Raw genomic sequence first — 57,671 nt, 5'->3', positions numbered from 1 at the left:
GAGAAGGAGACGTTGTTGAGGTTTCCCTGGTCGAAGGAGTCCTGCAGGATGCCCATCGACTCCGCGACCTTCCGGGTCTTGGAAAGGCCGACGTCGACGCCCAGCTGCGCGAACGGGGAGTTGATGGACTGCTCCATGGCCTTCTTGAGCGTCACCATCCCCCACGCCTTGGTGCCCTCGTTCTTCTGTCGGAACGGCTTCCCGTCGTTACCCATGATCGGGTCGCCGTTCTGGTCCTTGATCACCAGGAGGTCGTCGCCGTTGTAGCGGGCCATCGGCGAGAGGGCCTGTGGAGTGGTCTTGTACGTTCCGTACTGCATCGCGGTGGCCAGCACGATCGGCTTCCAGGTCGAGCCGACCGGCACGCCCGTCGTGTTGGCGTTGTTGGAGTAGTGGCCCTTGTCGAAGCCGTCGCCCCCGTAGAGCGCGACGATGGCGCCAGTCTTCGGATCGACCGACGCCGCGCCGAACTGCACGTCCTTGTCGGTCGTGGGCCGCGCCTTGGTGTCGAGGAAGCTCTTCTTCGTCGCCTTGACGGCGCTCTCCAGCTCGCCGACCTTCTTCTTGTCGAAGGTCGTGTAGATCCGGTAGCCGCCCTTCTCCAACTGCTCCGGCGTGATGCCGGCCTTCTTCGCCACGTACTCCTTGGCGATGTCGACGAGGTAACCGGTCTGGCCGGACAAGGACGAGGTCTGCTTCTTGGGCATGGGGAATTTGGTGATCTTGCCGCGTTCGGCCTGGGTCATGTTCCCGACCGTGACCTCCCGGTCCAAGATCCATGTCCACCGGTCCTGGACGCGCTTGGTGTTGGCTTCGGGTGAGGCCAGCGCCCCGACACCCCCGTCGGGGTTGTACAGGTTCGGGCCCTTGAGGACGGACGCGAGGAAGACGCACTGCTCGGTGCTGAGCTTGCTGGCGTCCACACCGAAGTAGGCCTGGGCCGCCGCCTGGATCCCGTAGGCGTTGCGCCCGTAGTACGCGGTGTTCAGGTAGCCCGCGAGGATCTCGTCCTTGCTCAGCTTCGAGTTCACCTTGATGGAGATGAAGAGCTCTTTGAACTTGCGCGTGATGGTCTGGTCCTGGCTCAGGTACGTGTTCTTCACGTACTGCTGAGTGATGGTCGAGCCACCCTGCGTCTCGCCGCCCCGGGCCATGTTGACGAAGGCGCGCGCGATGCCCTTCGGGTCGACGCCCCGGTCCTTGTAGAAGGACGCGTTCTCGGCGGAGACCACCGCGTTCTTCATGGCCTTCGGGATCTCCTCCGGCCCCACGATCTGCCGGTTCGTCTGGCCGCCGGTGGCTGCCATCTGAGTGTTGTCGGACCAGTAGAAGACGTTGTTCTGGGCCAGGGCCGTGTCGTTCACGTTCGGGATACCCACCATGGCGTACCCGATGCCTGCCGCGACCAGCAGCCCTCCCATGAAGGTGAGGAACGTGCCCGTCACCAGCTTCCAGGAGGGCAGCCAGCGCCCGGCTCCCGACTTGCCCGCGCGCGGGTAGTCGATGAAACGCTTCTTTACAGGCCCAGAGGCCCGCGCGCGCCCCGGCCCGTCAGGACCGCCACGGCGGCCGCCGGGCCCTGTGGCGTCGGCGCCTCTGCGCCGGCCGCCACCGCTGCTTCTCTGGGCTGCACGCCTGGCTTCGGCGCGACCGTTGTACGGGCGCTCCTCTTCACCTCCCGACTCATAGGAGTCGGAAGGGGACCCGGTGGCTCCTCGCGGTGCCGCACGGCGGCCGGAGGACGGGCCGGTCTGGCCGCGTCGGGCCGCGGCACGTCCGCCGCCCTGTGGCTGCGACGGTTTGCGACGGTGCTCGCTCATCGAACGATTACTCCTCGGGCAGGCGCACCCGTGCGCGCCTGGAAACGGCAGCTGGTTTCCGGTCCCCCCGAAGTACGGATGCGGTCGTTTGCGCATTCACCCGTACTGCACCAGGGACGAGGACGCCCTCAGGCGTCACTCGGTTCCCGGTGGTTTTGCATGGCGCACAGACTACGCACCGTCAAAACACCGCTAATCCTGAAGTTCACCCCAAATCAGGCAACTTGCTTCGTATGAATCGGTGATGTGACGCCGTTCACCATGGTCCCCCTTGTCGCAGACGGGCGGCCGATCTATCGTGCTGATGTATCGAGTCGATACATCAGCTCGGCATAAAGAACGTGCCGAGGAGACCGCGGCAGGGAGGAGGCGATATGAGCCGGCGTTCCGGGATCCTCGAGTTCGCCGTCCTCGGCCTGCTTCGCGAGTCCCCGATGCACGGCTATGAGCTGCGCAAGCGACTCAATACGTCACTGGGTGTGTTCCGTGCGTTCAGCTACGGGACGCTCTACCCCTGCCTCAAGACGCTGGTCACGAGCGGCTGGTTGATCGAGGAATCGGGGAGCACCACCGAGGACGCCCTCGCCGCTCCGCTTGCTGGGCGTCGCGCCAAGATCGTCTATCGGTTGACGGCTGAAGGTAAAGAGCACTTCGAGGAGCTGCTCTCGCAGACGGGGCCCGACGCGTACGAGGACGAGCACTTCGCCGCTCGTTTCGCGTTCTTCGGGCAGACGTCACGCGACGTGCGCATGCGCGTACTGGAGGGCCGCCGCAGTCGGCTCGAGGAGCGACTGGAGAAGATGCGTGCCTCGCTGGCACGCACCAGGGAGCGCCTCGACGACTACACCCTTGAGCTCCAGCGCCACGGAATGGAGTCCGTGGAGCGCGAAGTGCGCTGGCTGAACGAGCTCATCGAGAGCGAGCGAGCAGGACGGGACGTCAAGGATTCCGCCTCCGAAGGCACCTCCCGAGGTGTCCCCGAAGGCAGCTCCCCGGGCGCCTTCGAAGGCTCCGCTCAGCAGAACAGCACATCTGGAGAGACGGGCGGCCTGCCCCGGCACCGGGACCAGTCCCGGCCGGATCCGTCCGACGACACCACCACGTGAGGTCCAGTCGGGGCTTCACCTCGTACACACAGGGAGCAACCGGAATGGGTTCGGTTCGCGTAGCCATCGTCGGCGTGGGCAACTGCGCCGCCTCGCTGGTGCAGGGCGTCGAGTACTACAAGGACGCCGACCCGGCGTCCAAGGTCCCGGGTCTGATGCACGTCCAGTTCGGCGACTACCACGTCGGTGACGTCGAGTTCGTCGCCGCCTTCGACGTCGACGCGAAGAAGGTCGGCCTCGACCTCTCCGACGCCATCGGTGCCAGCGAGAACAACACCATCAAGATCTGCGACGTCCCGAACAAGGGCGTCACGGTTCAGCGCGGCCACACCCTCGACGGTCTCGGCAAGTACTACCGCATGACCATCGAGGAGTCCGCCGAGGCGCCGGTCGACATCGTCCAGATCCTCAAGGACAAGCAGGTCGACGTCCTCGTCTGCTACCTGCCCGTCGGTTCCGAGGACGCGGCGAAGTTCTACGCCCAGTGCGCCATCGACGCCAAGGTCGCCTTCGTCAACGCCCTTCCGGTCTTCATCGCCGGCACCAAGGAGTGGGCGGACAAATTCACCGAGGCGGGCGTCCCGATCGTCGGCGACGACATCAAGTCGCAGGTCGGCGCCACCATCACGCACCGTGTGATGGCGAAGCTGTTCGAGGACCGCGGTGTCCGTCTTGAGCGCACCATGCAGCTCAACGTGGGCGGCAACATGGACTTCAAGAACATGCTGGAGCGCGACCGCCTCGAGTCGAAGAAGATCTCGAAGACGCAGGCCGTCACCTCGCAGATCCCCGACCGCGACATGGGCGAGAAGAACGTCCACATCGGTCCCTCGGACTACGTGGCCTGGCTCGACGACCGCAAGTGGGCGTACGTCCGTCTCGAGGGCCGCGCCTTCGGTGACGTCCCGCTGAACCTGGAGTACAAGCTCGAGGTCTGGGACTCCCCGAACTCCGCGGGTGTCATCATCGACGCCCTGCGCGCCGCGAAGATCGCCAAGGACCGCGGCATCGGCGGCCCGATCCTGTCGGCGTCCTCGTACTTCATGAAGTCCCCGCCGGTCCAGTACTTCGACGACGAGGCCTTCGCCAACGTCGAGAAGTTCATCAAGGGCGAGGTCGAGCGCTAGCAAGACAGGCCTCCGAGCGCCGTCGAGACACGGCGCGGAGCGCCGAGGGGCTTTTCGCTCCTGCCCGTCGAGGGTCCCTGGGTCTTTGACCCGGGGACCCTCCTCGTATGTGAGGCTGTGCCCCATGGCTGTCGTGCGTGACCTGCGCGTCCTCCTGCGCTTCCAGGGCTTCAGACGCCTGCTCGGCGTCCGGTTGCTGTCCCAGGGCGCCGACGGCGTCTACCAGGTCGCGCTCGCCACGTACGTCGTCTTCTCACCGGAGAAGCAGACCTCAGCGGCCTCCATCGCCTCCGCGATGGCGGTACTGCTGCTGCCGTACTCCCTGGTCGGCCCCTTCGCCGGCGTCCTGCTGGACCGCTGGCGGCGCCGCCAGGTCCTCCTGTACGGCAATCTGCTGCGGACCACGCTGGCCTGCGTGACGGCCGTACTGATGCTGAGCCATGTCCCCGACTGGCTCTTCTACGCCTCCGCGCTGTGCGTCACCGCGGTCAACCGGTTCGTCCTCGCGGGCCTCTCGGCCGCCCTGCCCCGAGTCGTCGACTCCCACCGGCTGGTCATGGCCAACGCCCTGTCGCCCACCGCCGGAACACTCGCCGCGACCGCGGGCGGCGGCCTCGCGTTCGTCGTACGACTGGTCGCCTCGGACTCGGACGCGGCGGTCGTCCTCCTCGGTGCGACCCTCTATCTGTGCGCCGCGCTCGCCTCGCTGCGCATCGCACCGGAACTGCTCGGCCCCGATCAGGAATTGGTGCAGCCGAGCTTGCGTACGGCGCTCACCGGCACCGCGCACGGTCTCGCGGCCGGTGTGCGCCATCTCGCCGAGCCCGCGCGGCGGGAGGCGGCCTGGGCGCTCCTGTCGATGACCCTGATGCGCTTTTGCTACGGCGCCCTGACCGTCATGGTGCTGATGCTGTGCCGGTACGCCTGGTCGTCCGACTCCGACGGCGGGCTCGCCCTGCTGGGCCTGGCCGTGGGCATCTCCGGGGCGGGCTTCTTCGTCGCGGCCGTGGTGACGCCCTGGGCGGTGGGACGACTGGGACCCGGCGGCTGGATCGCCGCGTGCGCGGCCGCGGCGGCAGTCCTGGAGCCGGCGCTCGGCCTCCCTTTCGAGGCGGCGCCCATGCTGGCCGCCGCCTTCGTTCTCGGCCTGACCACACAGGGCGCGAAGATCGCCACCGACACGATCGTGCAGTCCTCGGTCGACGACGGTTACCGCGGCCGGATCTTCTCCGTCTACGACGTCCTGTTCAACATCGCCTTTGTCGGCGCGGCCGCAGTAGCCGCCCTGATGCTGCCTCCTGACGGCCGCTCAGCTGTCCTCGTCGTCACGCTGGCCGCGGTCTACGCAGCAATTGCTGTTGCTATGGCCCGCTTTGAGATGCAGTAAGTGTCACATCAGGGCCACAGAGCCTCTCTGGGCTACTGCGTTGTCAGTCGGTCCCGATAACTTACGTGCGTCTTATTCGCGCCACGCGCTTACGTTCTAGGGGGACCCCTAAGTGACCACTCCGCCGCCCCAGGGCCAGAACCCGTTCGCCCAGGGCCAGCAGCCCTACGGACAGCCGCCCCAGGGTCAGGCTCCGTACGGACCGCCGCCGCAGGGGTACCCGCAGCAGCCCGGCCAGCCCGGCTTCCCGCAGCAGGGGCCGATTCCCTACGCTCCGGTCGCACCACAGCGCCCGAAGCGCGGCGTCAAGTGGTACCTGCGCATAGTCCTCGCTGTCGCGGGCCTTAGCGTCATCGTGGGCGGTTTCGTGCTCAACGACGGCGAGGATGCCAAGAAGCTGGCCGTGGGCGACTGCCTGTACAACAAGGGGACCGCGAACGACCCGGACGTCATCCAGGTCGACTGCACCGACGCCAAGGCCACGCACAAGGTCCTCAAGAAGGCGGACGGCGCCTCGCTTCCTTCGCTGACGTGTCAGAACGTCACGGGCACGACGGCGGCGCTGACGTGGAAGGAAACCGGCGAGTCCTTCACGCTGTGCCTCGGGTCCAACAAGTAGCCCCACGGATCTGGATGTACCAAGGGACGGTGTTTCACGTGAAACACCGACAGGCGTCAAATGGTGCCGCATCAGCTCCACGATGCGGCACCGTCATGCGTCCCGCCGCTGCGCGGGCAACAACGAACGCCGGCCGTCGCTCTGAAGAACCTCAAATTCCTTGTTCCAATGGGAAGTTGACTGCGATCGTGTCGTCTCGTGCCGGCGATGACCACGCTGAGCGCAACAGCCAAGAGACCCTTGGTCCAGGAAACGGGGAACCTTCATGAAGACTCGCACCGCCCGCGGAATAGCAGCGGCACTCAGTACCGTCGCCATCCTCACCGCCACCGCATCTCAAGTTTCGGCCGCCGAGGCCACGCAGACTGTGGCCAAGCAAAGCGATCCCGCCGCCACCCCGGCCGCGTACGTCAACTACCTGCGTCACTCTCACGAAGACGGTGCCGCTGATGCCCTCAAGAAGTTCCAGCACCTGACACGGGCCGAGCAGACCAAGTTCATCGGCTACCTTCACGACCCGGCCCTGCTCAAGTCATTCCTCGACAAAACCGCGGACCAGGGCACCCGAATTTCCGCATACTCCAGGAATGCCAGCAGCAAGACGTCGCTGCGCAACGGCGATGTCACCATTGGGCAAGAGAGCGTCATCAGCGGATCTTCCGTCGCCGCGGCGCATCCGCTGCCCAAGGGAAATCACACAGTGACGTACACCACCTATGTGAAGTACTTCGGCATCAAGGTCATAAAGCTCAGCCTGTGGGAGAACTTCCACAGCAATGGGCGGGACATCACCAAGGTGAACTACGCCGATGCTGGCAAGAAGAACCTCAGCGGAGTTATCAACCTTTCCAAGGGCACCCCAAAGAAGGTGCTGAGCGAGTGGGGCTGGTGCCCACGAGGTGGTCACTGCACCAGCGGCCACAACGCTGACGCCTCGGTCGTCTGGGAAGGCTCTGTGGTGTTCAGGGGGAGCGTCTTCCAGGTCGACAAGGAGCAGTGGATGAGGGCCGACGTCTACGGCAAGCTCATTAACTACTCCCTGCAGAACGTGTAGGCCAGGCGGATCAGCACGATGGCTCGCTGACCCCTCTGGCTCATGGGAAGGGCGCCATGTTTCACGTGAAACATGGCGCCCTTCCCATGAGCTTCACTCCTGCTCGGCCCACCAGTCCTTGAGTGCCGTCACCGCCGCGTCGTGCTCCATCGGGCCGTTCTCCAGCCTCAGCTCCAGCAGGAACTTGTACGCCTGACCGATCGCCGGGCCGGGGCCGATGTCAAGGATCTCCATGATCTGGTTGCCGTCGAGGTCGGGACGGATCGCGTCCAGTTCCTCCTGCTCCTGGAGCTCGGCGATGCGCTTCTCCAGGCCGTCATACGCCTGAGAGAGCGCCGTCGCCTTGCGCTTGTTGCGCGTAGTGCAGTCGGAACGGGTCAGCTTGTGAAGACGGTCGAGCAGCGGACCCGCGTCACGTACGTAGCGACGGACCGCGGAGTCCGTCCACTCGCCGGTGCCGTATCCGTGAAAGCGCAGATGAAGTTCGACCAGCCGCGAGACGTCCTTCACAAGGTCGTTGGAGTACTTCAGCGCCGTCATCCGCTTCTTGGTCATCTTCGCGCCCACCACCTCGTGGTGGTGGAAGGAGACCCGCCCGTCCTTCTCGAAGCGCCGCGTCCTCGGCTTGCCGATGTCGTGCAGCAGCGCGGCGATCCGGAGCGTCAGGTCCGGACCATTTTCCTCGAGCGCCATGGCCTGTTCCAGGACGATCAGCGTGTGGTCGTAGACATCCTTGTGCCGGTGGTGCTCATCACGCTCCAGTCGCAGCGCGGGAAGCTCCGGCATTACATGGTCGGCGAGGCCGGTGTCCACGAGCAGTGTCAGACCCTTGCGCGGGTGAGCGGAGAGGACCAGTTTGTTCAGCTCGTCCCGCACCCGCTCCGCCGAGACGATCTCGATGCGCCCGGCCATGTCCGTCATCGCGGCGACGACGTCGGAGGCCACCTCGAAGTCGAGCTGCGCGGCGAACCGTGCGGCCCGCATCATCCGCAGCGGATCGTCGGAGAAGGACTCCTCGGGCGTACCCGGAGTGCGCAGGACCCGCGCGGACAGGTCGTCCCGACCGCCGTACGGATCGATGAACTCCTTCTCCGGCAGCGCCACGGCCATCGCGTTCACGGTGAAGTCACGGCGCACGAGGTCTTCCTCGATCGAGTCGCCGTAGGACACCTCGGGCTTGCGCGAGGTCCGGTCGTACGCCTCGGAGCGGTACGTCGTGATCTCGATCTGGAAGGACTGCTGTACGTCGTCCACGCGGGCGTCCTTCTGCGCGCCGACGGTGCCGAAGGCGATCCCGACCTCCCAGACGGCGTCCGCCCAGGGCCGCACGATCTTCAATACGTCATCGGGGCGGGCGTCGGTCGTGAAGTCCAGATCATTGCCGAGCCGGCCAAGGAGCGCGTCCCGGACCGAGCCACCGACCAGGGCGAGTGAGAACCCCGCCTCCTGGAAACGGCGGGCGAGGTCGTCGGCGACAGGGGACACCCGCAGCAGTTCACTCACCGCGCGGCGCTGCACCTGACTCAGGGCACTGGGGTTGTCTTCGTTGGCGTTCGGCACAACAGAAAAGGGTACGTGGCCGAGGCACTCGCGGGCGCCTCCATAAAACGTGCACAGCCATCCCCTTCTCATGCGGGGATCAATACTTACGCATACAGGACACTCGGCCCTGTCTACTGATCTTGTGAAGCGGTCCGCGGCACTTACCCTCAGCGCACATCGTTACCATGCGTGGACGCACATTCCGACGACCACTGACGATGACGAGGGACGGGCGAGCGCGTGGCCGAGGCGGCAGACTTCCAGGGGATGAGTCCCTCACCTGCCCGCCGGTGGCTGCGGCGCACCGGCACACTGCTGGCCGGTGCGCCCCTGCTGGCCGGCGTGCTCCAGCTGCCCTCTTCCCCGGCCGCACACGCCGCTCAGACGGCCGCTGTGGCCGACGCCACCGGGTCAGGCACGGTGGACATCTCCCTCGACTCGCTGACCCCCAGCGCGCCCACGGAGGGCGACACGATCACCGTCTCCGGTTCGGTCACCAACAAGGGCAAGCAGACGGTCACAGGCGCCCACGTGGGCCTGCGGGTGGGCCCGACCCTCCCGGGCCGGGTCGCCATCGACGACGCGGAGAAGCGCACAGGGTTCCAGCTGGGCCCGGACCCCCTGGAGGTCGGCGGCAAGTACGTCGAGAAGTTCTCCAAGCTCGCCGCGGGCGTCTCGCAGCACTTCAGCATCTCGGTACCCGTCAAGGACCTGAACCTCGACTCCGACGGGGTGTACCAGCTCGGCGTCTCCCTCACCGGCCAGACCGCCGCGCAGCCGTGGGACCAGGTGCTCGGCATCGAGCGGACGTTCCTGCCCTGGCAGCCCGCCGGCGCCGACACGAAGACGAAGACGACGTATCTCTGGCCGCTGATCTCGACGGTCCACCTGCGGGCGGAGACCGGCTCGGACGCGCAGCAGACGCCCGTCTTCCAAAACGACGACCTGGCCAAGGAGATCTCCCCGGGCGGCCGCCTGGACCAGCTCCTGTCCCTGGGCAGCGACCTCGACGTCACCTGGGTCCTCGACCCGGACCTGCTGGCCTCCGTCGACGCCATGACGCGCAACTACCAGATCAAGAACGGCGACACCACGACGGCGGGCAAGAACCAGGCCGTCGCCAAGGCGTGGCTCGACAAGCTCGAGAAGAGCGTCGCGGACAAGGAAAAGGAAGTCGTCGCTCTCCCCTTCGCCGATCCCGACCTGGCGTCGCTGGCGCACAACGGCAAGGACGTCACGGGCTCCCTCAGCCACCTCAAGGACGCCACGGACGTGGCCTCCAGCACGGTGCAGACGATCCTCCATGTGAAGCCGAACACGGACTTCGCCTGGCCCGCCGAGGGCGCGGTCGATGCGTCGATCGTCAAGGTCGCCACCTCCGCAGGGGCCGACAAGGTGATCGCCCGCAGCGACAGCCTGCGCGAGACCGGCGGGCTCACCTACACGCCCACCGCCGCCCGCCCCATCGGGGGCGGCACGACGGCGGTGGTCGCGGACTCCAGGCTGTCGACCGCGTTCGAGGGCGACATGGCGAAGGCCGACAACTCGACGCTCGCCGTGCAGGAATTCCTGGCCCAGAGCCTGATGGTCGATCTGCAGGAGCCGAGCAAGCAGCGGAGCATCGTCGTCGCCCCGCAGCGGACGCCCTCCGTGAGCCAGGCCCAGACCATGGCGACGGCGGTGAGGACCCTCCAGGACGGGAACTGGTCCGACTCCCAGAACCTCTCCGCGGCCGCCAAGGCCAAGCCGGACCCGAGCGCCACGACGAAGGTGCCCTCGGCGTCCTCGTACCCCTCCTCGCTGCGCAAGCAGGAGATGCCGCGGTCGGCCTTCGAGCAGATCCAGCGCACACAGAGCGCGCTCGACAACTTCAAGGTCATCCTCACCGACAAGTCCCGCGTGGTCACTCCCTTCGGTCGGGCCATAGACCGAGGGATGTCCACGTCCTGGCGCGGTCGTGCCGACCAGGCGGAGACCTTCCGCAAGGGCGTCGAGTCGTACCTCGACGACCTCACCGGTCTCGTCAGGCTGATCGACAAGTCCGACGCGAAGCTCTCGGGCCGCAGTGCCACGATCCCCGTGACGGTGCAGAACAACCTCGTGCAGGGCGTCCACCACCTGGTGCTGCGTCTCACCTCCCAGCAGCCGACCCGACTCAAGATCGGCGACGACGCCTTCGACGAGCGGCCGATCCAGGTCGCGGGCGAGCACAGCCAGTCGGTGAAGTTCACCACCTCCGCCAAGGCCAACGGTCCGGTGACGGTCGTCGCGCAGTTGTTCACGGACGACGGCCAGGCGTACGGTCCCCCCGTCAAGTTCGAAGTGAAGGTCACCGAGATCACTCCCACGGTGATGCTGGTGATCGGCGGTGGCGTTCTGCTGCTCGTGCTCGCCGGATTCCGGATGTACACCCAGCGCAAGCGCGCGGCAGCCCGCCAGGCCGAGGAGGAGCAGGAGAACACCCCCGACACCGAGGGCGGGGCCGAGGCCCCGAACGGCGTGAACACGGACGCCGAGGGCACCGTAGACACTACTGAGGACACCGAGCGCTCCAAGGACGGTCCCGACGGGGAGTCCACGACGGAGTCCGGGGCAGACGACCCGGAGCACCCGAGTGACCCGACACCGGACACCGCACCGGAAAGCACCGACCCGTCCGGCACGGGTGAGAGAGTGGACCGTTGAGCGATGTCGTGGCCGGTGGGCCCGGGGACGATGAGGTGGGGTAACCATGAACGCGCCGTACGACGGTGACCGCGGCCAGGGCGCGGGCAACTCGGGCTACCCCGAGGGCTACCCGGACCACGCCGCGGGCGGCTCGGGCTACCCCGAGGGCTACCCGGACCAGGGCATGGCCAACGCCGGCTACCCCGAGGGGTACCCGGAGGGGCCACCGGCCGACCCCGCGCAGCAGCCGCAGGGGCAGTACCAGGACATGTACTTCCAGGACGCCTATACCCAGGACCCGTACCGGGCGCAGGACCTCGCCGCCCAGGATCCGGTGACCGAGGCGCTCTACGACCGTGCGGCGCACCCCCCGCCGCCCCCGGGCTCCTACTACCCGCAGCAGCCGCTCTACGCCCAGCCGCCTGCCTCGCAGTACACCCCCGACCCCCGTGTGTGGGCCCAGACGCCCCCGCCGGAGCCCGCGGGCCCGACACGGCATCTGCCCTACGGCGAGGACGCCCGCACGACCCAGTTCGTCGGTGTGGACGACCTCGTCACCCAGGCCGGCGAGCAGCAGCACGAGCCCGACGCCTTCGCCCACCTCTTCCGCGACCAGGGCCAGGCGGGCACCCGTACGTCCGTCGCCCCGCCCGGCGTACCGTCGCCGACCCACGAGCCGGCCCCGGCCGCCCCGCAGACCCCCGCGCCCGAGTCGGCGCCCACCGCGAAGAAGCCCGCCGGACGCGCGTCGGGTCTGCTGAAGTCGAGCGCCGTGATGGCGGCGGGCACGCTGGTGTCCCGGCTCACCGGCTTCATCCGCTCCGCGCTGATCGTCTCGGCCCTGGGTATCGGCTTCCTGGGCGACTCCTTCCAGGTCGCCTACCAACTGCCGACGATGATCTACATCCTCACTGTGGGCGGTGGCCTCAACTCGGTCTTCGTGCCACAGCTGGTACGCGCCATGAAGGACGACGAGGACGGCGGTGAGGCCTTCGCCAACCGGCTGCTGACCCTCGTCATGGTGGCGCTCGGCCTCCTCACCGCGGTCGCGGTCTTCGCCGCCCCCCTGCTCGTCCGGATGCTGTCGACGTCGGTCGCGAACAACCCCGCGGCCAATGAGGTCGCCGTCACCTTCACCCGCTACTTCCTGCCCACGATCTTCTTCATGGGCATCCACGTGGTGATGGGCCAGATCCTCAACGCCCGCGGGAAATTCGGCGCGATGATGTGGACCCCGGTCCTGAACAACATCGTCATCATCGTGACGCTCGGCATGTTCATCTGGGTGTACGGCACCGCGGCGAACTCCGGCATGGAGGTCACCAACATCCCGCCGGACGGGCAGCGGCTCCTCGGCGTCGGCGTCCTCCTCGGCCTCGTCGTGCAGGCCCTCGCGATGATTCCGTATCTGCGCGAGACCGGATTCCGGATGCGGCTGCGCTTCGACTGGAAGGGCCACGGCCTCGGCAAGGCCGCGATGCTCGCCAAGTGGACCGTGCTCTTCGTCCTCGCCAACCAGGCCGGCGCCCTCGTCGTCACCCAGCTGGCCACCGCCGCCACCAATGACAGCAAGGTCAAGGGTGTCGGCTTCTCCGCCTACGCCAACGCCCAGCTCGTGTGGGGCCTGCCGCAGGCCATCATCACGGTCTCGCTGATGGCGGCACTGCTGCCGCGCATCGCCCGTTCGGCCCATGAGGGAGACAGCGGAGCCGTCCGTGACGACATCTCTCAGGGACTGCGCACGACTGCCGTGGCCATCGTGCCGATCGCCTTCGGCTTCGTCGCCCTCGGTATCCCGATGTGCACCCTGATCTTCGGTTCCTCGGGCACCAGCGAAGCCACCAACATGGGCTTCATGCTCATGGCCTTCGGCCTCGGCCTGATCCCGTACTCCGTGCAGTACGTCGTCCTGCGTGCCTTCTACGCGTACGAGGACACACGCACCCCGTTCTACAACACGGTCATCGTCGCCGCCGTCAACGCCGTGGCCTCCGCCGCGTGCTACTTCGTGCTGCCGGCCCGCTGGGCCGTGGTCGGCATGGCCGCCTCCTACGGTCTCGCCTACGCGATCGGCGTCGGCGTCGCCTGGAGCCGGCTGCGCAAGCGGCTCGGCGGGGACCTGGACGGCAAACGCGTCCTGCGGACCTACGCCCGTCTCGGCATCGCCTCGGTGCCTGCGGCCCTGCTGAGCGGCGCGGCCTGCTACGGCATCGGCCACACCCTCGGACAGGGCGTCGGGGGCTCCCTGGCGGCCCTCCTCGCGGGCGGCATCGCCCTGCTCGGCGTCTTCTACGTCGCCGCGCGGAAGATGCGCATCGAAGAACTCAACTCAATGGTCGGAATGGTCCGCGGGCGCCTGGGGCGCTAAGGCGGGGGTAGGCGCACAACCATCGTCCGTCGCCGTGTGTCGTGCATAGCGCCGGACTGTGGGCACAATTGGTTTCTGCGTCGGACAGCGCGCAACGAATGGGGAGGCGGGAACGACGGTGGCGGAACGGAGCACAGCTGCCGTCGACGTGGCAGACAACAGCGGCGACGAGCCGCTGACCGCCAAGGCGGGCCAGTCCACGTCCGACGGGGTGGCCCAGAACCGGGAGCGGGAGACGGACAGCGAAGAGGCACAGGGGAGCGGCGGGACCGAGAGTCCCGGAAAGGCCTCACCGCCCGAATTGCACAGCGGACACAAACTCGCCAGGCGTTACCGCCTCGAGGAGTGTGTCACCCGTCTGGACGGTTTCAGCAGTTGGCGTGCGGTGGACGAGAAACTCCGCCGCGCCGTCGGCGTGCATCTCCTGCCCGCCGACCATCCACGGGCCCGCTCCGTACTGGCGGCGGCCCGTTCCTCGGCCCTGCTGGGCGATCCCCGGTTCGTCCAGGTCCTGGACGCGGTCGAGGAGAACGACCTCGTCTATGTGGTGCACGAGTGGCTGCCGGACGCCACGGAGCTGACCGCGCTGTTGGCCTCGGGCCCGCTGGAGGTGCACGAGGCCTACCAGATGGTCAGCCAGGTCTCCCAGGCCATGGCCGCCGCGCACCGTGAGGGCCTCGCACATCTGCGGTTGACGCCCAGTGCCGTGCTGCGTACCTCGTCCGGCCAGTGGCGCATCCGTGGGCTCGCCGTGAACGCCGCACTGCGCGGTATCAGCTCGGACACCCCTCAGCGCACCGACACGGAGGCGATCGGGGCGCTCCTGTACGCCGCGCTCACCCAGCGCTGGCCCTACGACAACGACGCCTACGGTCTGTCCGGGCTGCCCAGGGGGGTCGGCCTGATCGCCCCCGACCAGGTACGCGCCGGTGTCCACCGGGGCCTGTCGGAGCTCGCCATGCGTGCGCTCGCCAACGACGGCGCGACCGCCTCCCGCCATGAGACTCCGTGCACCACACCGGAGGAACTGGTGAAGGCGATCGCCGAGATGCCCCGCATCCGGCCGCCGGAGCCCACGTTCACGGCCCCGCCGGAGTACCAGCGCACCTCGTACCAGCAGGGCTACGGCCGCCCCGCGCCCCACATGGGCGCCACGCAGCCTGTGACGGCCCCGCCGCCCCCGCTGCAGAGCCGCACCGGCAAGGCCCTCAAGTGGGCCGTGTCGGCCCTCCTGATCGCCGCCCTGGGCCTCGGCAGCTGGCAGCTCGCGGATGCCCTGATGGACCGCGCAAAGTCCGACGACACGCAGAAGACCAAGACGACGGACGGCAACGGCAAGGACACCGACAAGACCAAGCCGGTCAAGCCGATCGCCATCAAGGGTGCGCAGGAGTACGTCGCGAAGGGTGACGCCCAGGCGCCCGGGGACGTGGGCAAGACCTACGACGGCGACAGCTCGACGTACTGGCGGAGCAAGAGTTTCGTGGACGGTCCGGAGATGAAGCCGGCCTTCAAGCCCGGCGTCGGCATCGTCTACGACCTCGGTTCGCAGCAAACCGTCACGGCGGCTTCGATAGGGCTCCGGTACCCCGGTGATCACACGACGATCACCCTCTATGGGACGGACTCGATGGGTTCCTCGACGTCGGTGGATTCGATGACGAAGATCGGGACCATCACGACGAGCGGCACCAGCGCGAAGATCACGGTCAGCCAGAAGGCGAAGACTCAGTACGTGTTGCTCTGGATCACGGCGATGCCCTACGCGTCCGGTGATCAGTACAGCGGCGCCGGCTACAAGCAAGCCATCACGGACGTGAAGTTCACCGGCTGACGTCCGTCGACGAAGGGGAGGGGGTCCGATGGCCGATGAAACCGGATACGGCGACGCAAGCGATCAGGACCTCCTCGCCCGTCACGTAGAGGGCGACCACGAGGCCTTCGGCGAGATCGTGCGGCGCCATCGCGACCGGCTCTGGGCAGTCGCCCTGAGGACGCTGGGAGACCGCGAGGAGGCCGCTGACGCCGTCCAGGACGCGCTGGTCTCCGCCTACCGGGCCGCTCACACCTTCCGCGGCCAGTCGGCCGTCACGACCTGGCTGCACCGCATCACGGTGAACGCCTGCCTGGACCGCGCCCGCAAGGCCGCATCCAGGAAGACGTCTCCCGTCGATGACACCGAACGCCTGGAACAGCTCCTCGAGCCGCACGAGTCCGCCTCCGCCCCGGCCGAGCGCAACGATCTGCACCGCGAGCTGCTGACGGCACTGAGTACGCTCCCGGCCGACCAGCGCGCCGCTCTCGTCCTCGTGGACATGCAGGGCTACCCCGTGGCAGAGGCGGCCCGCGTCCTCGATGTACCCGTCGGCACGGTGAAAAGCCGTTGCGCACGGGGCAGAGCCAGACTGCTGCCACTGCTCACCCATCTCCGTGCCGAGAACGGAAGCGGCGAGGGAGGCAACAAGTCGGGCGGCGGAAGGAACCGGACGCAGGGGACATCCGTCCCACCGGCAGCGGGACCGCACGATGCAGGTCCACGCGATGCAGGACCAAGCGATTCAGCTGCTGTGAAGGGCGGAGGTGGGCGAGCGTGACATCCACGACGGATACGGCCGGGCACCCGGATGTCGCGGAGATCTCCGACCTCTCCGAGGGGCTGCTCCCGCCTGCCCGCACCGCGGACGTACGGCGACACCTCGACGAGTGCGTGCTCTGCGCCGACGTGTACGACTCCCTGGAGGAGATCCGGGGGCTGCTCGGCACTCTGCCAGGCCCCACGCGCATGCCCGATGATGTGGCCGGCCGTATCGACGCCGCCCTTGCGGCGGAGGCTCTCCTGAGTGCCACGGCGCCCGACCGTGAAGCGGCCGAGGACGACAGCGCGAGCGTTTCACGTGAAACATCGCTCGCCGGGGTTTCACACACGTCCGGCGAACCGAGCCCCGCTTCCCTCACCGACCGTCCCTCGGGGCGTCCCCACGCCGCCACCGGCCCCGGTCGCTCACGTCGGGCCCGCCGTGGGCGCCACAGGGCGGTCGTTCTCGGCACGGTGTTCACGGCCGCCGCTCTCGGGCTGGGCACGATCCTCGTGCAGTCGCTGGGCGACGGCTCCGGCAAGAGCCCGCAGACGGTGACGCAGCAAGGAGCGAAGGACACTTTCTCCGAGGGGAAGCTGAAGACTCAGGTCGCGGATCTCCTCGCGAAGAACAAGAGCGCGAGGACCCCCTCCGCCAGCCCGAAGCGTCCTTGGGGAGTCCAGTCCAACGAGACGGGCAACGGGTCCGCCGGGGTCGACACCTTGATCACACCCACGGTGCAGGTCCCCGACTGCATTCAGAAGGGGACCGGAACCACCGCGACGATCCTCGCGGCGCAACAGGGCACATACAAGGGGACGACGGTGTATCTCGTCGTAGTGCCCGACGCCTCCGACAGCACGAAGGTCACGGCGTACATCGTCGAAGCCGCGTGCGTAAAGCAGGCTTCGGCGTCCCCTGGCAAGCTCCTGCTGACGCACTCGTACGCGCGCTCCTGAGCGGCTCCGCGTCGACCGGCCCCCTCCCCAATAACCCCATGGGATCTCTGTGCGGTGTCCCGTCTCCGTGTGCCCGGACACAGAGGGAATGCAAGCCCCTTAGGATCCGTTGGGTGGGGTGAGAGTTCTGAGAGAGGCTCCCACCGGTAGTACGCAGCAGTCTCCAGAGACGAGGAATCAAGCCGTGAGCGACGTCCGTAACGTGATCATCATCGGATCCGGGCCTGCCGGCTACACGGCAGCGCTCTACACCGCGCGCGCGTCGCTGAAGCCGCTGGTCTTCGAAGGCGCCGTCACCGCCGGTGGTGCGCTGATGAACACCACCGAGGTGGAGAACTTCCCCGGTTTCCAGGACGGCATCATGGGCCCCGAGCTCATGGACAACATGCGCGCCCAAGCCGAGCGTTTCGGTGCCGAGCTGATCCCGGACGATGTCGTCGCCGTCGACCTGACGGGCGAGATCAAGACCGTCACGGACACCGCGGGCACCGTGCACCGCGCCAAGGCCGTCATCGTCACGACGGGCTCGCAGCACCGAAAGCTCGGTCTGCCCAACGAGGACGCGCTCTCCGGGCGCGGCGTCTCGTGGTGCGCGACCTGTGACGGCTTCTTCTTCAAGGACCAGGACATCGCCGTGATCGGCGGTGGCGACACCGCGATGGAGGAGGCCACCTTCCTCTCCCGCTTCGCCAAGTCCGTGACGATCGTGCACCGCCGCGACACCCTGCGCGCCTCCAAGGCGATGCAGGAGCGTGCCTTCGCCGACCCGAAGATCAACTTCGTTTGGGACAGCGAGATCGCCACTATCGAGGGCGACCCCAAGCTTGCCGGCCTGAAGCTGCGCAATCTCAAGACCGGTGAGATCTCCGACCTGGCGGTGACCGGCCTGTTCATCGCGATCGGCCACGACCCGCGCACCGAACTCTTCAAGGGCCAGCTCGACCTGGACGAGGAGGGCTACCTCAAGGTCGAAGCGCCTTCGACCCGGACGAACCTGACCGGTGTCTTCGGCGCCGGTGATGTCGTCGACCACACGTACCGCCAGGCGATCACCGCGGCCGGCACCGGCTGCTCCGCCGCCCTCGACGCCGAGCGCTACCTCGCTGCCCTCGCGGACAGCGAGACCGCTGCGGCTGCCACCGTCTGACCCCCGTCCGCCCCACCGCACCAACCAGTTAAGGAGCCCGCCGTGGCCGGCACCCTGAAGAACGTGACCGACGATTCCTTCGAGCAGGACGTCCTCAAGAACGACAAGCCCGTCCTGGTGGACTTCTGGGCCGCCTGGTGCGGTCCGTGCCGTCAGATCGCGCCGTCCCTCGAGGCGATCGCCGCGGAGTACGGCGACCAGATCGAGGTCGTCAAGCTCAACATCGATGAGAACCCGGGTACGGCCGCCAAGTACGGCGTCATGTCCATCCCGACCCTGAACGTCTACCAGGGGGGCGAGGTCGCCAAGACCATCGTGGGTGCGAAGCCGAAGGCCGCGATCGTCCGCGACCTGGAGGACTTCATCACCGAGGGCGCCGAGAAGACCGTCTGACCGGAAGCGCCGTCCTTCAGCGACGGCGATGTTTCACGTGAAACACGAATGGGCCAGCCCGGAAGGGCTGGCCCATTCGCATGACGGAGGGGTGGTGCCGGCGGACGGCTACACGGCTACACGGCTACACGGCTACAGAGGACGAAGCGCCGGTTCCTTCTGTACCGCTCCCAGGAGGCGGTCCAGAGCCAACTCCACGTCTTCCTTCCAGGAGAGCGTCGTCCGCAGTTCCAGCCTCAGACGGGGGTACCGGGGGTGGGGGCGCACCGTCTTGAAGCCGACCGCGAGGAGATGGTCGGCGGGGAGCACACAGGCCGGTTCCTTCCACCGTGCGTCCCCAAAAGCCTCGATCGCCTTGAACCCTCGGCGCAACAGATCCTTGGCGACCGTCTGCACCATCACCCGGCCGAGCCCCTGCCCCTGATAGCCCGGCATGATGAAGGCGGTCATCAGCTGGACGGCGTCCGGTGAGACCGGGCTCGTGGGAAACGCGGTGGAGCGGGGTACGTAGGCAGGGGGCGCGTACAGCACGAAGCCCACCGGTACGTCGTCCACGTAGACCACGCGGCCGCAGGATCCCCACTCCAGAAGGACGGCAGAGATCCACGCCTCCTTCTCGAGTTCGGGCCTTCCCGTCTTTACCGCGGCTTCCCCACTGACGGGATCCAGTTCCCAGAAGACACACGCGCGACAGCGCTTGGGAAGGTCCGGAAGGTTGTCCAGCGTGAGCGGTACGAGCCGGCGCCCCATGAAGGATGTTCCTCGCTTCCGTCGCCCGCAGCGTCGCGAGCTGCTGTCAGAGCGCTTCGCTCCCTGAGCAGGCTGCCGATGAACCCACCGACCGCCCCCAGTCCCAGGCCCGCGGTCACCAGTCCGGTACGGCTCACGGTTTGCATGGCCCCCGCCTCCCCAATGAAGGTGCCGCCAGGTGGATGCGCCATACCCGATCGCATCGTATCCACGATGCGATTGCATCGATACTGCCTGAAAGCAAAGAGCAGGCCGTGTTCCGGTACACACCGGACACGGCCCGCTCTTGTGGTGGACCGACGGGAACGGCCCCGTCGCCGCCGACTCAGGCCTCCGTGTCCTCGGAGTCGTCGTCCAGGAGACTCCTCTGGAGAACGCCTCCCTCACCGGGGGCGAGAGAGCTGAGGATCCGCTCGAGGTCGTCCATCGAGGCGAACTCGACCGTGATCTTTCCCTTCTTCTGCCCTAGGTCGACCTTCACGCGGGTCTCGAAGCGGTCCGAGAGGCGGGTGGCAAGGTCGCTCAGTGCCGGGGAGAGCCGGGTGCCGGCCCGCGGTCCCTTGGACCGCGGAGCGGTCTGAGGGCGCGACCCCATGAGGGTGACGATCTCCTCGACGGCCCGCACCGACAGTCCCTCGGCCACGATGCGGTGGGCCAGCCGGTCCTGCTCCTCCGAGTCCGCGACGGAGAGCAGAGCGCGGGCGTGGCCCGCGGAGAGTACTCCAGCGGCGACACGACGCTGAACCGCCGGCGAGAGCTTCAGCAGCCGCAGGGTGTTGGAGACCTGCGGGCGCGAGCGGCCGATACGGTCCGCCAGCTGGTCGTGCGTGCAGTTGAAGTCCTGCAGCAGCTGGTCGTAGGCAGCCGCCTCTTCCAGCGGGTTCAGCTGGGCGCGGTGCAGGTTCTCCAGCAGCGCGTCCAGGAGAAGCTTCTCGTCCTCCGTGGCCCGCACGATCGCAGGAATGGCCTCAAGCCCCGCCTCACGGCAGGCACGGAAGCGCCGCTCACCCATGATGAGCTCGTAGCGCGCCGGACCCACCTGACGCACCACGACCGGCTGGAGAAGCCCGACCTCCTTGATGGAGGTAACCAGCTCGGCAAGAGCGTCCTCGTCGAACACCTCACGGGGCTGACGCGGGTTGGGGGTGATGTAGTCGAGAGGCAGTTCAGCGAAGTGAGCACCGACAGGCGCGGAGGGCACCTCCGCGGTCCCGATCGTCGGCGACTCCTCTGTTTCATGTGAAACAGGCGGCAGTGTGGTCACCTTCGCCGCGGCGACCCCGCGCTCTGCCGTGAGCACGGGTCCCGCCGCCGACGAGGCGGAGACTCCGCCTGTCGGCGAGGGAACCGTCTTCTCTGTCGGAGCCGCGGGGATCAGTGCGCCGAGGCCCCGCCCCAGCCCTCGTCGTCGCTCACTCACTGGATCCCCTCCACCATGTTCTGACTGTTCTGTACGCCCACATGGGCGTTCTGCGCGTCGTACGCCACTCCGACTCCACGGAGGGCGATTTCTCGTGCGGCCTCAAGATACGAGAGGGCGCCGCTCGACCCTGGATCGTAGGTCAGCACCGTCTGGCCGTAGCTCGGGGCCTCGGAGATGCGGACCGAGCGAGGAATGCTCGTCCGCAGCACCTCGTCACCGAAGTGGCTGCGTACCTCGTCCGCGACCTGGGACGCGAGGCGCGTCCGGCCGTCGTACATGGTGAGCAGGATCGTCGAGACATGGAGGTTGGGGTTGAGATGCCCCCGCACCAGGTCGACGTTACGCAAAAGCTGGCCCAGGCCTTCCAGCGCGTAGTACTCACACTGGATAGGAATGAGGACCTCCGCACCGGCGACCAGCGCGTTGACCGTGAGGAGGCCGAGCGACGGCGGGCAGTCGATGAGGATGTAGTCCAGCGGCTGCTCATACGCCTGGATCGCTCGCTCCAGACGGCTCTCCCGTGCCACCAGGGACACCAGCTCGATCTCCGCACCGGCGAGATCGATCGTGGCAGGCGCACAGAAGAGACCCTCGACATCGGGGACCGGCTGGACGACTTCGGAGAGCGGCTTGCTGTCAATCAGCACGTCGTAGATGGAAGGCACCTCGGCGTGATGATCGATGCCGAGTGCGGTGGAGGCGTTGCCCTGAGGGTCGAGGTCGATCACCAGGACACGGCCGCCATGCAGGGCAAGCGAGGCAGCAAGGTTGACCGTGGTCGTGGTCTTGCCCACCCCACCCTTCTGGTTGGCGACGACCATGACGCGGGTCTGTTCGGGCCGTGGCAGGCCCTCACCGGCGCGACCCAGCGCCTCCACCGCCAGTTGGGCAGCACGACCAATAGGAGTGTCGTCCATTGGGGGCGGTGTTTCACGTGAAACATCCTCCCCCATCGACTCGGTACGGGGACCGGGGACCGGATCGGTCATCGGTCCCGCGATGTTGGCGTCGGACCGCAAGGATTCACTCTCCTCGACTTCAGGCTCGCAATGAACAGAGCCTCCCATGTCTTCGGGGTCATGAACCAGCGAGGCCCGTTCTTCTGTGGAGAAATCCACCTCTGTGGACAACTCCGCACCCTCCGCGAGTGAACCGAGAGGCTTCCGGTCGCGGGGTTCGGCCGCGGCGCGGCCGCGACTGATGATGCCGTGCAGCAGTGAGCGACGTTTCACGTGAAACACGATGCCTAGCGGCCAGGGCCATCAAGGCGCGACACTCCGAGATGCGTAGGTTTGGCAGCTTGTGTGGAGTACGGCTCGTCGTCAGGACGGATCAGCCAGAGTGATAAAAAACTCCCGGCTCCGCCCTGCGGAACCGGGAGTCCACGATCCATTTCACGCTCAGGATCAGCGCCGTCGGCGCGTCCGCCCCGTCCGGGCCGCCTTCGCCCTCTTCGCGGCGAAGCGCACGCCACCCGGGCTCTCCCCGACCTCGACCCTCACTACAGTCGACAGCGGGTCCACGATGCCTTCACCGACGTGCAGGATCGACGTCTCCACGGCGCCGAGCTTGCTGAGGGCCGTCGCGGCGCTCTTCAGCTCCTCTTCAGCGGTGTCGCCCTTGAGAGCCAGCATCTCGCCGTACGGACGGAGAAGGGGGATGCCCCATGCCGCCAGCCGGTCCAGTGGAGCGACAGCCCTGGCCGTCACCACGTGGACGGCCGGCAGCTTTCCCATGACCTCCTCGGCCCGGCCACGCACGACGGTGACATGGTCGAGGCCGAGGAGCTCGACGACCTCGGTGAGGAAGTTGGTCCGCCGCAGCAGCGGTTCCAGCAGAGTGATCTTGATGTCGTCCCGGACCAGTGCCAGCGGAATGCCGGGCAGCCCGGCGCCGGAGCCGACGTCGCACACGGTCACGCCTTCGGGCACGACCTCGGAGAGCACCGCGCAGTTCAGCAGGTGCCGTTCCCACAGCCGGGGCACCTCGCGGGGGCCGATCAGCCCCCGCTGCACTCCCGCCTCGGCCAGCAGCTCCGCGTACCGGACCGCGTCCGCGAAGCGATCTCCGAATACTTCGCGCGCCTGCTCGGGCGCAGGGGGAAGCTCCGCTGCCTCCGTCACGGGGACCGTCCTTCCGTACCGCATAAGCGCGCTGAGCGCTGACCACCAGGGCTATCAGGGATTACCAGGAACTACGAGGGACTATCAGGCTGACAAAGTTCGGCCCCGCCTGCTCAACAGACGGGGCCGAAGAAACCTTCGTACCGATCAGGCGGGAAGCACGACGACGAAGCGCTGCGGCTCCTCGCCCTCGGACTCACTGCGCAGACCCGCGGCCTTGACCGCGTCGTGGACGACCTTGCGCTCGAAGGGCGTCATCGGCTTCATCTTCACCGGCTCGCCTGAGCTCTTCACCTCGGCCGCGGCCTTGGCGCCCAGCTCGGAGAGCTCCTCGCGCTTCTTGGCGCGGTAGCCCGCGATGTCCAGCATCAGCCGGCTGCGGTCCCCGGTCTCCCGGTGAACGGCCAGGCGCGTGAGCTCCTGGAGGGCCTCGAGCACCTCGCCGTCGCGACCGACCAGCTTCTGCAGTTCACGGCTGCTGGCGTCGCTGATGATCGAGACAGCGGCGCGGTCGGCCTCGACATCCATGTCGATGTCGCCGTCGAGATCGGCGATGTCCAGCAGACCCTCGAGGTAGTCCGCCGCGATCTCGCCTTCCTGCTCAAGGCGGGTCAGGGTGTCGCCCTCAGCGGCGGCGGAGGTGGTGCCTTCCGTCACGGGATGGACTCCTTCTTACTTCTTGGACGGGGACTTGGGCCGCTGCGGACCCTTGCGCTGTCCGGACTGGGCTTTGCTGCGAGTACCAGTGCCAGGCTTGTTGCCGCCACCTGCCGGCTTGGCGGCGGGCTTGGCGTCCTGCGGCTCGTCGGACTTGGTCAGCGAGGTCTTCGGCTCGGGCTCACCCGCCGCCTTCGCCCCGCCGGCCGCCGTACCCGACTGACGCTGGGACTTGGACTGGCGCTTCGGCTGCTGACGCTTGGGAGCGCCACCAATGGTGGTCGTGGTGCCGTCCTCGGCCTCGACAGTCGCCTCGGCCTGACCCTTCACCACAGTGCCGTCAGCCTGGGCCACCAGGCCCACCTTGGTCAGGCTGTTGACGAACTTGCGCTCGAACTCGTTACGGTCGCGGCCCTTGGCGACGATCGCCTTGACGATGGCCTTCTCGCCACGGCTGCGCGTCTTCTCGTGGTGCGTGACGTGCTTCTGCAGGCGCTCGAGGTACGCGGCCTGAGCCTTGGAACCCGGGGTCGGGTTGTTGCGGATGACGTACATCTGCTGGCCCATGGTCCACACGTTGGTGGTCAGCCAGTAGACGAGGACACCGACCGGGAAGTTGATGCCGAAGACGGCGAACATGACCGGGAAGACGTACATCAGCATCTTCTGCTGCTGCATGAAGGGCGTCTTCACCGTGGTGTCGACGTTCTTCGTCATCAGCTGGCGCTGTGTGTAGAACTGCGACGCCGACATCATCACGATCATGATCGCGGTGACGACCCGGACATCGGTCAGCGAGGCACCGAGGGCCTCGACCTTGGACTGTCCGTCCGTGAACTTCGCGGCCAACGGAGCGCCGAAGATGTGCGCCTTACGAGCGCTGGCCAGCAGCGATTCGTTGATGACGCCGATCGTCGAGCCGGTCGCGATGCCGTTGAGCACGTGGTACAGAGCAAAGAAGAACGGCGACTGCGCCAGGATGGGAAGGCACGAGGAGAGCGGGTTGGTACCCGACTCCTTGTACAGCTTCATCATCTCTTCGGACTGGCGCTGCTTGTCGTTCTTGTAGCGCTCCTGGATCTTCTTCATCTCGGGCTGCAGTGTCTGCATGGCCCGAGTCGCCTTGATCTGCTTCACGAAGAGCGGGATCAGGCAGATACGGATCAGGATCACCAGGGACACGATGGACAGGCCCCAGGCCCAGCCCGTATCGGGACCGAAGATCTTCCCGTACACAGAGTGGAACTGGACGATGACCCAGGAAACGGGTGTCGTGATGAAGCTGAAAAGACTGGCAATCGTGTCCACTAATCAGGCTCCTTGAGCATGGGACGGGGTCTCGGCGGCCGGGCTCGAGGGATGGTCGGACATTCCATGACCCTCAATGGCCGGTTCGGCGGCGGAGTTCCCGCCCTTGCGTGCGCGCCAGGCGTTACGCAGCATTTCGTGCCACCGCGGACGCTTGCGCGGCGGAACATGGTCCACGCCGCCCAGCGACCACGGATTGCACCGGAGGATGCGCCAGGCGGTGAGTGCCGTTCCCTTGATCGCACCGTGCCGGTCGATGGCTTGGTAGCCGTAGTGGGAGCACGACGGGTAGTACTTGCACACCGGCCCGAGCAGCGGGCTGATCGTCCACTGGTACAGCTTGATAAGAGCCAGCAGCGGGTACTTCATCGCGCGCCCCCTCCCAGTAGCCGCTGAAGGGCGGCATCCAGGTCTCGGGCCAGCTGTTCATGGTCGGCGTCGCCCGCACCGGGCAGCGCTCGTACGACTACCAGGCTACCGGGGGGCAACTGGGCGACTCGGTCACGCATCAAATGGCGAAGTCTGCGCTTCACCTTGTTGCGGACAACCGCTCCACCCACGGCCTTGCTCACGACGAAACCCGCACGCGTCGGGGGAGCGCTCTCCCCAGGCGCGTGCGGGTCCGTTGCACCGCTACGTAGATGGACGACGAGGAGCGGGCGTCCGGCCCGGCGTCCTCGGCGTACCGCGGTCGCGAAGTCCTCGCGCCGCCTCAGCCGATGCTCGGTAGGCAGCACGACATCATGACCTGTTGTTATCAGGCGGACAGGCTGGCGCGACCCTTGCCACGGCGGTTCGCGAGAATCGCGCGGCCGGCACGGGTGCGCATCCGCAGGCGGAAGCCGTGGGTCTTGGCGCGACGACGGTTGTTCGGCTGGAAGGTGCGCTTGCTCACTCGGGGGCTCCAGAAAGAATCGGTGGTGGCGGGGTGCCGCCTTGGCTGTCACCGTGCGCCCACGAGGTAGCTCGCATTACGCCCGAGTGCACCGCTTCCCGATCACTCTTCGCGATCTGTGCCCATCGGAGGCAGGCGGCAGCAGCCATCGACAACTCGACCTGGTTACGGTACGCGCGGCTACGCCATCCGGTCAAACCAGCTCCTGGCGGGAGACACTATCCACAGGCTGGGGACAACAACTTGAACCGCAGCGGTCGCCCTGACTACCGTGGCTGAACTCCGATTCGTTCCCTTCCCACCGCCCCAGCGGATTTGTTCCCACCGCACCACCCGACTGACTTCCCAACCTGTTCCCAGAACCACACGTTCGTGGGACCCGTGAGAGAGCGTGCCCTGTGGCTGACGTACCTGCCGATCTTGCCGCAGTGTGGCCACGAGTACTGGAACAGCTCCTCGGTGAGGGCCGCGGTCAGGGTGTGGAGGCGAAGGACGAGCACTGGATCAAGCGCTGCCAGCCGCTGGCACTGGTCGCGGACACCGCGCTGCTCGCGGTTCCGAACGAATTCGCGAAGGGCGTCCTCGAAGGACGTCTCGCGCCGATCGTCAGTGACACGCTGAGCCGCGAGTGCGGCCGGCCGATCCGCATCGCGATCACCGTCGACGACTCGGCCGGGGAACCCCAGTCTCCGACGCCGCCCGCCCCCCAGGCCCGCTACGACGAGCCCGAGCTCCCCTCGGGCTCCGGCCAGGGCCGTGACGCGTACGACGGTCAGGGCGGCGACGAGCGGAACCCGTACGGCGGCCAGGGTGGCGAGGACCGCAACAGCTACGGCGGCCAGGGGCGTGACGAGCGCCACGCTTACGACTCCCAGGGCCGCGAAGACCGGGGCGGCTACGACTCCCCGGGCCGTGACGAGCGCAACCCCTATGACGCACAGCGCCGCGACGGGTACGAGGGGTACGGCCGCCACCGCGCCGACGACCACCGGGGTGACCACCGCGGCGGTCGCTCCGACCAGCTTCCGGGCGCCCCCGGCGACCAGCTGCCGCCTGGCCGCTCCGACCAGTCCCGCGCGGACCACCTGCCGACCGCCCGCCCCGCCTACCCGGACTACCAGCGCCCCGAGCCCGGTGCCTGGCCGCGGCACACCCAGGACGACTACGGCTGGCAGCAGCAGCGTCTCGGCTTCCCCGACCGCGACCCGTACGCCTCGCCCTCGCAGGACTACCGGCCGCAGTCGATGGAGCGCCCGCCCTACGAGCAGCAGCGCCAGGACTACGACCAGCCGCGCTCCGAGTACGAGCGCCCCGACCGCCGCGACCTCCAGGAGCCGTCCTCGGGCGGTGCGCCGTCGCACCGCGGCGGCCCCTCGCTGCCGTCCTCCAGCGGCGCTCCCGGCCCGCTGGGCGCGAAGCCCGCGCCGGCGTCCGGTCCGGGCGAGCCCACCGCGCGCCTCAACCCGAAGTACCTCTTCGACACGTTCGTCATCGGCGCCTCGAACCGCTTCGCGCACGCGGCCGCGGTCGCCGTCGCCGAGGCGCCGGCGAAGGCGTACAACCCACTCTTCATCTATGGGGAGTCGGGTCTCGGCAAGACGCACCTGCTGCACGCGATCGGGCACTACGCGCGCAGCCTCTATCCGGGCACGCGGGTGCGGTACGTGAGCTCCGAGGAGTTCACCAACGAGTTCATCAACTCCATCCGCGACGGCAAGGGCGACAGCTTCCGCAAGCGGTACCGCGAGATGGACATCCTGTTGGTCGACGACATCCAGTTCCTGGCGGACAAGGAGTCGACGCAGGAGGAGTTCTTCCACACCTTCAACACGCTCCACAACGCGAACAAGCAGATCGTGCTCTCCAGCGACCGGCCGCCCAAGCAGCTGGTGACCCTGGAGGACCGGCTGCGGAACCGTTTCGAGTGGGGTCTGATCACGGACGTCCAGCCGCCGGAGCTGGAGACCCGTATCGCCATCCTTCGCAAGAAGGCGGTGCAGGAGCAGCTCAACGCTCCGCCGGAGGTGCTCGAGTTCATCGCGTCCCGGATCTCGCGCAACATCCGTGAGCTGGAGGGCGCGCTGATCCGGGTGACGGCGTTCGCGTCGCTCAACCGGCAGCCGGTGGATCTCGGGCTCACGGAGATCGTCCTGAAGGACCTGATCCCGGGCGGCGAGGACTCCGCCCCGGAGATCACCGCGACCGCGATCATGGCGGCCACCGCGGACTACTTCGGCCTCACGGTGGACGACCTGTGCGGGTCCTCACGCAGTCGCGTCCTGGTGACCGCGCGGCAGATCGCCATGTACCTGTGCCGCGAGCTCACCGATCTCTCGCTACCGAAGATCGGCGCGCAGTTCGGCGGCCGCGACCACACCACCGTCATGCACGCCGACCGCAAGATCCGCGCGCTGATGGCCGAGCGCCGCTCCATCTACAACCAGGTCACCGAGCTCACCAACCGCATCAAGAACGGCTGACAGGCGCGGCGGTACGCCGCCGAGGGCGCCCCGGGACACGGTCCCGAGGGCGCCTTTCGCTGTTCCCGGCGCGCGGCACCAGCCCGCGCTTCCAGCCCGCAGTTCCGGCCCGCGGCTCTCGTACGCGCGCCGCGCGGGATTCCGGCAGCCGTCCCAGAGCCTCCGACACCCGGCTCCGAGAGGACCGCGGAAGGTGCTGGACCTCGATCCGCGGGGCCCGCAAGGGGGCTGAGACCTGGTCCCAAGGGGGCTTCGAGGGCTTCTGGGGCCCGCTCCGAGGCGGTCGGCCCTCGTTTCACCGCTACCGGAACGACATCAACTGTTCGAATACGAGCCGGGTTACGGCCACTCTCCACAGATTCGGTGACTTTCTGGCGTCCACACCCTGGGGACCGCGAAGTTGTCCCGATCGTGTCCACAGGGGCCGCTGTTGAAAGGTCATCAGACCAGGTCATCCCCCTGTGGATTCGTGGACGAAGACTCTCCACAGACTGTGGACGAAGAAAAGATCCACAGGGTGTGCACGAAGTTGTCCACCGACGACCCACAGGCTGGAGCCGGTTGTCCCCAGCCATCCCCAGCTTCTCCACACCCCTGTCCACTGTTCGGCAACGTGACGCGCCCGATCACCGTGTCGAGTGAAAGGCGTCACATCAAGGTGCCGGATTGGCCTGTGGGGAACGCGGGTAAAGCTGGGGACGGATCTGGGGAGAAGTGGCCCGAGGCTGTGCATCGAGTGTGCAGAACTTTTCGTCATCCACAGAGACCCCCGGTTGTCCACCGCCTTCGCCCACAGGGTCAGTGGACAAAAAATCCCAGCTGACCTGCGAAAACGCGGTTATCCACGGTTTCCACAGCCCCTACTACTAAGACCAACTAGATAGAGGCTGGGAATCGTTTCGAAGACGGGGCTGTGCACAACTCGCTCTCGGAGGCTCTGGTGCCGCTCGGCACGACTTGCCCCCGAGAGGCACCGACTGTCAGTGCGGTGCGTCAGACTGGTCCCCGGTGTCCTTCCCGCCACACGGCTGAACGACACCGAGTCAGACGACGAAGGCCAGCAGGGCGAGAGCGCCGGCAACAGACGGAGGCGGCAACGGTGAAGATCCGGGTGGAACGCGACGTACTCGCGGAGGCAGTGGCCTGGGCGGCACGCAGCCTCCCGGCCCGTCCGCCGGCGCCTGTGCTCGCCGGCCTCCTTCTGAAGGCCGAGGAGGGCGCACTGAGCCTCTCCAGCTTCGACTACGAGGTCTCGGCACGCGTCTCCGTGGACGCGGAGATCGACGAGGAGGGCACGGTCCTCGTCTCCGGTCGTCTGCTCGCGGACATCTGCCGCGCTCTCCCCAACCGGCCGGTGGAGATTTCCACAGACGGTGTACGGGCGACCGTGGTCTGCGGATCCTCGCGATTCACACTCCACACCCTGCCTGTGGAGGAGTACCCCGCGCTGCCGCAGATGCCGTCGGCGACCGGCACCGTCCCCGGTGAGGTCTTCGCCTCGGCGGCCGCCCAGGTGGCCATCGCGGCGGGCCGTGACGACACGCTGCCGGTGCTCACCGGTGTGCGTATCGAGATCGAGGGCGACACGGTCACGCTGGCCTCCACCGACCGCTATCGCTTCGCGGTCCGCGAGTTCCTGTGGAAGCCGGAGAACCCCGAGGCGTCCGCGGTGGCCCTGGTGCCCGCCAAGACGCTCCTGGACACCGCCAAGGCCCTCACGAGCGGCGACAGCGTGATCCTGGCGCTGTCCGGCTCGGGCGCCGGCGAGGGCCTCATCGGCTTCGAGGGGGCGGGCCGACGCACGACCACCCGCCTGCTGGAGGGCGACCTGCCGAAGTACCGCTCGCTGTTCCCGACGGAGTTCAACTCCATCGCGGTGATCGAGACCGCCCCCTTCGTGGAGGCCGTCAAGCGTGTGGCCCTGGTCGCCGAGCGCAACACCCCGGTGCGTCTGAGCTTCGAGCAGGGCGTGCTGATCCTGGAGGCGGGCTCCAGCGACGACGCACAGGCTGTGGAAAGGGTCGACGCGCAGTTGGAGGGCGACGACGTCTCGATCGCCTTCAACCCGACGTTCCTGCTCGACGGCCTCAGCGCCATCGACTCGCCGGTGGCGCAGCTCTCCTTCACGACGTCCACGAAGCCCGCGCTGCTGAGCGGCAAGCCCGCGGTGGACGCCGAGGCGGACGAGGCCTACAAGTACCTGATCATGCCGGTGCGTCTGAGCGGCTGAGTGAGGTGAGCTCGCCGGACGGTCGCTCCGACCGGTCCGGCGGGCGCATCCGCAGGTGGGGCGAACACCTGAGCGGCTATGCCCACAGGTGTGCGTGAGCGTCCGGGTTTAGGCTCAGACACAGGTACGAAAGTGCCCTCACGCCACGTCGAAAACCTAAGGAACAACTGATGGAGCTCGGTCTCGTCGGCCTCGGCAAGATGGGCGGCAACATGCGCGAGCGGATCCGCCGCGCAGGCCACACCGTCATCGGATACGACCGCAACCCGGACCTCGCCGATGTCCACAGCCTGGAAGAGCTTGTGGGCAAGCTCAAGGGTCCGCGTGTGGTGTGGGTGATGGTCCCGGCCGGTGCCGCCACGCAGTCCACCGTCGACCAGCTCGGCGAGCTCCTGGAGCCCGGCGACGTCGTCGTGGACGGCGGCAACTCCCGCTGGACGGACGACGAGAAGCACGCGGAGGAACTGGCGGCCAAGGGCATCGGTTTCGTCGACTGCGGCGTCTCCGGCGGCGTCTGGGGCCTGGAGAACGGCTATGCGCTGATGTACGGCGGGGACGCCGAGAACATCGCCAAGGTGCAGCCGGTCTTCGAGGCGCTCAAGCCGGAGGGCGACTTCGGCGCGGTGCACGCCGGCAAGGTCGGCGCGGGCCACTTCTCCAAGATGGTCCACAACGGCATCGAGTACGCCATGATGCAGGCCTACGCCGAGGGCTGGGAGCTCCTGGAGAAGGTCCACTCCGTCACCGACGTGCGCGAGGTCTTCCGCTCCTGGCAGGAGGGCACGGTCATCCGTTCCTGGCTGCTGGACCTGGCGGTGAACGCCCTGGACGAGGACGAGCACCTGGAGAAGCTGCGCGGCTACGCACAGGACTCCGGCGAGGGCCGCTGGACGGTGGAAGCCGCCATCGACCACGCGGTGCCGCTGCCCGCGATCACCGCGTCGCTGTTCGCGCGGTTCGCCTCGCGGCAGGAGGACTCGCCGCAGATGAAGATGGTCGCGGCGCTGCGCAACCAGTTCGGCGGCCACGCGGTCGAGACGAAGTAATCCACAGATCCACAGGCCGTGCGGCGGTGGATCCACAACCCTGGGGGAGGTCGGCGAACGACCATGCACGTCACGCATCTGTCGCTGGCCGACTTCCGCTCGTACGCCCGGGTCGAGGTCCCGCTCGACCCGGGCGTCACCGCGTTCGTGGGCCCCAACGGACAGGGCAAGACGAATCTGGTCGAGGCGGTCGGCTATCTCGCGACCCTCGGCAGCCACCGCGTCTCCTCCGACGGGCCGCTGGTGCGCATGGGCGCCGACCGGGCGATCATCCGGGCCAATGTCCGCCAGGGCGAGCGCCAGCAGCTCGTCGAGCTCGAACTGAATCCCGGCCGGGCCAACCGTGCCCGCATCAACAGGTCCTCGCAGGTCAGACCCCGTGATGTGCTCGGCATCGTGCGGACCGTGCTGTTCGCGCCCGAGGATCTCGCGCTGATCAAGGGCGACCCCGGTGAGCGGCGCCGCTTCCTGGACGAGCTGATCACCGCCCGCTCCCCGCGGATGGCGGGCGTCCGCTCCGACTACGAGCGGGTCCTCAAGCAGCGCAACACCCTCCTGAAGTCGGCCGCGCTGGCCCGCCGTCACGGCGGCCGCACCATGGACCTCTCCACGCTCGACGTGTGGGACCAGCACCTCGCGCGCGTGGGCGCCGAGCTGCTGGCTCAGCGGCTCGACCTGGTCGCCGCGATCCAGCCGCTGGCCGACAAGGCGTACGAGCAGCTGGCCCCCGGTGGCGGACCCGTCGCCCTGGAGTACAAGCCGTCCGCGCCCGGTGAGGCGCACACCCGCGAGGACCTGTACGAGCAGGTGATGGCGGCGCTCGCCGAGGTCCGCAAGCAGGAGATCGAGCGGGGCGTGACCCTCGTAGGACCCCATCGGGACGATGTGGTTCTCAAACTCGGTCAGCTGCCCGCCAAGGGATACGCCTCCCACGGCGAGTCCTGGTCGTACGCGCTGGCGCTGCGCCTGGCCTCGTACGACCTCCTGCGGGCCGAGGGCAATGAACCGGTGCTGGTTCTCGACGACGTCTTCGCAGAGCTGGACAGCCGCAGAAGAGAACGCCTCGCCGAACTCGTCGCTCCCGGCGAGCAGGTCCTGGTGACGGCCGCGGTCGACGACGACGTACCGGACGTACTGACGGGGACGCGGTACGCCGTCTCCGAGGGCACGGTGGAGCGGGTATGACGGAGAACACACCCGGCGGTTCGGCCGCCTCCGAGGGAGCTCCGGAGAAGGGCCCGGAAGCGGCCTCCAAGAAGACCCCCGAGCACTCCGGTGTCGACCTCGCGCGCGTGGCGTTGCGCGCCGCGAAGGAGCAGGCACGCGCGCGGGGGGACGCGGCGCAGCAGAAGAAGCAGGCGCGGCGCGGCGGTCTGCGCTCCGGCGCGCGCGCCGACGGGCGTGATCCGATGGCGCTCGGCGCCGCGATCAACCGGCTGCTCACCGAGCGCGGCTGGGAGACCCCGGCCGCGGTGGGCGGTGTGATGGGCCGCTGGCCGCAGATCGTCGGCGAGGACCTGGCCAAGCACTGCGTCCCGCTGAAGTACGACGACGACCCTGCCGAGCGGGTGCTCACCGTGCAGTGCGACTCGACCGCGTGGGCCACCCAGTTGCGGCTGCTCGCCCCGCAGGTGGTCGCGCGGCTGAACCAGGACCTCGGGCACGGCACGGTGCGACTGATCAAGGTGCAGGGCCCCAATGGTCCCGCGCGCCGCTTCGGCCCCTTGCGCGCCCCTGGAAGCACGGGTCCCGGCGACACCTACGGGTGACACAGGCCACATCGACCGGCCGCCGCGCGGGAGTGCACGCGGTTGCGAACACCGACCTGACTCCGCGGTAGCCAAGGGTTGACACCCGGAAGCGCTGAGTGCCGCTGTAAGCCTCTTTGAGCCCGGGTGCACATATGGGGAGTCGGGAGAGACCGGTTCAGGGCGGCACATGCGGACTCAGGTACCGGCAAACCCCCATCACTGTCGGCGCTACCGGTAGACTGGAAGCTAATCCCGCCCCGCTTGCGGGGACCGTCCGGGAAAAGCTGAGCAACGCTGATCAAGGCTTACCAACGCAACGTGCCGCAGCCGCTCCGGCAACCCGCCGACGAGCTTGGCTTGTGCTGTGCCAGAAAGGGCGCTTCGTGGCCGATTCCGGCAACCCCAACGAGAACACCCCGTCCACCGACGCCGGCGACAACGCCGAGGCCACGACCTCGAACGGCGAGGTCACAGCCTCGTACGACGCCAGCGCCATCACCGTCCTCGAGGGTCTGGACGCGGTTCGCAAGCGACCCGGTATGTACATCGGCTCGACCGGTGAGCGCGGACTGCACCACCTCGTGTACGAGGTCGTCGACAACTCCGTCGACGAGGCGCTGGCCGGCCACGCGGACACGATCGACATCACGATCCTCGCCGACGGCGGCGTGCGTGTCGTGGACAACGGCCGCGGTATCCCCGTGGGCATCGTTCCCTCCGAAGGGAAGCCGGCCCTCGAGGTCGTGCTGACGGTCCTGCACGCGGGCGGTAAGTTCGGCGGCGGCGGCTATGCGGTCTCCGGTGGTCTGCACGGCGTCGGCGTCTCCGTCGTGAACGCCCTGTCGAGCAAGGTCTCCGTCGAGGTCAAGACCGACGGACGGCGCTGGACGCAGGACTACAAGATGGGCGTCCCGACCGCGCCTCTCGCCGAGCACGAGGCCATCGACGAGACCGGCACCTCGGTCACGTTCTGGGCCGACAGCGACATCTTCGAGACGACCGAGTACTCCTTCGAGACGCTCTCGCGGCGCTTCCAGGAGATGGCGTTCCTCAACAAGGGTTTGACGATCAAACTCACTGATGAGCGCGAGTCGGCGAAGGCCACGGCCGGTGCGGACGAGGCGGGTGCGGACGAGAAGGCCGAGGTCAAGACCGTCACGTACCACTACGAGGGCGGCATCGTCGACTTCGTGAAGTACCTCAACTCCCGCAAGGGAGACGTGGTGCACCCCACCGTCATCGATCTCGAGGCCGAGGACAAGGACAAGAGCCTGTCCCTCGAGGTCGCGATGCAGTGGAACAGCGGCTACAGCGAGGGCGTGTACTCCTTCGCCAACATCATCCACACCCACGAGGGCGGTACGCACGAGGAGGGCTTCCGTGCGGCGCTGACCTCGCTGATCAACAAGTACGCGCGCGACAAGAAGCTGCTGCGCGAGAAGGACGACAACCTCACCGGTGACGACATCCGCGAGGGTCTGACCGCGATCATCTCGGTCAAGCTGAGCGAGCCGCAGTTCGAGGGCCAGACGAAGACCAAGCTGGGCAACACGGAGGCGAAGACCTTCGTCCAGAAGGCCGTCTACGAGCACCTCAACGACTGGCTGGACCGCAACCCGAACGAGGCCGCGGACATCGTCCGCAAGTCCATCCAGGCGGCCACCGCGCGCGTGGCGGCCCGTAAGGCCCGCGACCTCACCCGCCGCAAGGGCCTCCTGGAGACGGCGTCCCTGCCGGGCAAGCTGTCCGACTGCCAGTCGAACGACCCCACCAAGTGCGAGATCTTCATCGTCGAGGGTGACTCCGCCGGTGGCTCGGCCAAGTCCGGCCGCAACCCGCAGTACCAGGCGATCCTCCCGATCCGAGGCAAGATCCTCAACGTCGAGAAGGCGCGGATCGACAAGATCCTGCAGAACCAGGAGATCCAGGCGCTGATCTCGGCCTTCGGTACCGGGGTCCACGAGGACTTCGACATCGAGAAGCTCCGCTATCACAAGATCATCCTGATGGCGGACGCCGACGTCGACGGCCAGCACATCAACACCCTGCTGCTGACCTTCCTGTTCCGCTTCATGCGGCCGCTGGTCGAGGCCGGGCACGTGTTCCTGTCGCGCCCCCCGCTGTACAAGATCAAGTGGGGCCGGGACGACTTCGAGTACGCCTACTCGGACCGTGAGCGCGACGCGCTGATCGAGCTGGGCAAGCAGGCCGGCAAGCGCATCCGCGACGACTCGGTCCAGCGCTTCAAGGGCCTCGGCGAGATGAACGCCGAGGAGCTGCGGATCACGACCATGGACCAGGAGCACCGGGTCCTCGGCCAGGTCACGCTCGACGACGCCGCCCAGGCCGACGACCTGTTCTCGGTCCTCATGGGCGAGGACGTCGAGGCCCGCCGCGCGTTCATCCAGCGCAATGCCAAGGACGTCCGCTTCCTCGACATCTGAGTCGGTCTCAGCTGACCGCAGCAGAAAGGATCTTCACCAGCAATGGCCGACGAGAACACTCCGAGCACGCCTGAAGAAGGCGGCGAGATCACCCTGCGCGTCGAGCCCGTCGGGCTCGAGACGGAGATGCAGCGCTCGTATCTCGACTACGCGATGTCCGTCATCGTGTCGCGTGCGCTGCCCGACGTCCGGGACGGCCTCAAGCCCGTCCACCGCCGCGTCCTGTACGCCATGTACGACGGCGGCTACCGGCCCGAGAAGGGCTTCTACAAGTGCGCCCGCGTCGTCGGCGACGTCATGGGCACCTACCACCCGCACGGCGACTCCTCGATCTACGACGCGCTGGTCCGCCTCGCGCAGCCGTGGTCGATGCGGATGCCGCTGGTGGACTCCAACGGCAACTTCGGCTCTCCGGGCAACGACCCCGCGGCCGCCATGCGCTACACCGAGTGCAAGATGGCGCCGCTGTCCATGGAGATGGTCCGTGACATCGACGAGGAGACCGTCGACTTCACGGACAACTACGACGGCCGCAACCAGGAGCCGACGGTTCTGCCGGCCCGGTTCCCGAACCTGCTGATCAACGGCTCGGCGGGCATCGCGGTCGGCATGGCCACCAACATCCCGCCGCACAACCTCCGTGAGGTCGCGGCCGGCGCCCAGTGGTACCTCGAGAACCCCGAGGCCAGCCACGAGGAGCTGCTCGACGCCCTGATCGAGCGCATCAAGGGTCCCGATTTCCCGACCGGCGCCCTTGTAGTGGGCCGCAAGGGCATCGAGGAGGCGTACCGCACGGGCCGTGGCTCCATCACGATGCGCGCGGTCGTCGAGGTCGAGGAGATCCAGAACCGCCAGTGCCTGGTGGTCACGGAGCTCCCCTACCAGACCAACCCCGACAACCTCGCGCAGAAGATCGCCGACCTGGTGAAGGACGGCAAGGTCGGCGGCATCGCGGACGTCCGCGACGAGACCTCGTCCCGTACGGGCCAGCGGCTGGTCATCGTCCTGAAGCGCGACGCGGTCGCCAAGGTCGTCCTGAACAACCTCTACAAGCACACCGATCTGCAGTCGAACTTCGGCGCCAACATGCTGGCGCTGGTGGACGGCGTTCCGCGCACGCTGTCGCTCGACGCGTTCATCCGCCACTGGGTGACGCACCAGATCGAGGTCATCGTCCGTCGTACGCGCTTCAGGCTGCGCAAGGCCGAGGAGCGCGCGCACATCCTGCGCGGCCTCCTGAAGGCTCTGGACGCCATCGACGAGGTCATCGCGCTGATCCGGCGCAGTGACACCGTCGAGATCGCGCGCGAGGGCCTGATGGGCCTCCTGGAGATCGACGAGATCCAGGCCAACGCCATCCTCGAGATGCAGCTGCGTCGACTGGCCGCCCTGGAGCGCCAGAAGATCATCCAGGAGCACGACGAGCTCCAGGCGAAGATCACCGAGTACAACGCGATCCTTGCCTCGCCGGAGCGCCAGCGTGCCATCATCAGCGAGGAACTCGCGGCGATCGTCGAGAAGTTCGGCGAGGACCGTCGCTCCAAGCTGGTGCCCTTCGACGGTGACATGTCCATCGAGGACCTGATCGCCGAAGAGGACATCGTCGTCACCATCACGCGTGGCGGCTACATCAAGCGGACCAAGACCGAGGACTACCGCTCGCAGAAGCGGGGCGGCAAGGGCGTACGCGGCGCGAAGCTGAAGCAGGACGACATCGTCGACCACTTCTTCGTGTCGACCACGCACCACTGGCTGCTGTTCTTCACCAACAAGGGCCGCGTCTACCGCGCGAAGGCGTATGAGCTCCCGGACGCCGGGCGTGACGCGCGTGGACAGCACGTCGCGAACCTGCTGGCCTTCCAGCCGGACGAGGCGATCGCCGAGATCCTCGCGATCCGTGACTACGAGGCGGTGCCTTATCTGGTGCTGGCCACCAAGGGCGGTCTCGTGAAGAAGACGCCTCTGAAGGATTACGATTCCCCGCGCTCCGGCGGTGTCATCGCGATCAATCTGCGCGAGACGGAGGACGGATCCGACGACGAACTGATCGGAGCCGAACTCGTATCGGCGGAGGATGATCTGCTGCTGATCAGTAAGAAGGCGCAGTCGATCAGGTTCACCGCGACGGACGACGCCCTGCGGCCCATGGGCCGTGCGACCTCGGGCGTCAAGGGGATGAGTTTCCGCGGGGGCGACGAGCTGCTCTCGATGAATGTTGTTCGACCCGGTACGTTCGTGTTCACTGCTACGGACGGCGGGTACGCGAAGCGGACCGCTGTTGACGAGTACCGCGTTCAGGGTCGTGGTGGCCTCGGTATCAAGGCCGCCAAGATCGTCGAGGACCGCGGGTCCCTCGTCGGCGCGCTGGTGGTCGAGGAGACGGACGAGATCCTCGCCATCACCCTGTCCGGCGGTGTGATTCGCACGCGAGTCAACGAGGTCAGGGAGACGGGCCGTGACACCATGGGTGTCCAACTGATCAACCTGGGCAAGCGCGATGCCGTGGTCGGCATCGCTCGTAACGCCGAGGCCGGTCGCGAGGCGGAGGAAGTCGACGGCGAGATCGCCGAGGACGAGACCGCCGAGGGCGTCGAGGCCGTCGGTACGGACGAGGGCGAGCAGTCCTCGCCCGAGTAGCGCGAGGAGTGAGTCATCGTGAGCGGAGCCACGGGCGCCGGATCGACCGGTACGGATACGGACGGCGGCCGTGGCTCCGCCACGGAGGCGACTGACTCCCATGACTCTCATGGATCCCAGGGGGGAACTGTGACGGACACCCGAGGCCCGCAGGCCCAGCAGTACGCGGCCGGAGCGGGCCCGGCGGCGGCCGGTCCGGCAAAGACCAAGGCCGCGCCCGGTGCGGCGCCCGCTTCGGCGCCCCCACCGGGGGCTCCTTCGGCCGGTTCGCCCGCTTCGGCGGCCCCTGCCGGGGCCGCACCCGAGGCTGGCTCCGCACTGCCGGGGGAGCGGCAGCCGCAGCAGCCCGCGCAGCCGTACCACCCGCCGCAGGCGTACCCGGCTCAGACGCCGTCCGGCGCCGTACGCCGGCCGCGGACCGGAGCGCGCACCGCGCCCCGTACCCGCAAGGCGCGGCTGCGGGTGGCCAAGACCGACCCCTGGTCGGTGATGAAGGTCAGTTTCCTGCTCTCCATCGCGCTCGGCATCTGCACGATCGTGGCGGCGGCGGTGCTGTGGATGGTTCTGGACGCGATGGGTGTCTTCTCGACGGTCGGCGGCACGATCTCCGAGGCGACGGGTTCGAACGAGTCGAACGGCTTCGACCTGCAGTCGTTCCTCTCCCTGCCGCACGTCCTGATGTTCACGTCGATCATCGCGGTCATCGACGTCGTGCTCGCCACGGCGCTCGCGACGCTCGGCTCGTTCATCTACAACCTCTCCGCGGGCTTCGTCGGCGGTATTGAACTGACCCTCGCCGAGGACGAGTAACAGCAGCTCGTCGGGCCCGGCCAGGAGGCCTGGGATACCGATTTTGGGACTGGCCGCGTCGTGCGCTAATCTTCAGAGGTCAGCGCGCGGGACACACACCGCAAAGCGCGGCGGGGCTATAGCTCAGTTGGTTAGAGCGCATCCCTGATAAGGATGAGGCCACAGGTTCAAATCCTGTTAGCCCCACTGACCAAAAACCCCCGGGTGATCACACCCGGGGGTTTTGGCGTATACGGCTGACATCAGTGTGGGCTGCGCGGAGTTCGGGGCGGCCGGTGGAGTTCGCCCGGTAGGTGAATCCGATCCCCGCAATGACAGGAGCCGGCGTCGACCCGCTCCAGGCGGGTGGTCTGCCCTGGGGCCAAGGACGGGTTCACGGCGAAGCGTGCCGGACCGTGAGCGTGCCGGGCTCGCCCAGCAGGCCCCGGTGTGGCCTGCCTGGTGGAGCCCGAACGTAGTCGGCCCGGCCAGGAGGCGATCCTGACGACTGTCGAGCGGCGCTGGTGTGCCGGACAGTGCGAAGTTCCGGACATGGCGAAGGCCCGGCAGCTCTTTCGAGGTGCCGGGCCTTCGGATCCGTGGGTGCGGTGTACGCAAGTTCGCCGCTACGTCGGGGGAGAGGGACTGGTGGATGAGGCGGAGCCGCGCCGCTCAGCGCTGCAGGCGGGTCTCGGGCTCGGTGTGGGCCTCAGGGGCGCAGAGCGACGCGAGGTCGGCCGGGTCGGCCTCGGTGGCCTCGGTCGGCGGACGGTGCCGGCAGCTCGGTGAGGAGCCGTGGGCCTCGGCGCGGATGCGTTGCTTCATCGTGGGGGGCAGGGCCCGGCTGTATGGACCGGACCAGGGAGAGATCGTCGGCACTGTCGCGGAGATCGTGCTGTTGCGCGTCGCTTCGGCCTGCGGTACGGCCGCGGCCGCGGTGGTCGTGATGAAACCGAGCGCCGTGCACAGCGCGACGAAGGCGGTGACGATGGCGGTCCACAGCTTCATGACCTTGTTCTGGGTCATGGCCCCTCACTTTCGGGTCAGGCGATTTGCGTACTTTCCTCATGATGTGTATGTGGGCCGCGAAGTGGTGGACCGACGCCCGTGGCGCGTCGATGTTCAGATCAACACCACTCGGATGGACGCAAGAGGCCAGAAAAGTGCACGAAAGGTACGAGAGGGCGCAGAAAGTCACTGTGTGCAAGGTGTGATCACCCTGCGATACGACCGCGGCCGGAGCGGCAGGATCCGCTCCTACTGCTCTCCGCCGGGCGGCAGTTGGGGGCCGATGCAGGTCACCGATCGATATCGGTCGGTGTGTATAGTCGGGCGCCAGAGGTCCCCTACGTCAACGAAAGACGAGGTCGCGCGGTGAAGAAGCTTCTCCTGGTCGCACTGGCCGCCATCGGCGGGCTCCTCGTGTACCGCCAGATCCAGGCGGATCGCGCCGAGCAGGATCTGTGGACGGAGGCGACTGACTCCGTGCCCACGGGTTCGTGAGAATCGACACCAGTCTCAGATCAGACCCCGGCCGCCCTCGCGGTCGGGGTTTTGTATTGCCCCGACTCGCCCCAAATTCGCTCCAGTGAACGAATCGATTGCGTAAGCGAAGGCATCGGCCTTTGGGCGAGTCGTTTCGGCCGCTTGTACGGATAGCGGGGATGGCTCCGTGACCGGCGGGGCAGGATGGGCCACGGTCCGGGGCGACGACGAGGGGTGGCGCGTGATGGGGCGGCGCGTGATGGGGCGACGCACGGCAGGGTGGCACGGCGGTCGGCCGCTCGCGATCGTGGCAACGGTCTTGTGCGCGACGGCGGCCCTGCCCGGGCGGGCCGCCGCGGCAGCCGAGACCGGTACTCCGAAGCCGTACGCCTTCGCCCAGGGCGCCACGACGGTCCAGGGCGCCACGGGCACCACGGACGCCGTACGGCTGGAGCCCGGTGGGACGTACCGCAGTTCCCTCGGCAAGGACGGCAAGCTCTACTACCGCCTGGAGCTCGACGCCACCTCCAACGCGTACATCGCCGCCACCGCCGTCCCCAGGCCGGGCGCCGAGGTCGCCTACTCCGACGGCGTCAAAGTCTCCGTACAGGACGGCAACAGTGGCAGTTGCTCCTCCTCCACGACCGCCCACTTCGGCGCCTCCCAGAGCCCCCACCCCATCGCCGCGTGGGCGTCGCGCGAGATCGGCCCCGGCAAGTACACCTGCCAGACGGCCGGAACGTACTACGTGGTCGTCGAGCGCACCGCGGCACCCGTCTCCTCGGCCTCCTCGCCCTCCTCCCCCGACGCCTGGGACCTCGAACTGAGCTATGTGTCGGAACCCCGCTTGAAGAAGGCGGGTTCGACCAGTGCCCCCGAGACCTGGAACTCCGCCTCGCCCGTACCCCTCCAGGGGGACGCACGGCCACGCCGGGGCGGCGCGGGGTTCACCACGGCCGGTGCCCTCGAACAGGGAGTCTGGAAGGACGGGATCAGCCCCGGGCAGACGCTCTTCTACAAGGTGCCGGTCGACTGGGGACAGCAGTTCTACGCCACCGCCGAACTCGGTAGTTCGAGCGGCGGCGAGGGATTCGTGGGCACGGCTCTCGTCCTGTCCCTCTACAACCCCGTGCGCGGACTCGTCACCGACGTGGGCGTGGGATACGACGGCAGCCAGCGGTCGGCCGCTCTGGATCCGCTGCCGCCCGTCGAGTACGACAACCGCTACGCCTTCAACGACCGGATCAGCGGCATGCGGTTCGCCGGTTCCTACTACCTCGTCGTACACCTCGCGGCGCAGGTCGCCGACAAGTTCGGCGACGGGCCGTTCGGACTGACCGTGCGCGTACGGGTGGACGGCGCCGCGCGGACCGGCCCGGCGTACGCGGGGCGCGCCGTACCGCAGGACGTGTTCGACTCCGCGACCGGTGACTCCGGGCCGGTCACGGGTGGGATGGCGCCTGCCGGAAGCGGCGGGAGCGACGACGGCACCACCATGAAGGTGGTCGCCGTGGGCGGAATCGGCACCGGGACCGTCCTGGTGCTGGCGCTCGGGGTGTGGACGGTCGCCGCACGACGGCGGGCGACGCCGCGCGGCTGGTAGGCCCCATCAAGGGGGACAGGGCCTACGGGCGCCGCAGCTCAGATCTGGGTCAGCGCCCAGAAGCCCACCGCGAAACAGGCCAGCGCGAGGAGCAGCACCGGGACGGCCACCTTCGCGGGCGGTCCGGGGCGGGGCTGCGCGTGATGACGCGTCGCGGCGCTCGGATCCGCGGGCCGCACCAGGGAGGGCGGCTGCACGGGCGTGTGGTCGAACGGCAGGGCATCGGTGGGGGTCGGCACCGGCAGCACGACCGAGGTGGGGGGAGTGGGGGGCTGATCGTGCTGCCACAAGGACGGGGGCCGTGGCTGCGGTGGCGGCAGGTGGAAGCTGCCGGTGTCCGACATCGTGGACGGCTGCGGGGGTGTGGCGTCGGGCGAGGGGTGCGGTGGTACGGAACCGGGAGCGGGCTGCGGGGGTGTGGCGTCGGGGGCGGGGCGCGGCGGTACGGCGCCGGGCGCGGGCTCGTGTCGTACGGAGCTGGGGGCGGCCTCGTGCAGTACGCCGCCCGAGTCGGACGCAGGCCATACGCCCCCGGAGGAACGATCCGCCCACGCGGCTCCGGAGACGGGCTCCCGGGACAGCGCCCCGGAAGCGTGACGCCACGGCCCCGAGTCGTGGGGGCCGGAACCGGTGCCGGCACCGGAGGCAGCGCCGGAAGCCGTGCCAGACGTGGTGCGGAAGCCGGTGGCGGAGTCGGGGCCGGTGTCGGAGGCAGAGGTGGACCATGAAGCCGCGTTCTCCGTGGTGCGTGGCGCGGTCGCCCTGAGCGGTCCTTCCGGGCCGAACCCCGGGGGAAGCGGACCGAGTTGGTCGAAGACCTCGACCAGCTCGTCGTCGGGGCCGGGCTCGGGCAGCAGCTCGGCGGCGGAGGCCAGCGCCTTGCGTGCCCCGGTCGCGGTGCGGAACCGTGCGCGCGGGTCCGGCTGCAGCAGCGTGGCCACGACCTGCCACAGCGGCTCGGGGATGCTCTGAGGAGCGGCTGGTGTGCCGTTCTCCGCGAAGTACTCGATCAGGGCCTTGGCATCGGGTCTGGCCCCTTCGAGCAGGTAGAGGGCGACCAGCCCGACGGCGAACAGATCGGCGGGGAAGTCCGGCTCGGCGCCCATCATCTGCTCGGGAGCGAAGTAACCGGGGGTTCCCACCACGTAGTTGGTCTCGGTCAGCCGTGGCTCACCCAGTCGCATCGCGATGCCGAAATCGGACAGCCGCAGCCGTGGACGGGTGGTACCGGTGGCTTCGAGCAGGATGTTGGCGGGCTTGATGTCGCGGTGTACGACGCCCTCCGCGTGGACCGCGGCGACTCCCGAGAGGAGCTGGTCGAGCAGGGTGCAGACGAACGACGGCGGCAGCGGGCCGTAGTCGTTGACCAGATGGACCAGGGAGCCCCCGGCCACCAGGTCCATGGTGAACAGGACCTTGTCGTCGTCGGCGGCCCAGCTGGCGGGCGCGAGCACATGGGGGTGATCGATCCGCAGCGCCTGCTCCCGCACGAAGCGCAGCAGCGCGTGTGCGTCGCTCTGCTGGAGCACCTTGGCGGCCACATAACGGCGCCGCCGCTGGTCCCAGGCGCGCCAGACCGCACCGACTCCCCCGTGGCCGATCGGATCGACCAGTTCGTAGCGTCCGGCGAAGACCTCACCCATGGTCGTGCGTCGCTCCCCTTCGGCGGTCGGTCCGGCGCAGGCCCCCCGTTGAGACGCCCGGCGGCCCGAGGTGCGGAGCCGGACGGCGTCCTGAGCCCCCGGCGCCGGGTGTGCGGCTGCCGGGCCGCCGGCTCAGCTCTGGTGCGACTGGTAGTGGGCTACCGCGTCGGAGGTGCGGCCGGCGCCGTACACCCGGAGGAACTCTGCCAGTTCCGGGTGGGTCGGGGCGAGGGTGTCGGCCGCGTCGATGATGTCCCCCGCGGCTGCCACGGAGCGCAGCAGCGACTGGATCTCGCGGACCACCCGCTTCACCGTGGGCGCACCTGAACTGCTCGTCGACTGCGTGGTGTTGCTGAGCACCGAGCCCCCTTGCGACTTCTTGATCTCGTCCATGCGCTCGGTCGCCTCGGCGGCGCTGACGCTGCCGTCCGCGACCTGCCCCGCCAGGTCCTGCAACAGCTGCACGCGCTGCACCACCGCGGGATTGCCGATCTTGGCACGCTGACCGCTCATCAACTGCGACAGCATGGGCGCGGAAAGTCCCAGCACCCCGGCAAGACGCGCCTGGTTGAGGCCCAGATCCTCGATGAGCCTACGGAAGAGCGCCCCCAACGGCTCTCCGTACCAGTTCCGCTGCAGCTCTTGAGCTCTTGCGGTTGCTTCCTGCTGTGCAGCGTCCATTGCGTCTCCCCATCGCTTCCCCAAATACGGCGGTTCGCTGTCGCGAACCACGTCGAGCATCTTACGGAGAGTGGTCGCCCACGGGGACCCCCAATCTTTTTGCGAGATCCCGGGGGTGACCCGGTACTCTGGTCTGCGGCGCCCTCCGGTACCCGATTCCACCGGCCGGACGCCTGTCTTCCGGGGCCTTAGCTCAGTTGGTAGAGCGCTGTCTTTGCATGGCAGATGTCAGGGGTTCGACTCCCCTAGGCTCCACATCCCGGACCGGTCAGACGCCCTTCACGGCGGCTGGCCGGTTCTTGTTTTCCGGTGACTTGAGTCACGCAGCGGACTTCGCAGTCGTTGCAGTTGTTTGCGCAAACGGTCGGCTTGCGTGCGGGCGTCGATGGCGCTCCACCGGTGGCCGGCGTGACACGGGGGAGGTCTGTGCCGCCGTCGAAGCATCCCGTGAGCTGCTATAAGCAGATATGCGTAATCATGGCAATGCGCAGGGTGAAGAGGATCTGTGCGGATGTTGTGAGCATCGGTCGTTGCAAACGTCATCGTGGCGGAAGGCGTAAATCGGCTTTTTACCGTGCCGCGCCCACGGGTCCGTCGTTCGGTTCCACTCAGCCGGTTCCGCCGGTTCCACGTGAAACATCGCCGTGGGGCAGGAGACTCTCAAGTCTCCTGCCCCACGGCGATGTTGTTGCCCTTGCTCAGGGCTCGTCTCCCTGGTCCGGGGTCAGCGACGGTCGTCGCGGTCCGCCTCCTCCTCGGCCTGCTTGGCCTGGACCTCGGGGTCCAGGTCGGACAGGCCGGTGCCGTCGACCGAGGACAGGCGGCCCGTCTCGGGCACTTCCGTCGCGGCGGGCGGCTCGACCAGCCAGTCGGGGTTGGCCTGCTTGTCCCACCACTTCCAGGCGGCGAAGGCGCCGCCCGCGAGAATCCCCAGAACGAGCAGCCCCTTGGCGATACGGCCGGCCTTCGCGCGTCGCTCGTGCTTGCGGACCAGTTTCTGGATCTCCCGGGGCGAGACCTGTCCGCGCAGTGCGGCGATCGCCGCCACACCACGTGACGCGGCCTCCTCACGTACAGGCTGGGCCGCGGCCACCGCCTGCTCGATCCTCGGCCTGGTGTACTCGGCGGCCTGCGCGGCCGCCAGCCGGGTACGGACGGCGGCCTGGTCGACCTTCGGCGGCACATGCGTACGGGCCTGTTCAAGGCGCGGCGCGAGATGGGCGCCGTACTGGACGCGGGCCTGCTCTGCGGCCAGCGACACCTTGGGCGCGAGCCGTACGAGTGCCTCGTTCGCGTAGTACGAGGCCCGGTCCTTGGCCGTGTCGGCGTAAGGCGCCACCACTTCCGCGGCGTGCAGCACGCTGTCCTTCGCCGAGCCGGTCGCGGCGCGCACGCTGTCAATGCGGGTCACGGGTTTTCCTCCTCCTCGGTGGCGTACGTGGGCGTTCGAGTACCCCAAAGGGGGCACGGTTCACCTTTCCGCCCTGTTCGAGATCATGCCCCCCGAGGGGTCGCGAGGCATGCGAGATAGGGCATACGGGGCAACAGGAGCTTGTCGCCGACAATGCCACGGATCGCCGCTTCGCGTCCCGTGCACGCAAGGACTCGACGGGATTTCCGCAAGGGCGACCCCGGATATTCGCTCGGAGGTGGCGGCCGAGCGACGCGAGGCCCGGTCCGTGCGAGGATCGGGGGGTCAAAAGAAGGCAACGGAAGGCAGATCGTGGCCGAGCAGCTTTACGCCACCCTGAAGACCAACCAAGGCGACATCGAAGTCCGGCTTCTGCCGAACCACGCGCCCAAGACGGTCCGGAACTTCGTCGAGCTTGCCACGGGCGAGCGTGAGTGGACCAACCCGGAGACGGGTGAGAAGTCCACCGCCAAGCTCTACGACGGCACGGTCTTCCACCGGGTGATCAGCGGATTCATGATCCAGGGCGGTGACCCGCTGGGTAACGGCACCGGCGGCCCCGGTTACCAGTTCGAGGACGAATTCCACCCGGAGCTCGCCTTCGACAAGCCGTACCTGCTGGCCATGGCCAACGCCGGCCCCAGTACCAACGGCTCGCAGTTCTTCATCACCGTCTCCCCGACCGCCTGGCTGACCCGCAAGCACACCATCTTCGGCGAGGTCACCAGCGCGGCCAGCCAGAAGGTCGTGGACGCCATCGCGGGCACCCAGACCAACCCGCGCACCGACCGCCCGGTCAACGACGTCGTCATCGAGTCGGTCGTCGTCGAGACCCGCAAGGGCTGAGACCCGCCCCGCGAAGGCTGAACCCCGCGAAGGCTGAGACCCGCGAAGGCTGAGACCCGAGGACCTGAAGGTCCCGAGGGCTCCCGCAGGGAACCAAACGCCCCGCTCATCCGTAAGGATGGGCGGGGCGGTGCATTGCGTACGACCGGATTGAGGGGACCCCATGGACCAGGCGCCAGGCAACCCGCAGGGCCCGCAGGACCAGGGACATCAGGACGCCCAGGCCCTGCCCACCTGCTACCGGCATCCGGATCGTGAAACCGGCGTGCGCTGCACCCGCTGCGAGCGTCCCATCTGCCCCGAGTGCATGATCAGTGCCTCCGTGGGCTTCCAGTGCCCCGAGTGCGTCCGCGCCGGCTCCGGTACGGGCCATGCGCCGTCGGCCTCGCAGCCCCGCACCCTCGCGGGCGGCACCGTCACCGCGGACCCCCGGCTCCTCACCAAGATCCTGATCGGGCTCAACCTCGCCGTCTTCCTGGTCCAGCTGTCGGTGGGCGACCGCTTCACCGACCGCTTCGACCTCATCGGCCGCGCGTACGTCCCGCTGCTCGGCTCGGTCGAGGGCGTGGCGGAGGGCCAGTGGTACCGCATGCTGACGGCGATGTTCCTGCACGGCAGCTATATCCACATCCTGTTCAACATGCTCAGCCTGTGGTGGATCGGCGGCCCCCTGGAAGCGGCCCTCGGCCGTGCCCGCTATCTCGCCCTCTACTTCGTCTCGGGTCTCGCGGGCAGCGCGCTCACCTACCTCGTCGCCGCGCCGAACCAGCCCTCGCTGGGCGCCTCCGGCGCGATCTTCGGCCTCTTCGGCGCGACCGCCGTTCTGATGCGCCGGCTCAACTACGACATGCGCCCCGTGATCGCCCTGCTGGTGATCAACCTGATCTTCACCTTCGGGTGGAGCAACATCGCCTGGCAGGCCCACATCGGCGGACTCGTCGGCGGTGTGGTCGTCGGCTACGCCATGGTCCACGCCCCGCGCGAGCGGCGGACCCTGATCCAGTACGGGGTGTGTGCCGTGGTCCTGGCCGCGGTGGTCGTCGCGACGCTGGTCAGGACGGCTCAGCTCACCTGAGGTACCGCTCGGCTCACTTGAGAAGCCATGGAGCGCGGTGTTGTCCACAGATCGTGGCGGATCTTGTGCACGCTGTGTGGGAACAGCTGTGCCCCCTGTCACTGACCCGAGTTTTCGCAGGTCGGACAGGGGGCGAACAGGTTTGCGGATCCCAGTAGGTCAGTCACACCGGCGTCAACCCCGGATGAGTTATCCACAGATCGTCGTTCTTTTTCCACCTGTGGAAAACTCTTGTGGATAACTCAGTGGATAACCCTGGGCAGAGCTACTTCCACTGTGTGGAGACGCCGAATCCCGCCGCGATGAAGCCGAAGCCGACCACGATGTTCCAGTTGCCGAGGGCGTCGATGGGCAGCGAGCCGTCCGTCACGTAGAAGATGACGATCCAGGCGAGGCCGATGAGGAACATGGCCAGCATGACCGGTGCGACCCAGCCGCGGCTGGTCAGCTTGATGTTGGTCGCCTGCTTCGCCGGGGGCGGCGTGTAGTCGGCCTTCTTGCGGATACGTGACTTCGGCACGAGGGTCTCTCCTGTCGATGCGCTGCGTGGCCGCGCAGGGAACTGGGGCGGCTCCGGGGCAGCGTACAAGGGGACACTGAGCGCTCCCCCGGGCGTCCGTTAGCGTAGTGCTTCCGCGGCGCCGAAGGAGATAAGGGTACGTTGAGCAATTCTGCCGACTCCCCCGGGACGGGTTCCAGTCCTGCCGTTACGCGCCGTTTCCGGCCCGTACGTGTACTCACCGTCGCCGTCTTCGCGCTCGCCGGGCTGATTTTCTTCACCAGCTTCAACACGGCCAAGGGCACCAATATCCGCACGGACGCGTCGTTGCTGAAACTCTCCGACCTCATCCAGGAGCGCAGCCACAAGAACGCGTCGCTGGACGAGTCCAACGGCGTCCTGCGTGACGACGTCGACACGCTCGCCGGGCGGGAGAACGGTGGCAGCAAGGCCGACACCGCCAAGCTCGCCGCGCTGGAGAAGAACACCGGCACCCAGAAGCTCAAGGGCAAGGCCGTCACGGTCACCCTCAACGACGCGCCGCCGAACGCCACGGCCAAGCTGCCCGGCTACCCCGAGCCGCAGCCCGATTACCTGGTCATCCACCAGCAGGACCTGCAAGCGGTGGTGAACGCCCTCTGGCTGGGTGGCGCCCAGGGCATCAAGGTGATGGACCAGCGGCTGATCTCCACCAGCGCCGTGCGCTGTGTCGGAAACACCCTGATCCTCCAGGGCCGGGTCTACTCACCCCCGTACAAGATCACCGCGATCGGTGACCCCCAGAAGCTCCAGAAGGCCCTCGCGGACTCTCCGGCGATCCAGAACTACATGGTGTACGTCAACGTCTACGGGCTCGGCTGGAAAGTCGAGGAGAACGGGACGGTGACTCTTCCCGGCTACTCGGGCACAGTGGATCTCCACTACGCAAAACCTGTGGAGTAGTGGCTGAAGCAGCTGCCGCTGGGGGTCCCGTGTCGGTGCGAGTGCTCGTCCGGACAGTGAGCGAACTGTGCATCACCATCGGCACGCTCATCGTGCTCTTCGTGGTCTACGTCCTGTTCTGGACGGGCGTGAAGGCCGACAGCGAGATGAACCACCAGATCGACCAGCTCCAGAAGCAGTGGTCGAAGGGATCGGTCTCCCAGCAGTCAAAGGCGCCTCCGACGACCCCGGCCACCGGGAACCCGAAGACGCCGACGGCGAGCACGACCGAGAGCCCGAAGGCCCCGGGCCCCTACGCCTACGGCAAGCCCTTCGCGGTGATGTACATCCCCCGTCTTGGTTTCACGTGGAACAAGCCCGTACTCGAAGGCACCGGTACGAGCGTCCTGCAGAAGGGGCTCGGGCATTACCGGGGAACGGCCCAGCTCGGGCAAGAGGGGAACTTCGCCGTCGCGGGGCACCGGCGCACGTACGGTGACCCGTTCAAGGACTTTCCCCAGCTACGCAGGGGGGACGCGGTGGTGCTGACCGACGGGACGACCTGGTTCACGTATCGGATCGACAAAGGCCCCTACAAAACAGTGCCCACGGACGTTGAGGTGATCGATCCTGTGCCACGTAAGTCCGGGTACACGGCTCCGGGCCGCTATCTCACGCTGACCACGTGCGATCCGGAGTGGGGACACAGTCATCGGCTGATCGTCTGGGCCCACCTGGATTCCACGCAGCCCGTGGAGGCCGGGAAACCTCAGGCGCTACGCCGTTAGTCTGGTCCCGTACGGCGTGGGTCCGATGGTGTATGGCGTGGCTCTGGTGCCGTGATGCGACGGAAGGGACAGCATGTACGGCTTCATCTGGCGGCATTTGCCGGGTAACGCATGGGTGAAGGCGCTGATCTCACTCGTGCTCGTCCTCGCGGTGGTCTACGTACTCTTCCAGTACGTCTTCCCGTGGGCCGAACCGCTGCTCCCCTTCAACGATGTGACGGTGAACAACCAGTGAGCGCGCGGATCCTCGTCGTCGACAACTACGACAGCTTCGTCTTCAACCTGGTCCAGTACCTGTACCAGCTCGGCGCCGAGTGCGAGGTGCTGCGCAACGACGAGGTCTCGACCGCGCACGCCCAGGACGGATTCGACGGCGTACTGCTGTCACCCGGCCCCGGCGCTCCCGAGCAGGCCGGCGTCTGCGTCGACATGGTCCGCCACTGCGCGGACACGGGTGTCCCCGTCTTCGGCGTCTGCCTCGGCATGCAGTCGATGCAGGTGGCGTACGGCGGTGTCGTGGACCGGGCGCCCGAGCTGCTGCACGGCAAGACGTCGTTGGTGGAGCACGAGGGCAGAGGTGTCTTCGCCGGACTGCCGTCCCCCTTCACCGCGACCCGCTACCACTCGCTGGCCGCCGAGCCGGAGACCGTGCCGGCCGAGCTGGAAGTCACCGCCCGTACCCACGACGGGATCATCATGGGGCTGCGCCACCGTGAACTCCCGGTCGAGGGTGTGCAGTTCCATCCCGAGTCGGTGCTGACCGAGCACGGTCACCGGATGCTCGCCAACTGGCTGGTGGAGTGCGGCGACCAGGGTGCCGTGGCGAGGTCGGTGGGGCTCGCCCCGGTGGTGGGCAGGGCCACGGCGTGACCGCCCTGCGCCCCGAGCGCGAGTCCGGCGCCGCCTACGGCGGCACCAGAGACGACGGGTCCTCGTACGGGCAGCAGCCGTACGGGGGACCCGGCGCGTTCGAGGCCGCGGTCGAGCAGCTCGCGGATCCGCTCACCGATCCGCTGCCGGGCTCAGGGGCCGCCGCGCGGCCCGGCGGGCGGCACGCCGCCCCGCCGCCAGCCGGCGTACCGGCCGCCGCCGTGTCGGAGGGCGCACTCGGCCAGGAGTGGGCCGGGCAGGGGCAGCACCAGTACGCCGTGGACGGCCCCGAGGGGTACGCGCGCGACTGGCAGGGGGCGCCGGGGGGTGCGCAGGAACCTACTCCCGCCTACGGCGAACCGCTCACCAGACCCATGCCCGGGTACGCCGAACCGGTCGTCGCGGCTCCGAAGCTGGACGACGAGACCGTGGCGCTGCGCGCCTCGGAGGTCTCCGAGGCGCGGCGCAGGGCCGAGGAGTTGGCGGGTCGGGCCAGGAACGCGGGGATGCCCGCTTCCGGGGGTCGTGCGGCGCGGCGCAAGGCGGCGCGGCGTCACGGGCGCCACGGAGGGGCTCAGGAGCCCCAGGAGGCCCTGGGTGCCCAGGAGTCGGTGGGGGCGGCGGAGAAGGCCGCTGAGGCGCCGCTGAGCCGTGTTCAGGCCCGACGGGCGGCGCGCGCGCAGAAGCCCGGTGCGGCCGTCCTCGTCAGCCGGCTGATCGGCGAGGTGTTCATCACCACCGGCGTCCTGATGCTGCTGTTCGTGACCTACCAGTTGTGGTGGTCGAACGTGCGGGCACACCAGCAGGCGGGAAGTGCCGCGCACCACCTCCAGGAGGACTGGGCGAGCGGCAAGCGGAGTCCCGGGACGTTCGAGCCGGGACAGGGATTCGCCATCCTGCACATCCCGAAGCTGGACGTGGTCGCTCCGATCGCCGAGGGCACCAGCAAGACGAAGGTCCTCGACCGCGGAATGGTGGGCCACTACGGCGAGGGAGCCCTGAAGACGGCGATGCCGGACGCCAAGACCGGCAACTTCGGTCTCGCCGGGCACCGCAACACGCACGGAGAACCGTTCCGGTACATCAACCGGCTCAAGCCCGGCGACTCCATCGTGGTCGAGACTCAGGACGACTACTTCGTGTACAAGATGACGTCGATCCTGCCGGTGACGTCCCCGTCGAACACGAAGGTGCTGGACCCGATCCCCCAGGGGTCCGGTTTCAAGGCGCCGGGCCGCTACATCACACTGACCACCTGCACGCCGGAATTCACCAGCACGTACCGCATGATCGTGTGGGGCAAGATGGTCGAGGAACGCCCGCGCAGCAAGGGCAAGCCGGACGCGCTCCTCGGGTAGGAGCCCCGTCGGGCACCAGCACGTGAGACAACCTGAGACAGACCAGACGGGGCAGATGCACAGTGGCAGCGAGGACCGACCACGACGAGCGTGCCGAGGCCGAGGCCGGCGCCGAAACGGCCGCTTCGAAGCGTCGTGGAGTGAGCCGGATCGCGATGGCGGTCAGCATCCTGGGTGAACTTCTCATCACCGCGGGCCTGGTGCTCGCCCTGTTCGTCGTCTACTCGCTGTGGTGGACGAACGTCGTCGCGGACCGCAAGGCAGACAAGCAGGGCGACAAGGTCCGCGACACCTGGGCGCAGGGCAAGAGCGGCCCCGGTGCCCTGGACACCAACGGCGGCATCGGCTTCCTGCACGTTCCGTCCATGAAGAACGGCGAGGTGCTGGTCGAGAAGGGCACCTCCACGAAGGTCCTCAACGACGGCGTCGCCGGCTACTACGTCGACCCCGTCAAGGCGGCGCTGCCGATGACCGACAAGACGGGCAACTTCACGCTCGCCGCCCACCGCGACGGCCACGGCGCCAAGTTCCACAACATCGACAAGATAAAGAAGGGCGACCCGATCGTCTTCGAGACCAAGGACGACTGGTACGTCTATAAGGTCTTCTCGATCCTCCCGGAGACCTCGAAGTACAACGTCAAGGTCCTCCAGCCGGTCCCGAAGCAGTCGGGCAAGGCGAAGCCGGGCCACTACATCACCCTGACGACCTGCACGCCGGTGTACACGTCGGAGTACCGCTACATCGTGTGGGGTGAGCTGGAGCGCGTGCAGAAGGTGGACAGCGCGCGCACGCCGCCGAAGGAACTGGGCTGAGGCGGGCCGGTCGAACGACTCGACCGGGCTCGACACCGAACTCGAACGAACTGTGCCCCGCCCGGGAGGATTCCCGGGCGGGGCACAGTTCGTTCGACCGCTGTGTCAACCGCTGCGTCAGCCTCCGGTGAGGCCGCCGAAGAAGTTGGTGCCGCCGTTGTTGTTACCGCCGTTGTTGTTGCCGCTCTGGACGGCGACCAGGTTGACGGCGGTGCCCTGGGCGACCGAGGTGTTGGGCTGCGGATCCTGGTTGAAAACGATCGCGTTGTCGTCCGTGGAACCGGTGATGTTGCCCACCGTCAGCCCCGCGTTCTGGATTGCCTTCTTGGCGTCCTTGAGCGACATCTGGGTCAGAGTCGGCACCGTGACCTGCTGGTTCTGCGCCTTGCCGATCTGGATGTTGACGTTGGAGTTCTTGTCGGCCTGGCTGCCGATCGGCGGAACGGTCGAGACGACCTTGCCGGCCTGGTTCGGGTCGGCCACGTCGACCTCGTTGCAGTTGCCGACCAGGTTGCTGGCCGTCATCAGAGCCTTGGCCTCTTCACAGGACTTGCCGGTCACGTCCGGGACCGTGGCCTTCGCGACGGCCTTGGCCACTTCCAGTGTGACGGTATTGCCCTTCTCCAACTCGGTGCCAGGATCAGGATTCTGGCTGAGGACAGTGCCGGGGTTCTGCGTGGACTCGGTTGGCTTCGTTTTGACCTCGAAGCCCTTCTGCTGCAGCTGCGCCGTTGCCGCGTCGATGTCCTTGTCGATGACGTTCGGCACCGCGACCTTCGGCGCCCCCGTGGACACCACCAGGTTGATGGTGTCGCCCTTGGTGGCCTTCACGCCCGCCTTCGGGTCCTGGGAGCAGACGTTGCCCTTTTTCTCGTCCTCGCAGGGCTTATTGGTGATCGAAACCTTCAGCTCGGCGTTGGTGGCCAGCTGGGTGGCGTCCTTCTGCGACTGGCTGACGAGGTTGGGGACGGAGACGGTGTCGTTGCTCACCCCGTTGTCGCTGAAGATCCACTTTCCGATGAGGATCGCGCCGACCAGGACCAGCACACCGGCCACGACCAGCAAAATCGTCGAGGTGTTCGACTTCTTCTGCTGGCGGCGACGGTCCGGGCGGTCGTCGTAGTTGTTGTAGCCGTAGCCGCCGTCGTCCGGGTTCATCGGCGGCAGCATGGACGTGGCCTGGGCGTCCGTGGAGCGCAGCGCCGTGGTGGCCTGGTCGTCCGGGTAGCCGCCGTAGCCCACGGAGCCCATGGCGGCCGTGGCGGCGACGGGCTGGCCGTCGAGGCAGGCCTCGATGTCCTGGCGCATCTCGTCGGCGGACTGATAGCGGTAGTCCGGGTCCTTGACCAGTGCCTTCAGGACGATCGCGTCCATCTCGGGCGTGATCTCGGGGTCGAAGACCGACGGCGGCTGCGGCTCCTCGCGTACGTGTTGGTACGCGACCGCGACCGGGGAGTCGCCCACGAAGGGCGGACGCACGGTCAGCAGCTCGTAGAGGAGGCAGCCGGTCGAGTAGAGGTCCGAGCGCGCGTCGACCTGCTCGCCCTTCGCCTGCTCCGGGGAGAGGTACTGGGCGGTGCCGATGACCGCGGCGGTCTGCGTCATCGTCATGCCGGAGTCGCCCATGGCGCGGGCGATGCCGAAGTCCATGACCTTGACCTGGCCGTTGCGCGTCAGCATGACGTTGGCCGGCTTGATGTCGCGGTGGACGATTCCGGCGCGGTGGGAGTACTCGAGGGCCTGGAGGATGCCGATGGTCATCTCCATGGACCGCTCGGGGAGCAGTCTGCGGCCCGAGTGCAGCAGCTCGCGCAGCGTGGACCCGTCGACGTACTCCATCACGATGTACGGGATGGAGATGCCCTCGATGTAGTCCTCACCCGTGTCGTACACGGCGACGATCGCGGGATGGTTGAGCGAGGCGGCCGACTGGGCCTCCCGGCGGAACCGGGCCTGGAACGACGGATCGCGTGCGAGGTCGGCTCGCAGCGTCTTCACCGCCACGGTGCGGCCGAGCCGGGTGTCATGGGCGAGATGTACCTCCGCCATGCCACCACGGCCGAGCACCTGGCCCAGCTCGTACCGGCCGCCGAGGCGACGCGGCTCTTCCATAGCTACCTACCAGCCCTCTCCGTCGGTCCCGACCGCACGCATGTGTGGTCCGGCGGTGTGCCGTCCGGGCATACCGTACCCGGCTCGGCTTCTGTGACCTGGCCAAGCCCGTCACCCGATACAGGACCGGTATCGCAACGTGCACCGATGTGAAGGGGACGTGACAGGGGTCACTTCTTGCTGTCGATCACTGCCTTCATCACGCTCCTCGCGATGGGGGCGGCGAGACCACCACCCGTGATGTCGTCACGGTTGGCGCTGCCGTCCTCGACGACCACGGCCACGGCGACCGGCGAGCTGCCGTCGGGGAGCTTGGCGTACGAGATGAACCACGCGTATGGCTTCTCGCTGTTCGCGACACCGTGCTGGGCGGTACCGGTCTTGCCGCCCACGGTGACACCGGAGATCTGCGCCTTGGTGCCCGTGCCCTCCTTGACGACCGTCTCCATCATCGACTGCAGGATCTGGGCGTTCGACTGGGAGAGCGGCTGGCTCATCTTCTGCGGATCGGTCTGCGAGATGACGTCCAGGTTCGGGGCCTGCAGCTTGTCGACCATGTACGGCTTCATGAGCGTGCCGTTGTTGGCGACGGCGGAGGCGACCATGGCCATCTGCAGCGGGGTCGCGGCGGTCTCGAACTGGCCGATGGAGCTGAGCGCGGTCTGCGGCCTGTCCATCGTCTTGGGGAAGTTGGAGGCGTTCGAGCGCACCGGCGTGAGCTGCTCGGAGTTGAAGCCGAACTTCTCGGCCTCCGCGAGCATCTTGTCCTTGCCGAGGTCGGCGCCGATCTTGCCGAAGACCGTGTTGCAGGAGACACGGAGCGCCACGCGCATGGTGGCGTTCTTGCAGGGGATATTCCCCTCGTTCTTGAGCTCGGTCGTGGTGGTCGGCAGCGTGTACGGCAGCGGCGAGTCCGTGTTCTCGTCCGCGGACTTGTACAGACCGTTCTCCAGCGCCGCCGCCGCGGTGACCACCTTGAAGGTGGAGCCCGGCGGGTAGGTCTCACGCAGCGCCCGGTTGAGCATCGGCTCGTCGGGGTTGTTCTTCTTCTGGAGCTTGTTCCAGGCCTTCTCGTCGGTCCCGGAGGTGCCGGCGAAGGTCGAGGGGTCGTACGACGGCGTGGAGGCCAGCGCCAGGATCGCGCCGGTCTGCGGGTTGATCGCGGCGACGGCGCCCTTGCCTCGGCTCAGCAGGCCCTCGTACGCGGCCTTCTGCGCGGCGGCGTTGAGGGTGGTGACGACGTTGCCGCCCTGCTTCTTCTTGCCCGTGATCATGTCGAGGGTGTTGCGGAAGAAGAGCCGGTCGTCGTTGCCGGTGAGGATGCCGTCGTCCAGCTTCTCCAGCTGGGAGGCGTCGAAGGCCTGCGAGGCGTACCCGGTGACCGGCGCCCACATGGGGCCGTTCTTGTAGGTGCGCTTGTACTCGAAGTCGTTGATGCCGTTCTTCGTCGACTTGGTGGCCCCGGTGATCGGGTTCCCGTCGACGATGATGTCGCCGCGCGGAGTGGCGTACCGCTCGATGGCGACGCGGCGGTTGTTCGAGTCGGTCCGCAGGCTGTCCGCCTGGACGTACTGGACGTAGTTGTCGCGGATGAGCAGGGCGAGGACGAGGAGTCCGCAGAAGAGCGCGATCCGGCGCAGGGGCTTGTTCACGGGCGGACCACCTGGGTCATCTCGGCGTCGGGGCTGGGGGCGGGCGCGGGGGCCGGACGGCGGGCGGTGTCGCTGATTCTGATCAGGATGCCCATCAGCGCCCAGTTGGCGATGACGGAGGAGCCTCCGTAGGCCACGAACGGCATCGTCATACCGGTGAGCGGGATCAGGCCCATGACGCCACCCGCGACGACGAAGACCTGGAGCGCGAAGCCGCCGGAGAGGCCCACGGCGAGGAGCTTGCCGAACGGGTCGCGGGCCGCGAGCGCCGTACGGATGCCGCGCTCCACGATCAGGCCGTAGACGACCAGGATCGCCATGATCCCCGCCAGGCCCAGTTCCTCGCCGAAGCTGGCGAGGATGAAGTCGGAGTTGGCGGCGAACCGGATGAGTTCGGAGTGGCCCTGTCCCCATCCGGTGCCGAGCGTGCCGCCGGAGCCGAAGGCCCACAGGGCCTGCATGGACTGCTCGGTGTGGCCGGGGACGCCCTGCCTGCTCAGCATGAACTCGTGCATGGGGTCGAGCCAGGCCTGGACGCGCTGCTGGACGTGCGGCTCGAAGGAGGCGACGCCGACCGCGCCGGCCGCCGACATCAGCAGACCGAAGACGATCCA

General features: G+C 67.8%; 49 protein-coding genes and 2 tRNA genes (2 of these 51 only partly in view). 32 read left to right on the top strand and 19 right to left on the bottom strand.

Annotation, left to right across the window (positions count from 1 at the left end):
- Positions 1-1,820 carry the 5' portion of a transglycosylase domain-containing protein gene (locus tag ACZ7M2_RS32675; protein WP_471598361.1) on the bottom strand. The gene continues 796 nt to the left of window position 1, outside the view, so the window shows 1,820 of its 2,616 coding nt (coding positions 1-1,820); it begins with the start codon at positions 1,818-1,820; its stop codon lies beyond the left edge, outside the window.
- Between the two features lie 374 nt (positions 1,821-2,194).
- Here ACZ7M2_RS32675 and ACZ7M2_RS32670 point away from each other — a divergent pair, with 374 nt between their 5' ends.
- The 5 genes from ACZ7M2_RS32670 to ACZ7M2_RS32650 all read left to right on the top strand — a co-directional run bounded on the left by ACZ7M2_RS32670 (position 2,195) and on the right by ACZ7M2_RS32650 (position 7,113).
- Positions 2,195-2,926 carry a PadR family transcriptional regulator gene (locus tag ACZ7M2_RS32670; RefSeq protein ID WP_355311544.1) on the top strand — a complete coding sequence of 244 codons (732 nt, stop codon included), beginning with the start codon at positions 2,195-2,197 and terminating at the stop codon, positions 2,924-2,926.
- Between the two features lie 44 nt (positions 2,927-2,970).
- Positions 2,971-4,053, top strand: coding sequence for an inositol-3-phosphate synthase (locus tag ACZ7M2_RS32665; protein WP_067376714.1), 1,083 nt, complete (start codon positions 2,971-2,973; stop codon positions 4,051-4,053).
- A gap of 124 nt (positions 4,054-4,177) precedes the next feature.
- Complete coding sequence (locus ACZ7M2_RS32660) at positions 4,178-5,440, top strand: MFS transporter (protein ID WP_471598360.1); 1,263 nt, start codon at positions 4,178-4,180, stop codon at positions 5,438-5,440.
- A gap of 112 nt (positions 5,441-5,552) precedes the next feature.
- A complete protein-coding gene (locus ACZ7M2_RS32655) occupies positions 5,553-6,059 on the top strand; it encodes an LppU/SCO3897 family protein (RefSeq protein ID WP_471598359.1) in 507 nt (168 codons plus the stop codon).
- A gap of 265 nt (positions 6,060-6,324) precedes the next feature.
- Positions 6,325-7,113, top strand: a complete 789-nt coding sequence (locus tag ACZ7M2_RS32650) for a hypothetical protein (RefSeq protein ID WP_471598358.1) — start codon at positions 6,325-6,327, stop codon at positions 7,111-7,113.
- Positions 7,114-7,206: 93 nt separating this feature from the next.
- Here the strand turns inward: ACZ7M2_RS32650 and ACZ7M2_RS32645 are convergent, their stop codons facing one another.
- The gene (locus tag ACZ7M2_RS32645) at positions 7,207-8,673 is read right to left on the bottom strand and encodes a CCA tRNA nucleotidyltransferase (protein ID WP_471598357.1); all 1,467 of its coding nucleotides are present in this window, start codon (positions 8,671-8,673) and stop codon (positions 7,207-7,209) included.
- Between the two features lie 222 nt (positions 8,674-8,895).
- Between ACZ7M2_RS32645 and ACZ7M2_RS32640 the strand changes: the two genes are divergently transcribed.
- From ACZ7M2_RS32640 to trxA, 7 genes are all read left to right on the top strand, one after another.
- On the top strand, positions 8,896-11,340 hold the full coding sequence (locus ACZ7M2_RS32640; protein ID WP_471598356.1) for a DUF6049 family protein: 2,445 nt from the start codon (positions 8,896-8,898) through the stop codon (positions 11,338-11,340).
- A gap of 46 nt (positions 11,341-11,386) precedes the next feature.
- On the top strand, positions 11,387-13,690 hold the full coding sequence (murJ, locus tag ACZ7M2_RS32635) for a murein biosynthesis integral membrane protein MurJ (RefSeq protein WP_471598355.1): 2,304 nt from the start codon (positions 11,387-11,389) through the stop codon (positions 13,688-13,690).
- A gap of 118 nt (positions 13,691-13,808) precedes the next feature.
- Complete coding sequence (locus tag ACZ7M2_RS32630; protein WP_471598354.1) at positions 13,809-15,524, top strand: protein kinase family protein; 1,716 nt, start codon at positions 13,809-13,811, stop codon at positions 15,522-15,524.
- A gap of 28 nt (positions 15,525-15,552) precedes the next feature.
- Positions 15,553-16,284 (top strand): RNA polymerase sigma factor SigM, encoded by a 732-nt coding sequence (gene sigM, locus ACZ7M2_RS32625; RefSeq protein ID WP_470056973.1) that lies wholly within the window; start codon positions 15,553-15,555, stop codon positions 16,282-16,284.
- Positions 16,281-17,225, top strand: coding sequence for an anti-sigma factor family protein (locus ACZ7M2_RS32620; RefSeq protein WP_471598353.1), 945 nt, complete (start codon positions 16,281-16,283; stop codon positions 17,223-17,225). The genes sigM and ACZ7M2_RS32620 overlap by 4 nt, the downstream gene beginning before the upstream one ends.
- Before the next feature lie 184 nt (positions 17,226-17,409).
- Positions 17,410-18,372, top strand: coding sequence for a thioredoxin-disulfide reductase (gene trxB / locus ACZ7M2_RS32615; protein WP_471598352.1), 963 nt, complete (start codon positions 17,410-17,412; stop codon positions 18,370-18,372).
- Positions 18,373-18,414: 42 nt separating this feature from the next.
- Positions 18,415-18,765, top strand: a complete 351-nt coding sequence (gene trxA / locus ACZ7M2_RS32610) for a thioredoxin (RefSeq protein WP_329533345.1) — start codon at positions 18,415-18,417, stop codon at positions 18,763-18,765.
- A gap of 132 nt (positions 18,766-18,897) precedes the next feature.
- Here the strand turns inward: trxA and ACZ7M2_RS32605 are convergent, their stop codons facing one another.
- The 9 genes from ACZ7M2_RS32605 to rpmH form a co-directional block, all read right to left on the bottom strand.
- A complete protein-coding gene (locus ACZ7M2_RS32605) occupies positions 18,898-19,515 on the bottom strand; it encodes a GNAT family N-acetyltransferase (protein WP_352051887.1) in 618 nt (205 codons plus the stop codon).
- Positions 19,516-19,840: 325 nt separating this feature from the next.
- The gene (locus ACZ7M2_RS32600) at positions 19,841-20,935 is read right to left on the bottom strand and encodes a ParB/RepB/Spo0J family partition protein (protein WP_471598351.1); all 1,095 of its coding nucleotides are present in this window, start codon (positions 20,933-20,935) and stop codon (positions 19,841-19,843) included.
- Positions 20,932-22,005 carry a ParA family protein gene (locus tag ACZ7M2_RS32595; RefSeq protein ID WP_075031515.1) on the bottom strand — a complete coding sequence of 358 codons (1,074 nt, stop codon included), beginning with the start codon at positions 22,003-22,005 and terminating at the stop codon, positions 20,932-20,934. The genes ACZ7M2_RS32600 and ACZ7M2_RS32595 overlap by 4 nt, the downstream gene beginning before the upstream one ends.
- Positions 22,006-22,344: 339 nt before the next feature.
- A complete protein-coding gene (gene rsmG, locus ACZ7M2_RS32590) occupies positions 22,345-23,061 on the bottom strand; it encodes a 16S rRNA (guanine(527)-N(7))-methyltransferase RsmG (RefSeq protein WP_097285442.1) in 717 nt (238 codons plus the stop codon).
- A 147-nt stretch (positions 23,062-23,208) separates the two neighbouring features.
- Positions 23,209-23,718: a Jag family protein gene (locus tag ACZ7M2_RS32585; protein WP_471598350.1), complete on the bottom strand. Its 510-nt coding sequence runs from the start codon at positions 23,716-23,718 to the stop codon at positions 23,209-23,211.
- Between the two features lie 15 nt (positions 23,719-23,733).
- Positions 23,734-25,026, bottom strand: coding sequence for a membrane protein insertase YidC (gene yidC / locus ACZ7M2_RS32580; RefSeq protein WP_471598349.1), 1,293 nt, complete (start codon positions 25,024-25,026; stop codon positions 23,734-23,736).
- A gap of 3 nt (positions 25,027-25,029) precedes the next feature.
- Complete coding sequence (yidD, locus tag ACZ7M2_RS32575; protein WP_054236429.1) at positions 25,030-25,395, bottom strand: membrane protein insertion efficiency factor YidD; 366 nt, start codon at positions 25,393-25,395, stop codon at positions 25,030-25,032.
- Positions 25,392-25,763, bottom strand: coding sequence for a ribonuclease P protein component (gene rnpA / locus ACZ7M2_RS32570; protein ID WP_075031495.1), 372 nt, complete (start codon positions 25,761-25,763; stop codon positions 25,392-25,394). Before rnpA ends, yidD begins: the two co-directional genes overlap by 4 nt.
- A 20-nt stretch (positions 25,764-25,783) precedes the next feature.
- Positions 25,784-25,921, bottom strand: coding sequence for a 50S ribosomal protein L34 (rpmH, locus tag ACZ7M2_RS32565; RefSeq protein ID WP_006381191.1), 138 nt, complete (start codon positions 25,919-25,921; stop codon positions 25,784-25,786).
- Between the two features lie 398 nt (positions 25,922-26,319).
- Here rpmH and dnaA point away from each other — a divergent pair, with 398 nt between their 5' ends.
- From dnaA to ACZ7M2_RS32520, 9 genes are all read left to right on the top strand, one after another.
- Complete coding sequence (gene dnaA / locus ACZ7M2_RS32560; protein WP_352051884.1) at positions 26,320-28,401, top strand: chromosomal replication initiator protein DnaA; 2,082 nt, start codon at positions 26,320-26,322, stop codon at positions 28,399-28,401.
- Between the two features lie 1,099 nt (positions 28,402-29,500).
- On the top strand, positions 29,501-30,631 hold the full coding sequence (gene dnaN / locus ACZ7M2_RS32555; protein WP_165259156.1) for a DNA polymerase III subunit beta: 1,131 nt from the start codon (positions 29,501-29,503) through the stop codon (positions 30,629-30,631).
- 170 nt (positions 30,632-30,801) lie between these two features.
- Positions 30,802-31,677 (top strand): phosphogluconate dehydrogenase (NAD(+)-dependent, decarboxylating), encoded by an 876-nt coding sequence (gnd, locus tag ACZ7M2_RS32550; protein ID WP_352051883.1) that lies wholly within the window; start codon positions 30,802-30,804, stop codon positions 31,675-31,677.
- Positions 31,678-31,740: 63 nt separating this feature from the next.
- Positions 31,741-32,862: a DNA replication/repair protein RecF gene (gene recF, locus ACZ7M2_RS32545; protein ID WP_471598348.1), complete on the top strand. Its 1,122-nt coding sequence runs from the start codon at positions 31,741-31,743 to the stop codon at positions 32,860-32,862.
- Positions 32,859-33,446: a DciA family protein gene (locus tag ACZ7M2_RS32540; RefSeq protein ID WP_471598347.1), complete on the top strand. Its 588-nt coding sequence runs from the start codon at positions 32,859-32,861 to the stop codon at positions 33,444-33,446. The genes recF and ACZ7M2_RS32540 overlap by 4 nt, the downstream gene beginning before the upstream one ends.
- Positions 33,447-33,811: 365 nt before the next feature.
- Positions 33,812-35,872: a DNA topoisomerase (ATP-hydrolyzing) subunit B gene (gene gyrB / locus ACZ7M2_RS32535; RefSeq protein WP_352051880.1), complete on the top strand. Its 2,061-nt coding sequence runs from the start codon at positions 33,812-33,814 to the stop codon at positions 35,870-35,872.
- A gap of 42 nt (positions 35,873-35,914) precedes the next feature.
- A complete protein-coding gene (gyrA, locus tag ACZ7M2_RS32530; protein ID WP_471598346.1) occupies positions 35,915-38,509 on the top strand; it encodes a DNA gyrase subunit A in 2,595 nt (864 codons plus the stop codon).
- A gap of 18 nt (positions 38,510-38,527) precedes the next feature.
- Complete coding sequence (locus ACZ7M2_RS32525; protein ID WP_352051878.1) at positions 38,528-39,319, top strand: DUF3566 domain-containing protein; 792 nt, start codon at positions 38,528-38,530, stop codon at positions 39,317-39,319.
- 112 nt (positions 39,320-39,431) lie between these two features.
- Positions 39,432-39,505, top strand: a tRNA-Ile gene (locus tag ACZ7M2_RS32520).
- 465 nt (positions 39,506-39,970) lie between these two features.
- Here ACZ7M2_RS32520 and ACZ7M2_RS32515 read toward each other — a convergent pair.
- Positions 39,971-40,324 carry a DUF6344 domain-containing protein gene (locus ACZ7M2_RS32515; RefSeq protein ID WP_352051877.1) on the bottom strand — a complete coding sequence of 118 codons (354 nt, stop codon included), beginning with the start codon at positions 40,322-40,324 and terminating at the stop codon, positions 39,971-39,973.
- Between the two features lie 348 nt (positions 40,325-40,672).
- Here ACZ7M2_RS32515 and ACZ7M2_RS32510 point away from each other — a divergent pair, with 348 nt between their 5' ends.
- Positions 40,673-40,801, top strand: a complete 129-nt coding sequence (locus tag ACZ7M2_RS32510; protein ID WP_003999697.1) for a DLW-39 family protein — start codon at positions 40,673-40,675, stop codon at positions 40,799-40,801.
- Positions 40,802-41,090: 289 nt separating this feature from the next.
- Complete coding sequence (locus ACZ7M2_RS32505) at positions 41,091-42,386, top strand: hypothetical protein (protein ID WP_471598345.1); 1,296 nt, start codon at positions 41,091-41,093, stop codon at positions 42,384-42,386.
- Between the two features lie 38 nt (positions 42,387-42,424).
- Here the strand turns inward: ACZ7M2_RS32505 and ACZ7M2_RS32500 are convergent, their stop codons facing one another.
- Positions 42,425-44,029 carry a serine/threonine-protein kinase gene (locus ACZ7M2_RS32500; protein ID WP_471598344.1) on the bottom strand — a complete coding sequence of 535 codons (1,605 nt, stop codon included), beginning with the start codon at positions 44,027-44,029 and terminating at the stop codon, positions 42,425-42,427.
- Between the two features lie 132 nt (positions 44,030-44,161).
- A complete protein-coding gene (locus ACZ7M2_RS32495; RefSeq protein WP_067376635.1) occupies positions 44,162-44,710 on the bottom strand; it encodes a DNA-binding protein in 549 nt (182 codons plus the stop codon).
- Between the two features lie 182 nt (positions 44,711-44,892).
- Between ACZ7M2_RS32495 and ACZ7M2_RS32490 the strand changes: the two genes are divergently transcribed.
- A tRNA-Ala gene (locus ACZ7M2_RS32490) sits at positions 44,893-44,965 on the top strand.
- Positions 44,966-45,434: 469 nt separating this feature from the next.
- Here ACZ7M2_RS32490 and ACZ7M2_RS32485 read toward each other — a convergent pair.
- Positions 45,435-46,121, bottom strand: a complete 687-nt coding sequence (locus tag ACZ7M2_RS32485) for a DUF5324 family protein (protein ID WP_471598343.1) — start codon at positions 46,119-46,121, stop codon at positions 45,435-45,437.
- A gap of 312 nt (positions 46,122-46,433) precedes the next feature.
- Between ACZ7M2_RS32485 and ACZ7M2_RS32480 the strand changes: the two genes are divergently transcribed.
- A complete protein-coding gene (locus ACZ7M2_RS32480) occupies positions 46,434-46,967 on the top strand; it encodes a peptidylprolyl isomerase (protein ID WP_471598342.1) in 534 nt (177 codons plus the stop codon).
- Between the two features lie 163 nt (positions 46,968-47,130).
- Positions 47,131-48,042 (top strand): rhomboid family intramembrane serine protease, encoded by a 912-nt coding sequence (locus ACZ7M2_RS32475; protein ID WP_471598341.1) that lies wholly within the window; start codon positions 47,131-47,133, stop codon positions 48,040-48,042.
- A gap of 265 nt (positions 48,043-48,307) precedes the next feature.
- On the opposite strand, the gene crgA is transcribed toward ACZ7M2_RS32475, so the two are convergent.
- Positions 48,308-48,562, bottom strand: a complete 255-nt coding sequence (gene crgA, locus ACZ7M2_RS32470; RefSeq protein WP_054236413.1) for a cell division protein CrgA — start codon at positions 48,560-48,562, stop codon at positions 48,308-48,310.
- A gap of 141 nt (positions 48,563-48,703) precedes the next feature.
- Between crgA and ACZ7M2_RS32465 the strand changes: the two genes are divergently transcribed.
- The 6 genes from ACZ7M2_RS32465 (at position 48,704) to ACZ7M2_RS32440 (ending at position 53,293) form a co-directional block, all read left to right on the top strand.
- The gene (locus tag ACZ7M2_RS32465; RefSeq protein ID WP_471598340.1) at positions 48,704-49,483 is read left to right on the top strand and encodes a DUF881 domain-containing protein; all 780 of its coding nucleotides are present in this window, start codon (positions 48,704-48,706) and stop codon (positions 49,481-49,483) included.
- Positions 49,484-49,518: 35 nt separating this feature from the next.
- A complete protein-coding gene (locus ACZ7M2_RS32460) occupies positions 49,519-50,250 on the top strand; it encodes a class E sortase (protein WP_471598407.1) in 732 nt (243 codons plus the stop codon).
- A 73-nt stretch (positions 50,251-50,323) separates the two neighbouring features.
- Positions 50,324-50,485, top strand: a complete 162-nt coding sequence (locus tag ACZ7M2_RS32455) for a hypothetical protein (protein WP_165854063.1) — start codon at positions 50,324-50,326, stop codon at positions 50,483-50,485.
- Positions 50,482-51,120, top strand: a complete 639-nt coding sequence (locus tag ACZ7M2_RS32450; protein ID WP_067376619.1) for an aminodeoxychorismate/anthranilate synthase component II — start codon at positions 50,482-50,484, stop codon at positions 51,118-51,120. The genes ACZ7M2_RS32455 and ACZ7M2_RS32450 overlap by 4 nt, the downstream gene beginning before the upstream one ends.
- Positions 51,117-52,478: a class E sortase gene (locus ACZ7M2_RS32445; protein WP_471598339.1), complete on the top strand. Its 1,362-nt coding sequence runs from the start codon at positions 51,117-51,119 to the stop codon at positions 52,476-52,478. Before ACZ7M2_RS32450 ends, ACZ7M2_RS32445 begins: the two co-directional genes overlap by 4 nt.
- Positions 52,479-52,540: 62 nt before the next feature.
- Entirely contained in the window at positions 52,541-53,293 is a 753-nt protein-coding gene (locus tag ACZ7M2_RS32440) for a class E sortase (protein ID WP_471598338.1), read from the top strand.
- A gap of 117 nt (positions 53,294-53,410) precedes the next feature.
- Here ACZ7M2_RS32440 and pknB read toward each other — a convergent pair whose 3' ends face one another.
- The 3 genes from pknB to ACZ7M2_RS32425 form a co-directional block, all read right to left on the bottom strand.
- The gene (gene pknB / locus ACZ7M2_RS32435) at positions 53,411-55,405 is read right to left on the bottom strand and encodes a Stk1 family PASTA domain-containing Ser/Thr kinase (RefSeq protein ID WP_471598337.1); all 1,995 of its coding nucleotides are present in this window, start codon (positions 55,403-55,405) and stop codon (positions 53,411-53,413) included.
- A 170-nt stretch (positions 55,406-55,575) separates the two neighbouring features.
- Positions 55,576-57,057, bottom strand: coding sequence for a peptidoglycan D,D-transpeptidase FtsI family protein (locus ACZ7M2_RS32430; RefSeq protein WP_471598336.1), 1,482 nt, complete (start codon positions 57,055-57,057; stop codon positions 55,576-55,578).
- Positions 57,054-57,671 carry the final stretch of an FtsW/RodA/SpoVE family cell cycle protein gene (locus ACZ7M2_RS32425; RefSeq protein WP_352051866.1) on the bottom strand. 822 nt of this gene lie beyond the right edge of the window, so only the last 618 of its 1,440 coding nucleotides appear in the window; its start codon lies beyond the right edge, outside the window; the stop codon is at positions 57,054-57,056. The genes ACZ7M2_RS32430 and ACZ7M2_RS32425 overlap by 4 nt, the downstream gene beginning before the upstream one ends.

This window comes from Streptomyces sp. NPDC111507 (assembly GCF_055638955.1).
The sequence above is the reverse complement of the archived record's forward strand: the minus strand, read 5'-3'. Positions and strand labels throughout refer to the sequence as shown.

Bases quoted from the DNA above. Each gene is read 5' to 3' on its own strand.
- ACZ7M2_RS32670 (WP_355311544.1), top strand. From the start codon at position 2,195: ATGAGCCGGCGTTCCGGGATCCTCGAGTTCGCCGTCCTCGGCCTGCTT.
- ACZ7M2_RS32665 (WP_067376714.1), top strand. From the start codon at position 2,971: ATGGGTTCGGTTCGCGTAGCCATCGTCGGCGTGGGCAACTGCGCCGCC.
- ACZ7M2_RS32660 (WP_471598360.1), top strand. From the start codon at position 4,178: ATGGCTGTCGTGCGTGACCTGCGCGTCCTCCTGCGCTTCCAGGGCTTC.
- ACZ7M2_RS32650 (WP_471598358.1), top strand. From the start codon at position 6,325: ATGAAGACTCGCACCGCCCGCGGAATAGCAGCGGCACTCAGTACCGTC.
- murJ (WP_471598355.1), top strand. From the start codon at position 11,387: ATGAACGCGCCGTACGACGGTGACCGCGGCCAGGGCGCGGGCAACTCG.
- sigM (WP_470056973.1), top strand. From the start codon at position 15,553: ATGGCCGATGAAACCGGATACGGCGACGCAAGCGATCAGGACCTCCTC.
- ACZ7M2_RS32605 (WP_352051887.1), bottom strand. From the start codon at position 19,515: ATGGGGCGCCGGCTCGTACCGCTCACGCTGGACAACCTTCCGGACCTT.
- ACZ7M2_RS32595 (WP_075031515.1), bottom strand. From the start codon at position 22,005: ATGGGAGGCTCTGTTCATTGCGAGCCTGAAGTCGAGGAGAGTGAATCC.
- yidD (WP_054236429.1), bottom strand. From the start codon at position 25,395: ATGAAGTACCCGCTGCTGGCTCTTATCAAGCTGTACCAGTGGACGATC.
- gnd (WP_352051883.1), top strand. From the start codon at position 30,802: ATGGAGCTCGGTCTCGTCGGCCTCGGCAAGATGGGCGGCAACATGCGC.
- recF (WP_471598348.1), top strand. From the start codon at position 31,741: ATGCACGTCACGCATCTGTCGCTGGCCGACTTCCGCTCGTACGCCCGG.
- ACZ7M2_RS32540 (WP_471598347.1), top strand. From the start codon at position 32,859: ATGACGGAGAACACACCCGGCGGTTCGGCCGCCTCCGAGGGAGCTCCG.
- gyrA (WP_471598346.1), top strand. From the start codon at position 35,915: ATGGCCGACGAGAACACTCCGAGCACGCCTGAAGAAGGCGGCGAGATC.
- ACZ7M2_RS32515 (WP_352051877.1), bottom strand. From the start codon at position 40,324: ATGACCCAGAACAAGGTCATGAAGCTGTGGACCGCCATCGTCACCGCC.
- ACZ7M2_RS32500 (WP_471598344.1), bottom strand. From the start codon at position 44,029: ATGGGTGAGGTCTTCGCCGGACGCTACGAACTGGTCGATCCGATCGGC.
- ACZ7M2_RS32495 (WP_067376635.1), bottom strand. From the start codon at position 44,710: ATGGACGCTGCACAGCAGGAAGCAACCGCAAGAGCTCAAGAGCTGCAG.
- ACZ7M2_RS32475 (WP_471598341.1), top strand. From the start codon at position 47,131: ATGGACCAGGCGCCAGGCAACCCGCAGGGCCCGCAGGACCAGGGACAT.
- ACZ7M2_RS32455 (WP_165854063.1), top strand. From the start codon at position 50,324: ATGTACGGCTTCATCTGGCGGCATTTGCCGGGTAACGCATGGGTGAAG.
- pknB (WP_471598337.1), bottom strand. From the start codon at position 55,405: ATGGAAGAGCCGCGTCGCCTCGGCGGCCGGTACGAGCTGGGCCAGGTG.